Genomic DNA, 57,671 nt, shown 5'->3' with positions numbered 1-57,671 from the left:
AGACCAGCGATCGCCTTTTTGACATCCTCCGTAATTACCACACTATCTCGATAATCTTTTCCACCATGTACTATCCTATGCCCCACCACATCGATTTCTGACAACCGCTCGATTACCTTAGTCGCCCCATGACTAAGTGTATTGAGTATATAGGTGAGGTGCGCCTGTGGAGAATTACCAGAGATTGATTCTTGCAGCGTTGCACCCGTAGCAGTTTTCACCTCAATTTCTGCCATACCCCGATCTTGAGTCCAGTTAATTTTCCCTTCCCAAAGGGGTTGGGGTGCTTGGGTGGGCAAAGCTGCATCTGCAATTTCATACAGACAAATCTTTTGGCTGCTCGATCCGGCATTCAGTACCAATATCTTCATAGTGACAACAGAAAAACTTGACATCCTTTGATCGTGCCACTAAATCTGGCTTCATGCTTAGTACAGTTTTGCGTAAAAGCGTAGCGTTTTTAATGCAGGGGAACGCATTAACAAGGCGGCCACTGCATTAACAATGTAGGCTGATGCATTAACAAGGCGGCCATTGCATGCGTATTACAAATATTGTTCGCAACCGCAACAACTTTGTGGATTCATATTTACATCAATCCACAAAAATGATTGTGGATGAATTTCTCTCTCTTGGAGTAACTCACGTTTCAATAGGTAAAAATCAACAATGGAAAACACATCTTAATTTAGGTAAGCGAACAAACCAAAATTTTACACAGATACCACACACTAAATTTATCGAGATGCTGACTTACAAGTTAGAACGAGTTGGCATCACTGTCAAGGTTACAGAAGAATCCTACACCAGTAGGGCTTCGTTTATTGATTGGGACATTATCCCAACTTATGAACCTCACACCAAGGTAAAACACGTTTTCTCAGGGCGACGCATTCAACGGGCATGGTATGTGAGTAAAAGTGGTTTTAAGATTCATGCCGACGTGAACGCAGGGTACAATATCGGCAGAAAAAGTAATCCTGAAGGGTTTGATTGTCTCAAATCTATTCTAAGGGATAGGGGATGCTTGGTAGTGCATCCAAGGCGAATAACTCCATTGTTCCGGCGCGAACGTGCTAAAAGTGGTGTTGCTTAAACCCAAGTTTTATCATGTCTGATTATATTTGACTATAAAATTTGGAACTATGCAAGAAAGGAAACCCCCTACTGAAATCGTTATACTAACTGTGGGAGGCTGTTTATCTATCCAGCCAGATTCCATAGTTGTGTTTTTTTATAGCTTGTTGCACTATGTCCTTCTTCAAAACCCCGCTGATTGGTTTAAAAGCTGACTCATTTCGTCATCCATTAGACCTGGAAGCTACCAGAGCGCTCAAGCAGATACCAGGCATAGATATGTTGGTGCGAAATTGGCTCGGGCCAATGGCAGAGCAGGTTTTCTATGTGGAAAATATTGCCTCTAGCATTCTGGTGGGTGAAAAGCAACTGCCTGATTTATACAAGCTGTTGTTAGACGCCTGTAAAATCCTGGATATAGATCCTCCCCAGTTGTACGTCAGGCAACATCCGGCTCCTAACGCCTATACTTTTGCTGTGCGGGGTAAGCAGCCTTTTGTTGTGCTACACACTTCCCTGATTGATATTCTTACACCAGAGGAAATACAGGCAGTAATCGCCCACGAGTTAGGGCATCTCAAGTGTGACCATAGCGTTTACTTGACACCTGTAAATTTACTAATATTAGCTGCGGCAATTGTGCCCAATGTCGGCACCTTTGTTGCCCAAGCCATACAGGCGCAACTTTTGGAATGGGTACGTTGTGCTGAGTTTACCTGCGATCGCGCTGCATTACTAGCAACCCAAGACCCGAAAGTTGTTATGTCCGTGTTGATGAAGTTGGCAGGTGGTTCTCCCACCTTAGCGCCCCAACTGAATCTTGATGCCTTTGTTGCCCAAGCCCGCGCTTACGATGATATTAGCAAGACAGAACTGGGTGAAATGGTCAAAGCTGCCCGTACAGCTCAATTAACCCATCCAGTACCAGTGCTACGGGCGCGAGAAATTGACCGTTGGGCAAGCAGCACCGAATATCAAACTCTGTTGCAAAGTCACGGGCTGAAGTCTACTAATAATGAACTTGCACCTAAAGGTGGATGGCGCAATTGGTAGAGTTACTATTTACAACCGCTTTTTCGCTACACATAGTGTATTTCAGGTAAATTAAGTACACGAGTAGAGGCACAACATGTTCATTGGTGTCAACTTAAGGTAAAAATTAGGTAAGAGAAAGCGTCTAGAGTTGCCCTCATTCCCTAACCCCTTCTCCCAACATGGGAGAAGGGGAATTGGAGAATTATGCTCCCCTGTCCCAAATTGGGCTACGGTGTACACACAAGTCGAAAAAAGCTTGATTTTCCATTGTTTTCTCGTTGATCTCGTTCCTATGCTCTGCATGGGAATGCCTGATTTAGAGGCTCTGCCTGCCTCCAGTCAGACATTGAGTCAGAGACTCAGTGAATGCATTCCCAGTTTTGGACTGGGAACGAGGAACAACTACGCTATAAACATGGGAACAGCCGGACGTTTTAGTTGCTGAACTAAATAATTTGATAACAATCCATGCTTAATTTGATAGATTGTAATACCTGTTTTATAAAAATCTCATAAACTATAGGATTTATTTTAGGTATCCTCAACTAATTTTCTCATGATTTGAAGAATACTTAACACAGCCAATTACTGTTACTAATTTTAGCAATTCCCTCTGAGTAAGCCACTTTTATATAGTACATAAATACTATTAAACTAATTCGCAATTCGCAATGACGCTCTCTTCGAGACGCTAAAAGCGTAGCTTGCTTCTCTGTAAGAGTACGCGGACTCGCTACCGCTACGCTAACGCAATTACGTTTTGTAACGGGGATTGAACCCCGACACAAAACCTGCTGCCCTTCTTAGCCAGGGGACTTAAACCCCCACCACTTGTTAAATAGCGATCGCACTGTGCCAGTTGCGTAAGTCCTGTCGTTGTATGAAACCACCCTGCCTCCCCGCAAGCTCTTAGGGGAGACAAAGCGTAGCTTTGGCGAGGTGGGGTGCAATGACTGTGGGAATCATAACTAATTACCCGGACTTGATATTACTCCTGAATTCTGAATTCTGCTGTAAGTACTTGAAAATTTCAACCAATCTTTGTTGTGTCTAGACTCAACTGAGCTTCCATTGCTGTTTGTATCACTCAATTAGCTCACCCTTTTGGGTGAGTCATAGATCAACCGATCAGATGACCTGACTGAAGGAAGCTGAGATTAATAATAAAGAGGACTCTATTAGTAAAGAACACCGATCGCATTTTACCTAAATATAACTTATGAAACTTGCTACCTTAATAAATTCTGCACTTATTTTTGCTTCTATTACTCTTGTACCTGGAATCGCTGCCGCTCAAACAGCTACTACCAACAACAGTGAAACAATAGCTGTTAACTCTAATAATTTATCCACTAACTCGACTTCTGCGAATTACCTCCAGCCTTTAAATCTAGTTACTTTTGCTTATCAAGGAGGTCTGCAACAACACGGTATTCCTAGCGGAGAAGCGCTAATACTTAAAACTCTCAATAGAAATATTCTTGCGAAAGATTTGGTTAAAGCTGCTGTTAATGCAGATAAATTACCATCACAAGTTTTAAACGATCAAAATTATCTAAGTGCTGTTAATTTAGAACTCAACGTATTGCCAGATTATGCTGCTGCTGATTAATTTGGTTTTTCTTATATCTTTTGAGAAAGCTAAGTTTTTCAGTATGGTATATTTGTATGCTTGATACTAAGGATAAATAAAAGAAAAGCCTTTTATACATAGCGATCGCTGTGTATGAAAAGTATATAAGAAAGCTTGATATTAAAGAATAATTTCTATATTTTGACAGAAGTTGCACTTATCCTGTGCTAAAGCCACAGAAAATTGTATAATCGACAGCTTATCGATCAAAAATTTCTATAGAGAATGACAGAAGTAATAAGATCCGAGGGCCTAAATAATATTGAGTCCATTGAGTTTGAAGAGCGGTGCTTAGAAAAAGCCAGAGAAACAGGCGATCGCAATCGGGAAGTCATTTCTTTGGCAAGTTTGGGCAATGCTTACCAGTCACTAGGCGAGTACCATCTAGCAATTGAGTTTTATCAGCAGTGGTTAGATATAGCTAGAGAAATAGGCGATCGCTTAGAAGAAGCCAAATCTTTATCTGGGTTAGGTAACGCTTACCAATCACTGGGAAAATACCAGCGAGCGATTGAATTTTATCACCAATGGTTGAGTATTACCAGGAAAATAGGCGATCGCACTGGAGAAGGCATTTGCTTGGGAAGTTTGGGTAATACTTATGAATACCTGGGTAAGTATGAGCAAGCGATAGAGCTTTACCAACAATGGTTGAGTATAACAAAGAAAACAGGCGATTGGACTGGGGAATGCATAAGCCTGGGAAGTTTGGGCAATACTTATGAATCATTGGGATCTTACCAACTAGCAATTGAGTTTTACCAACAATGGTTAGGGCTGGCAAAATTCATTAGCGATCGCAACGCTGAAGGCATGGCCTTGAGTGGATTGGGCGGTGCTTATAAAGCTTTGGGACAGTACCAAAGGGCGTTGGAATTTTATCAGCATTCATTAGAGATCAGAAGGGATCTTAATGACCGAAATGGGGAAGCAAACACCTGGTTTAATTTGGGTTTGGTGTTAGAAAAAATCAATCGAGAATCAGAAGCGATGGATGCCTTTTGCAATGCTCGTGAAATTTATTATGCAATGGGACTCGATGCCAGCCTACAAGATTGTAACCATGCCATTGAGCTTCTTTCTCAAAATGTTGCAAGCGCAGCATCTGCCTTCTGGTTTAGGAAATGGTTAAGTCATTTGTCGCAGTCGATCAAAACTGGTTCTAAATAAGAGTGCTGAGTTCCGAGTTAAAAGACCCTTTTAATTCACTCAGGACTTACCACGATACTTATTGAATAGTGCAACTGAGTTATTGTGATCAAAGGAAAACACAGAAAACGGGTCTTTTCGATTCCCCATCTCCATCCCAGGAGTGCCTACAGGCATTTGAGGAACAGATAAACCAACAACATTTGGCTTTTCTTGAAGTAGACGTTTGATGTCGTCAGCTGGGACGTGTCCTTCGATAATATATCCATTAACAATTGCTGTATGGCAAGATGACAAGTTATCCGGCACGTTGTACTTTTGTTTGACTGTTTCGATGTCAGGCGTAGAAAAATCTGTGATTTTAAAACCCTGTGCCTTTAAGTGCTCAATCCACCCGCCACAACAGTTACAATCGGGACTGTGATATACAGTGGCATTTAGCACTGTTGATTTTGATGGTGTCTGTTGCTCTTGGATGTGCCTACTGGTAAAAACAGCCTGAGCATGACTCATAGGAGCAGTGCTTCCTAAGATGCTCAACACCCCTAATGTTAGAACCACTATTTGCACAGTGGCAGGCATTAAGATGGGAAGTAACCATTTTTGCCAGCAATAAATCAATTGTTTGTGCAACATCTGATACTTCCTAAATACAACATTGCTTCCAAAACACTCTGCGCTTACTTTGCACCTCTGTGCGTTTAAAAACACTACAATTTTACATAAAAGAGATATGAGTAAAATTAAATATGTATTATCCATAACCTTTGGAGAAACATACAGCGTATTTCAGGTAAATGAAGTACACGGGTAGGAGCACAACATGTTGTGCCCCTACGATTATCTGTACCTCACCTTGGCGTAGCCTCTCGTAGAGAAGTTGCAATCTGCTGTAGCAGTGCTACGTCTCTACATTTTTGCTCATATCTCTAAAACTGTACTATATCCTATATAGCAAAAGCGATTCCTTATTAGTCATCATAACTACAAGGTTTTTTCAAATAAAAAATACCTTAAAAAGGATACACATCTATGTTGCAGCCTTTTTTCATGAAAACAAATGGAGCGATCGCTTTTTTTACGGCGAGCGCCCCATGATTCATATTTTGATTCAGGAATGCCTGCCATTTAGATTTGTTTCCCTATCTCTTTCCCAATCTAAAATCCAAAATGATATGACCTATTCTGGCTTTTTGTGCCAATGCCCATCATTGCCTTTTTCGTAATCGCGCTTTACCGCACTCCAAGCAACACGAAAGGCATGTTCTTCTCCCCCATATTCTTCTTGAGCACTGTTAAATGCAGCCCGAAAAATTTCTTGGGCGTGCTTAGGTAAATGCTCTTTGACTGAATCAGGTAAGTCTGCAATCTGTTTGTAAGGCATAAATTTCGTTTCCTTGATTGACGCCAGTAAGACACAGCGATCGCACAACGCCTACATTGGTTGAAAGCCAAGGGCGATGCCTGCGGTTTTTGCTAGCCTACACTAAATTTTGCCGCAGTACTTCCAGAGAATCAATACCGCTGATAGCTGTCGCGATCGGTAAACTGCATGGCATAGCAAATGGCTTCTTGGGTGCTAATTTTGTCCAACAATTACACGTCTTAAAATATTCGTAATTGAATTGTTAACTACAAATTACGAATTACTTAAAGGCGTGATGCATTCAAAAGACTAATTGTTTGTGGCTTGAAACTCGATACACTATCCCAATAATTAACTTGGTTAATATTCACCTTCAGCAAAGCAATATCTGGTTCGTCTAGTCCTTTAGGAAACCAGGTTTGAAGTTCTGGCTTCCATAGCTCTCGCATTTTGTTGCGCTCTTTCACAAGTTGTGCTGTACCTGAGATAGAAACGTATCGCTGCTGTTCGGGTGAAGAGAAACTAATATTGACCTGCTCATGGTGTTCAATTTCAGTCACCTTATGGGAACCAGCATAAGTAAAGAACCAGAGTATGCTATCAGAGTTAATCTCACCACTCTTTGACATGGGATAACTATGCAAAGTGCCTTCATCATCGACTGTGGTAAACATACCATAATCAATATCTTTGATTAGTTCACGCAGTTTTTGAATCTGTTGATCGCGGTCTGTAGAAGTTGTCATTGTTTGTACTTTTTTCTCTATTTGTTCTATTGGTTGTAATTTTTGATTACAACCAGATTTAATACTGATAAAGTTATTTTTCAGTATTAACCTTTTTAGTTTCAATTGCGTGAGCCTAAAGGTGTAATTATAATAAAATTAGCTTTTTTAGTTATATCTATAGAGATATTGTTTAAGATCCACTGGTTTGTTTTTACATACAGCATAATTCAGAATTCCGAATGGGCTACGCCCTGCTGCGCTAACAGGAGTAAAACATGCTTTCTACTTGGTTAACAGACTTAGCTTGTGTTGAATTCTGTTGTAGTTTGCAGGGATAGTAAACTTAATTCCGCATTATTTCTTTAGATATAAACTTTATCAGTTTCGTACCCAGCTAAATTTAAACTGTTCTATAACTTTAGGCTGATGAATCTATTTTAGAATTGCGAGCGGTTTTTTCAAGGCATAGCCCATCACCAAAGACTAGTGGTGCGATCGCACTTTAAAAATAAAAATAATTCCGCTTCTTTCACTACTGCATAATTTCAATGACTTTATTAATTTTTCAGATTTAATTTGACCTGCTTGGTATAATATAATGTGTTTAAACAAATTCTGCGACTGTGAAATTTTAGATGTCACAGCAATAGCGATCGCCACTAATGATTTGTTATTTGCGTATCAAGGTATTAAAATTTGCTCACTGAAGTATTCTTACTTTAATATGTTAAATTTATACCTTCTGAATGAACCTCCTCAACCCATAGCAGGAGTATCATTTTCCATTCAGCATCTACTATAAGCAACTAGGAAATCAAATTGCAGTATATCTGCCTTTCAAATTATGGACTGGAAGTACAGGTGGAAAAATGGTTATCGACCAAGCCGAGATGAAGCAGCAAAAAATCCTCATTTATTAGATGAGAGTCAGTTCGAGAACGAACAAGACCGAAAGCTTGCTGAAGAAACTGCAAGGAAGCATTTGGGCGTACCGGCACCAACCTTAGACGAAGATCAATCTATACTACCTCATGCAGCTTCGCCTAATGGCAAGGTTTAATCCTAAGACATAGGCATTTTTTGTCTATGTCTGCTCCATACCATTATCAAGTTTAACAAAATGCAGATTTCGCAACTTTTCAATCGATTAAACAATAAAAAATTTACCAAGTTACTCACTCAGACAGTAGCTTTAGGTGTAGGCGCTATTGTTCTATTCTCAACTACTAATGCTAATGCTGCCGAGCAAGTTGTTTTAAAGTATGGTACTTTTCAGGGGCAAATATCTGTTGAAGAATTAAGTCAGTTTACAGAAACTGGTAAGACTACTCCAACATTAACAGCTTATTTACAAGCGGCCCAACAAGACCCCGCAGTAGCTCGTAAGGCACTGAAAGCCCCAATAAAAGCTGATGCTGCCTTTTTAAATAGCTTACTAGCTAGTTGGGCAGGGCCAATTTTAGTTAACCAAATTGGTGAGGTAGTTCACCCTCCAGCAGGACAATTAGATCAACAGGCACTGCGAAGCGCTTTAAGTGCATCTATTAAACAAAATGGTGAAGTTACACTACTTGGAGCCATTCAGAATTATCCAAATACTTCTGTTGAACTTGAAGGAGATCGTCTCATCTCTGTTTATGAACGGCTAAGCAATCTTGCAGAACTCTTATAAGGGTCACTTAGAGACAATGCATTTGTCATCAGATGATTAATTTAGTATCTCAATAGTCGTGAATTTTAGTGACGATCGCGATGAAGTTAACACTGATGAGTCTATCTTAGGGTTCATACTCTGTTACTTAGAAATTCTCTAACCTAAATGTAGAGTTTAGTCTAAGAATAGGAAAAGGATTTTTATGACAACCGATGTTTCTACAGATATTAAGAAGGATGTTAATGGGTCGCTGATAAGTGGTGTTCTCCTGAGTATTTTAGGGGTTATTGCGATCGCAGCGCCTAATCTCTCGACCATATTCACTGAAACTTGGATTGCAGTGATTTTAATTTTCGCAGGATTTACAAAACTAGTTTATGCCACTCAAACCCGCCACCAAGGAGGTTTTATTTGGAAACTTCTATTGAGTGGACTCTATATTGCAACCGGTATCATGCTGTTTGTTTATCCTTTTACAGGTGTGCTCACACTAACTCTGTTGCTTGGCAGCTTTTTACTGGCTGAAGGTACATTCGAGTTAATTCTGGCATTCCGGTTACGTCCACAACAGAACTGGACGTGGATACTAGGTGATGGGATTATTACGCTGGTCTTAGGTGCAATGATTTGGTTCCAGTGGCCCTTCAATGCACCCTGGCTTCTGGGTACACTAATTGGTGTCAGCATTATTTTCACTGGCATTTCACGCGTGATGCTGGCGTTGAATGCGCGTTCTACCTCGAATCCTCCTGACCAAACTGCAAACGCTACTTAGTAGATAGGAGTGGGGAGTAGGGGAGCAGGGGAGCAGAGGATAATAATCAATGCCCAATGCCCAATGCCCCATTCCCAAACTTAAGTAGTCAAAGTTTACAAGATATTGCAGCAGCGATGCCTACGGCTGGCTATGCCTACACCAACAAAATTGCTAAATTAACTAAGGAAATCAAAATCAACGCCAGCTAGCTGCAATTAACAATGGTATCTATTGCTACTCCATTCTCGGATATTCAAAACCATTGGGCACGCTCATTTATTACAGCCTTAGCCCAACGCAGTATTGTCAATGGGTTGCCTAATGGCACTTATCGCCCCGATAATTCACTTACCCGTGCTGAATTTGCTGCTATTATCGCCAACGCATTTGGGACAGTTTCCAAGAAGCGGCAGTATGTTCCCTTTGTTGATGTACCCACAAATTATTGGGCAGCAGCCGCCATTAAAACAGCTTACGAAAAAGCATTTATTAGCGGGTTTCCTGATAAAACTTTCCGTTCTGCTAACCGAATTACTAGAATAGAAGTCTTGGTTTCCTTGGTAGGAGGCTTAGAAATTGCCACCAAGGTAAAACCTGACCTTCTCTCAAAACTCTCACAAATTTATCAGGATTCTGTTCAGATTCCTGAGTATGGTAGAAATCACGTAGCTATTGCCACCAGCGCTGGCTTGGTGGTTAGTTTCCCAAATATTAAATTACTCAATCCTAATCTTGCAGCTACTCGTGCAGATGTAGCAGTGATTATTTATCAAGCTTTGGTGTATTTAGGTCAGGCAGAAAAAATTGCCTCTAGTTACCTAGTGCAGCCGCCAATATTAACGCCTACGCCGATACCAACGCCGACGCCGACGCCGACACCAATACCCACACCCACACCAACTCCAACTCCGACACCCACACCTGTCGGTAGCGTTAGGGTAAATCATAGTCGGGAGTTCCGGGGAGCATGGGTAGTATCTGTGTGGAATGGTGATTGGCCTTCCAAACCGGGACTTTCTGTTGCTCAACAAAAAGTTGAACTTACAGAGATTATTACTAAATTACAAGCGCTAAACTTCAATGCTCTGATTTTCCAGGTGCGACCAGAGGGAGACGCTTTGTATGAATCTAGATTAGAGCCTTGGAGTGCTTGGATTACAGGAACTCAAGGGAAAGCACCAGAACCATTTTACGATCCTTTAGCGTTTGCGATCGCAGAATGTCATAAGCACAATATTGAACTCCATGCTTGGTTTAACCCTTACCGTGCTAGCACTTCCACCGACCCAGCTAAAACAGTCCGTCCCCACATAGCAGCTACCAATCCAGAAAGCGTTTATTTGTGGAAAACACAACGCTGGATGGACCCAGGACTAAAAATAGTTCAGGACAGGGCGTATAACGTAATTCTCGATGTAGTAAAGCGCTACGACGTTGATGGGATTCACTTAGATGATTATTTCTATCCATATCCCATTGAAGGACAACCTTTCCCCGATGATAAAACCTACGCTGTATATAAAGCAGCTGGTGGTACACTCAGCCTTGGCGACTGGCGACGGGACAATGTTAACAAAATGGTACAGCGCCTTTGGCAGGGAATTAAAACAACCAAACCCGACGTTAAATTTGGTATAAGTCCTTTTGGGATTTATCGCCCCGGACAACCCGCGGGTATTACTGGGTTGGATGCTTTCAACGTGCTGTATGCTGACTCAAAAAAATGGTTAGAAGAAGGCTGGATTGATTATATAGCTCCTCAACTTTACTGGCGCACAGACCAACCACAACAAAGTTATCCAGCGTTGCTAAAGTGGTGGACACAAGTAAACACAAAGCAAAGACACGTTTACGCTGGCAACAATCTGACAGAACCAAGCAACAAGAGTCGGGAGAGTGATGAGATTGAAAAGCAGGTGAAAATTAGTCGTAGCCAAGCTGGACAGTTGTCACTGGGGAATATTTTCTTTAATCTCAGTGTTTTGACAGAAAATAGTCAGGGCATTGCTGAGAAATTTCAAAGTCTGCTTTATAACAAACCTGCGCTACCGCCAACTTTGCCTTGGCAGGATACAACACCACCATCTCCACCCATTGGACTACAAGTCAATAACCGCAAACTGAGTTGGCAGCCTGGAGATAATCAGCCAGTTCGTTCTTGGACACTTTATCGGCTGAGTGGCGATACTTGGACAATTCAACGAATTTTGTCTGCTGGCACAACTTTCGCTACCGTCCAACAAGCGGGAAGCTATGCCGTGTGTGCAGTGGATAGATTAGCCAACGAGAGTGTGGGAACAGTTATTACAGTTAGTTGAACAAAAGTGCTGCCTAGATTCCCGATAACTTTATATGCATACAACTCACGAATAGGCGTCTGACTTTTCCAGATAAAACCAGTCTGACAATATATAGTGTAATATCATGTCCGGTTAAAGACTTATCATTAAGACCGCTCCAGGGGCAGAGGTGGAGAGGGGATGGGTTTTTGGGCTTTCTGCATAGAAAAAGGGAATTATAACTAATTAGCCGGACATGATATAACTGCGGCATTAAAACCATCATCACCCGCTCAAACAATGATGCTGGAAAATTTTTGAATAATTAACTCTTATAAGCAAAAAGCAATTTTTTAACCTTTTCATAACTTAAGATTAACCAAAATTTATCCGGTATCAGCTCTAGAATTTCTGAAGTAAACATTGTACAAAAAAGCTAGGACGTACAGGATGTAAATTACATGAGTCGAAAAGCCAGCAAAGTGTTTAAACAGTCTGGGGTGATTCCTTACAGAGTGAACAATGGTAAAGTTGAAATCTTGCTAATTACAACCCGTGACTTTCAACACTGGGTGATTCCGAAAGGAGATATTCCTAATGGCATGAGTCCGCCTGATTCAGCAGCAAAAGAGGCGTGGGAAGAAGCAGGGATAATTGGGCAAGTAGATGCAAATGAACTGGGAATTTACAAGTACCGCAAACAAGGCAAAATTTACTGCGTCAAAATGTATTTACTATCAGTCGATATGCTGAGTGAAGATTATCCAGAAGCAAGTAAAAGAAAACGGCAGTGGGTAGAAGTAAATAAAGCTATCAGGCGGGTTAAGTTTAATTCACTCAAACGAATCCTTAAAGGTTTTTTCCAGGTCGAATCTCAATTTTGTTCATTACGATGTTAAGTAGCAACCACAATAAATCAAACTATATTATACAATATAAAATTAATTAAAGGTTTGGAGTCGTTGACCACAAACCTTTGTTTATTCACACCTACTTACTTAAATCCATAGTAAAGCTATCCAAGTTTTTATACCGACAATTCCATCAGCTTGCAATTTTTTAGATGTTTGGAAACTAACAATTGCATTTTTAACTGACTCAGAAAAACGCCCATCAATGGCATCAGTATATAATCCAATATCTTTTAATTGCTGTTGTAATTGTTTTACTTTTAGCCCAGAATCTCCTAGCTGCAATCCATTAAATCTATTCAAATCGGCTCGACCACTAACACCAGTTACACCAGATATATCACCTTCATATTGATGGATTAAGTATTGTCCCTGCCAAGCATCAGGAATAGTTGGGTTCTTGGTTCCGTAGTGGGCAATCCATAAAGGATAACTAGCAAAATCAGATGGATTACCAAGTTCTGTCCAGAAATTGGGGAAGGTATAAATAATTGGTTTAATTGGTTTTTTTGTTTGTTGTAAAAGGGCTTTTTCCACCTCTGCCAACCACTGTTTGGCTGCATTAATTACAGCTTGGCTATTTACTTTGTCAGTTACCTCTACATCTAGGACTGGTGGTAGGTCTCCTGGTTCTAATTTGCCCAAAGTTTTTAAGAATTCGTTTGCTTGCTGAACCGGGTCAGATGTATGGGGGTGAAAGAAATGATAAGCACCCCGAATAAGACCAACAGCTTTCATGGTTTGCCAGTGATGAGCAAAAGCAGAATCTTTGATGCTTACTCCTTCTGTGGCTTTGACAAACGCAAAAGTTTTACCAGAGTTTTTTACTGCCGTCCAATCTACTCTGCCATCTTGATCGGCAACATCAATTCCTTCCATAAAATTTTTTAACCTTTTTGATTAGTACAATCCTGAACTTATCAGAGGCTTTGATTAAATTTATGCTTTTTCTGGGTCTTTGAGTAAATTACAGAAATTTACTTGGGTTGAGTGCTAACGGCTCGTACTGGAGTCACTCTAACTTTGCCTGTACAAGGCTTGATTTGTTCTGTAAGGGTAAAGTGCTGGTAAGCATTAGGAGGCGTGATTTGAATTTTACTAGATATTGGGCAGTTTTGATCTGGGGAACTAATGTGGTTGTATGCTATCTGAAATGAGGCTTGTTTTCCAGGAGCTAGAGTTACTTGTTGTCGAGGTTGCTTACTCGAAAAGTAAGTATCCTGGGAGCGAATAACTTTAATCCCCTGCAAAGGTTGATCTTTTGCATCCAGTAGTGCCAATCCCGGATAACCGTAGAGGTTGCAAGGGGATGAGGCATTATTGGTGAAGGCGTAGGTAAGTGCAACATTCCCAACGCCAGCATCTTCAGAGACTCGGCGCACTGACAATTGACTAGTTTCACAGCGCGTCGGATTCGTGGCAATAGTGGCTTCAGGGGTAGAATGCTCTATAGGTTTTGCAGTCGGTGTAGGTGTTGAGTTCAATACAGCTTCTTTCGTCGGCTGCTCAGTGCTTGCTGGCAAGGCTTGCGGCTGTTTTGTAACAGAGGAAGAACCGACACAGCCAGTTGTCATCGCAGTTAGGAGCAATAACATACTGCCTTCCATAATTAGAATTTGCATATCTTTTTTTTGTAGTGAACTACTTACACTGATGGTTTACATACAGTGTAAGTTTCCAAATTTACAATCGAAAATATTCAACCGAATTAAATATTATCTGTTGCTTCAATCAAAGCACTACGAATTCCTGGTTCACTCACCGAGTGTCCGGCATCAGGAACCACAATAAATTCTGCTTCTGGCCAAGCCCGATGTAATTCCCAAGCTGAGATCATTGGGCAGACTACATCATAGCGTCCCTGAACAATTACAGCCGGAATATGGCGTATACGGTCTACATTTAAGAGTAATTGATCTTCTGTTTCCAAAAATCCCTTATTCATAAAGTAATGGCATTCAATCCGAGCAAAAGCTGAAGCAAATTCACTCTCGCCAAACTTTTGCATAAGTTCTGGATCTAAGAACAGTCTACTGGTACTACCTTCCCAAATTGACCAAGCACGCGCTGCTGTTAATTGAATTTCTAAATCTGGATTGGTCAAGCGTTTGTAATATGCTGCGATCAGATCGTCACGTTCATCTATGGGAATTGGTTTGAGATATTCTTCCCAAGCATCAGGAAAAATATAGCTAGCACCCTCTTGGTAGAACCAGCGCAACTCTTTTTGTCTCAGCATGAAGATCCCACGCAGAATTAATCCTGTGCATCGAGAGGGATGGGTTTGACTGTAGGCTAATGATAAAGTGCTACCCCAACTACCACCGAAAACCGCCCACTTTTCTATACCTAAATGTTGACGTAGTTTTTCAATATCACTGACTAAATCCCAAGTAGTATTTTCTCGTAATTCAGCATGGGGAGTACTTTGACCACAACCGCGCTGGTCAAACATTACTAATCGCCATTTTTCTGGGTGGAAATATTGCCGATAAAAAGCTGGACATCCACCACCAGGGCCCCCATGCAGCAAAACGATGGGTTGACCTTGCGGGTTTCCTGACTCTTCAAAATGGATAGTATGAAGGTCGGAAACCTGTAAACTACCTTCTAAGTAAGGCTTGATCGCTGGATAAAGTTCTCGCATTTTGCATATTTTATCAGTAATGTTGTCATGGCGATCGCTATGTCTTGGTAAAACAACTTTGCTTCTGTAAAATGTGGATTCTAATACCAATTCTGTATAAAGATGCGCCAAATTATATAAGGAACGAACCGCATTTGCGCAGCATCTCGTAAGAGTTGGGCGCATTCGCGCAGCGTCTCGTAAGAGTTGGACACAAAGGAAGAAAGAAAATTTGGCGCAGCCTCACAAAGAAATGGTATAACCGCCTTTTCATCTAAAAATTGCTTCACTGACATTCTCGACTGAGTACCAAGCGTCCATCAGCAAGTCGATAAAGCCCTTGTGGTTCAACTATGCGATTGCCTTTTTTCCAAGTCTGCGATGTTGGTTCAACATTACGCACCTCACCAGTCGAATAGTTTGAAATTAATCCATCCCCCGGACTACTACGTAAAGCACCAGAACCAGTGATGAAGAATGTACCCTTTTGTTTGGAACTGCGAACAATGCAACTATTAGCGATTAGTGCATTAGTATCGATGACGTTTGGGAATAATCCGGTGAAGCTGTTTAGAATGTAACTGGTATCTGGTGCGTTAATATTTGTTATACCTGAAACGCCTAATTCGGAACTTGCAGTAATATCGCTTTTTTTGGTTGGCTTTGGACGCGCTTCGATACCGAAGATACCTTGCGCGTTGATTTGGACTCTTCCACCTGTACCAGTATATGCATTGGCGCTGATGTCGCTATTTTCTTCGGGGCTGGCGGCGATGATTTTAGAGTTGATATTAATGTTACCGCCATTGCCACCAGCTTGTGCGTTGCCTGCGGTGGTGGAAATTTGGCTACCGTGACGCATCAGCAAAAAGTCCCTGAGATTGAGTTTAATATTACCACCATTGGCATCAGCGATCGATTCAGAAGTTATAGAGCCTCGATTATCAAGGGTAAGCCGGGATGCATTGATATTAATGTTCCCAGCAGCATCTTGAATTTCCGTGTTAGCTGATAGCTTTGCCCCGTCAGTTACAAGTAGGGAATTTGTGGTGATGTTAATATCTCCACCTTTACCTGAAGTCCCTGTCAGCCGTTCGTCTTGACTAGCGCCACTGGTAATGAAGACATCGGAACCTGCAAGAGAGATAGAGTTTGCGTTTATAAAGATATTTCCCGCATCTCCTTGTCCCTGAGTTCTGGTGTTTATTTCATGGTCGCCAGAAACAGATAAATGAGGTGTATTGATTATGATGCTACCACCTTTTCCAACTGCTTCAGGTTCCACTTGGGTATAAGCACCACCTCCAAATGGTTTTAAATCGCCCCTGAATGTGACGCTATCTCGTGCATTGATGATAATATTGCCGCCATTACCAATAGCTTCAGTATCTGCACGCAAGTTAGCACCAACATCTAGTAGCAACGAACCTGTTGTAATCCTAATATCTCCGCCATTTCCGATTCCACCTACTCCTCCTACATTGTCTTCACAAGCACAGGCCACTTCAGAAAACATATCAGACCCTTGCAGTAGGGCTACTTGGTCTTGTGCCTCGATGAGGATGTTACCTGAATTACCTCGTCCTGCTGTGCTTGCATTGATTTGAGAACTATCTAAGCGTAAAGTGCCAGTTTTTATAACTACACCACCACTATTACCCACGCCTCCAAAATCAACGCTGCTGGCAAATATAGTTCCATCTGCATCAAAATTAGTTCTACCAAGATTAAGGTCGCCTACTCCCGTTAGGGAAACAGTATCACGGGCTTCAATGAGTATTCCTCCAGAATTTCCGCGTCCAGAAACACTCGAGAAAATTCTGGCTTCATCACTGGCAAATAGCGAGCCTGTACTGATGCTTATGCCTCCACTATTACCTACTCCTCCAAAACCAACGTCACTTCTAATCCAGCTTATACCTTGTCCAGATAGAGAAACCGTGTCACGGGCAGTGATGGAAATTTTACCTGCATCACCTTCACCAAAAGTACTAGAATTTATTTCCCCACCATTTTTAATAAAAACATTTCCAGCTTGAAGGTTAATGTCACCACCATTACCCACTGCACCAGGTAGTACATTACTAGATGAACTACTGTAATTTCCATCACTATCTACCCCATCAAAAGTAACTGCATCCCTGGCTTGAATCGTGATATTTCCCGCATTTCCTCGTCCGCGAGTAAAGGAATTAATTTCAGCACCATTCGTTACCGAAAGCGAACCAGTGGTGATGTCGATATTACCAGCATTACCTTCAGCATCACGACTCTGAACGTTGTTGTAAATACCTTTTTGATCTAGAAAAATTGCGTCACGGGCTGTTATAGAAATATTACCCGAATCACCTTTACCAAAAGTACTGGAAAGTATTTCCCCACCATCTATTACAAAAATATTTCCAGCTTCAACTTTGATATCTCCACCACGTCCGATTGCACCAGTACCCAAACTCCCAAAAATTCCGCTATTTGTTCCAGATATCGTGAATGCATCACGCACATTGATATCTACAGTACCACCTTTACCTTCACCAGCAGGAATTGTATCTAAAGCTTCGCCCACACCAATCTCTAATTGTCCATTGTTAGTCAGGGATAATGAACCAGCGGTGATATTAATTTTTCCACCATTACCTACTCCACCAGCTAGTACACTACTATATGAAGCACTAAAGTTTCCATCGCTATCTTTCCCATCAAAAGTGACTGCATCCCTGGCTTGAATCGTGATATTTCCTGCATTTCCTCGTCCGCGAGTAAAGGAATTAATTTCAGCACCATTCGTTACCGAAAGCGAACCAGTAGTAATGTCGATATTTCCAGCATTCCCTTCAGCATCAGTACTCTGAACATTGTTGGCGATATATGATGCAGCATCTAGAGAAGTTGCATCACGGGCTGTAATGAAAATATTACCTGAATCACCTTTACCAAAAGTGCTAGATCTGATTAACCCACCATCTGTTACAAAAATATTTCCAGCTTCAACTTGAATATTTCCGCCACTTCCTACAGCACCAGTATCAATATCTGCAAAGATTCCGCTATTTGTTCCAGATATTGTGAATGCATCACGCACATTGATATCTACTCTGCCACCAATACCTTTACCAGCAGGAATTGTATCAAAAGCTTCGCGCACACCAACCCCTAATTGCCCATTGTTAGTCAGGGATAATGAACTAGCAGTGATATTAATCTTCCCACCATTACCCACTCCACCAGCTAGTACATTGCTAAATGAACCACTATAATTTCCATCGCTATCTTTCCCATCAAAAGTGACTGCATCCCTTGCTTTAATCATGATATTTCCTGCATTTCCTCGTCCACGGGTAAAGGAATTAATTTCAGCACCATTAGTTGCAGTAAGCGAACCTGTCGTGATGTCGATATTTCTAGCATTCCCTTCAGCATCACGACTTTGAACATTGTTGAGAATATATGATGTTTTATCCAGAGAGATGGCATCACTGGCTGTGATAGAAATATTACCCGAATCACCTTTGCCAAAAATACTAGAAACTATTTGAGCGCCATCTGTTACTTCAAGGGAGCCAGTTTTAATTGTGATATTACCTGCATTTCCTACTGCTTGAGATTGAACTGAGTTGAAAATTAGGCTATTTGCCCCTGCAAGCTTGATTTCTCCTGTAGCATCAACTGTAATATCTCCTGCTTGAGTGTTAGCAGTCCCTAAACCTGACCCTATCCCGGCAAAAAATTGACTACCTGCTAAAATCTCTAGATTTCGAGTATTTGCCGCAATACTACCGCCACTACCAGCAATAACACCAACTATTGCCTTGTTATTGAGAGATATGTCTCCCCGTTGTACCCCATCGGGAAAACTTAAACTGAAATTATCCCCATTACTTTGAATTCCAATGCTTCCCCTTTCTACCAAACCTCCTAACTCGATGCGTCCACCATTCGCGATCGCCCATCCTCCATCCATGCTGACATTACCACCAACAAGCAACAAACTATTACCATCTGGAACACGCAAACCAAATACATCAACACCCCCAGGATCTTTGCCTGCGGGTGCAACAGAATTATTTTGAATCGATGCGTTTTGATTAATTTGATTAAACAACAACGCCGAAGGATTAATCGTTAACAATGGCGGCGCTTCGGGATTCGTCGCGCTAAAAACCCCCTGATTCCTAAACTGCACCCCGTTCGCTGTTGTGCCCATAAATGATCCCTGCATATCTAACTGAGCATTTTTACCAAATAAAATGCCATTGGGATTTAGGAAAAACAAATTCGCATTACCTAATACTCCTAAGCTCCCAAAAATATTCGATGAGTTACCACCAGTAACGCGAGAAAAGATATTTGTTATCCCCTCTGGATTAGCAAAATAAACACCTCGAGCAACACCGACGTTAAAATCTTGAAAACTGTGAAAGAGGTTAGTGCCACGAGCCGCACCGCCCACGATACCGTCATTATTTTGATTAAGAGGAATGACTTGTGATCGCTCTTTTCCTAGGCTATTATCGGGAGTTAACTGAGCAAAAGTAGGATGAATAGAAACTGCGATCGCTCCCACGCATCCCAGCCATCCTGTGACAGCAAACCGCAAAATTTTCACTATTTCTATTCTCCGTACTATTTCTATATTCTTTCGCTGGCAATTTTCTGGAGGTATTCAATTCGTTGCTGAATATTTTTTTGATCTACGCCATCCCCGATAAGCATTTCGGACTGTGCAAGTTCTTTAACTAAAGTTGCCCCAGTTTGCCCCAGTTTACCATTACCAGTTGCTTTTAATGCTTCTTCTAGGGCTTCATACCACAGATCATTTTCAGCATAATAATTTATGCTTTCTGGAATGCTAGTAAATCGATTTTTAGCAAGTGATTGAGGATTGATAACGGTAAATTCTGCACGTCTAATAATCGTGTCGTTTTCGCAGTCAATTGCAATTTGCCATAAATATGTTTTACCAACTGTGAGTTCGGGGTATTCGAGAGGAAGTTTTAGTTTGTTAATCCCGACTGTTGTGGGTATTTCTTTAACTTGCCCAATTTTTTTAACGGTTGTGGCTGAATCAAATTCATACAGTCGGAATCGCGCATTTTGGGAACTTGACATATACCAAGCTAACATTGGACGTGTGGAAGCGGTTTTACCGATAAATGTCTGAGGTGCAAGCTGCGTCAGTGGTATGCCGCTAGTTGAACATCCACGTGAACCACCCGGACGAGAATTTCCGCTGGCTGGTTTGCGATCGCGTGGTTTAAACTGAGCAAATGCCGGGACTGCGGTCATAAGAAAAACCACCCCGACAACCAAGCTTGTAAGTCTGCGCTTATTTTGCCAAAATACGAAATGTTGATGACTCATGGTAAATGCTGTTGATTGTATGGTTATCTAAAACTTTTGCAAAATTCCGAATTCTGGCGACTAATGCCTTTATTCTTTCTTAAAATTCCTTCGTAGGTGTCCAACTAAGTTCACATATAGTCCCACGTGGAGAAAGGGATTCACGGCGAAACTCTCCTCCTAATTGTTTAGCAAGCATTTTAAAATGTTTTGTGCCTTTATTTTCTAGTTTTGATTTAATGCCCAAACCGTTATCTTTCACAGATAAATTGTATTTATTTGCGCTATAAACACCTGATGCTTGAACGCGCTTAACTCCTTGAGCGTGTTTACCAACATTACATAGAGCTTCTTCCAAAAACAGACATATTCCCCGTTTGTGTTCTATACTTAAATATTTATCATTAATCGGTTCAAAATTGCGTATTTTTACTTTTAATGTTTTAAAATGTTCAAAATCTTTACGTTCTAATGTAGTTGAATAAACTTCATATAATAAATCGTGTAGAGGTCGTTTCAACTCAAGTGTTAATCCGCTACCTAAACGCAAACTCTCTTCTGTGGTTAATGCTTCGAGTTTGAGAAATTCGCCAAGTTCCCGAATTTCGCGATCGAGCTTTTCAAATTGCCCAACCAGTTGTTCGTAGGGGATATCTTTAGCACGCAGATGCTTTAATCCATAAGCAAGAGTTTGCAAAGGGCCATTATGAATTACGGTAAAAGTATGTTGAATTGTGTTTTGGCGTTCGTTAATTTGCGATCGCAAGAATTTATCATGCTGGTAAAACGCAAAAGCACTCAAGCCAAGCCCATTTACACTTAAGATCAGCAAACCAGGTGCTACCGGAATCCATATACCCCACACCCACAGCATCACATACCCGCAGCTAAATAGAGCAAATACAGCTACACTAACACTAAGTATATTTTTCCAAACAGATTGGGTAAGCCGTCCGATAACAATCGGCAGAAAACCCCAAACAAAGATCCATGCGTACTCTTCTATATCTCCCCAACTATACAACATTGTGCGACTGTCGATTACACTACTAAGAATTTGACTGATCGCATGAGCGTGATATTCAATGCCATAAATTTGACCGTTTAATTCTAAGTTTGACAATGCAGATGTATAAAAAATATCACCAGTACTCGTGTTGCGGTTGCCAACTAATACAATGCGATCGCGTAATAATTCTGCATCTACTTTTCCATTTAAAATGTCGCGTAGCGAGACAACATGAAAAGGCTTAGAAGTATTGCGGAAGTTCATCAAAATTGACAATCCGCCATCATTAACACCAACGTATCCGCCAAAATTCTGGGTGATTCGGGGTAATTCAATCCCCCGAAATCTGATTGTATTCGGGTCATTTTTTCCTGTTTCCAATTTAATTCCTTTCGCCTGGAAGTACTTGATAACTAACCGCAGTGCTAAAGAATATTTATCTTCGTTGATATTGTCAGGATTATTAGGGTTTGTTGTAAATAACAAATAGCGTCGATTTTTGCTATCCTCATCATTAGGTAAATCGACAAACCCAACTCGTTCCGGTGGCAAATTCTGGGGTGGAGAAGTTGCTTCGGGTGGTAATATTTTTTGAATACCGATAATATTAGTATTTTGCTGCAACACCTGCGCGAGTTGTTTACCGCCAGGTTCAACAGGAACATTTTTGAAGATATCTAGCCCAATAGCTAACGGTTTATAAGTTTCCAGCTTGGTGAGTAACTCTGCAATCTTCTCATCTGGAATGGGATATTGCTTAACCCACTTAATATCCTTTTCATCGATACCTACAATTACTACATGTTCATCAAGTTTTTCTACCGGCCGCAGACATAACATCCGATCGAAAAGCATCCATTCCCAAGATTGCATTCCTCCAGTTATACGTATCAATATCACCATAAATAGTACCACGATTCCAGGAGGTGCAGCCTGTAACCACAATCCAAATTCTTGGCGAATGCGATTCCAAATTCTCCTGCTCATATCATGTCCGAATAATTAGTTATAATTCTCACAGTCATTGCACCCCTACACGCTAGATGCTTCACTTGGTGAGACAAAGCTAGGCTTTGTCTGTTTAGGTTTATTCGAGTTTAATAAGTAATCAAACGGACATAATATCATCTCGTTTTTTCCCGAATTAAATTTTCCCGGATTAATCAATTAAACCTTCATCACGGGAACGAATTTCAGTTTGAATTCGCATATTCTTACCACTTTGCTTGCAGTCTTCAGGATACACTCCCAACACATCCTGAATCTTCGTCCAGTAAGTACGGACTGCTCGTTCTGATTTATACATTCGATCAGCGATCGCTCTATCTGTCAAACTCTCTTCAAAAGCCAACCGCAACACTTCCAACCATTCTGGTTTGAGTTCGATTCCTGTTTTGATGTCTTTCGTGTGAGTTGCACCATGAAGGGCCAAATTAACCCGCATTAGCATTTGATCTTCGGGTAATCCTTTATCTGCGATCGCAAATCCAGCTTGATGATTATCAATCTCGTGTTTGATCCGAATTAACGCCTTCACATAACTAGTTTGTACCATGAAATTCTGATGGGGATATTCTTGGAGCAAAGTTTGCAACAGCTTAATTCCGGTATCAATTTCTGCTGTCTCCCCTTGCTCATCGGGAATTGATAAATCCATCACAATCAGGTCAAAGTGGTGATATTGAAGTTGAGAAAGTGTCTCTTTTGCCGTCTGAGCCTTAATAATAGCAGCTTCGGGATACTGTCGACTTAAGACATCGAGGGTACCAGTTAAAATTAATTGGTGGTCATCTACAACAAGAATACCCAGCTTTTTTTCCACTGGTAAATATCCATAAACTTGATGTTCTTTTAAATTTATTTCTACCATATTTTCATCCAAATTGAAAGTTTCCTTAAGCTTTATGAAAATTTCCTTCGTCTTTGACGTTTAGCTTGATAGTCACGTCGCTTCTCTACGAGACGCTGCGCGTAGCTTGCTTCCCCAAAAGGGTACGCTCCGAATTCAAAATTCAAAATTCAAAATTCAAAATTAATAATCCCCATAAATAAATTCAGGGGCTTGTATCCTTTGCGTTTTCGGTCATATCTTTTATTTTTTAGCCCTAACTCATTGAAGTATGCGCTTATTTTAATTTGAGATGAATTTTGAAGCTATGCAGAAAAGTGCAAACCTAGAGGTGCGATCTGATTTTGGATTCGGAATCATAACTAGACCTCTTGCAAAAATCCTTGCATCACCCCTCCCCAACCCTCCCCGATGTATTGGGGAGGGGGCAAGATTTCAAGTTTCCCCCCAATATATCGGGGGGATTAAGGGGGGTCTATTCGACTTATGCAAGAGGTCTACTAATTAGCCCTCACCCTAAATCTCTCTGCCAAACTTGGGAGAGGGACTTTGAAATTCGCTCCCCTTCTCCCAACTTTGGGAGAAGGGGTTGGGGGATGAGGGCAAATTTTACATTTACGCCAGAGATTTAATTTTTTCTACCTCGGAACTGGTACTTGATTAATTACCGACGCAATTACCGCATCCATTTGTAAACCATCCAGCATCGCTTCTGGTTTCAATATGAGACGATGACGTAGCAACGGTGATGCAACTGCTTTTACATCATCTGGCGTTACAAAATTCCTTCCCGCTAACCACGCTAGGGCTTGAGATGTCTGCAACCAAGCACCCGTAGCGCGGGGTGATGCACCCAAAGTCAAATCAGGATATTGACGCGATATTCTCACCAACGCCAACAAATAATCAACGATCGCTTCTGATACTTTAACTTCTTTGACTGCTTGTCGTGCTTGCAAAATGTCGGCTACTGTTGCGATTGGTTTCAAACGGCTAATATCTAAACGTCGTGCTGCAAAACCCGCCTGACGATTGAGTAACATTTGCTTTTCAGCAGCTTGATCGGGGTAATCTACCACCAGCTTAAATAAAAATCTGTCTAACTGTGCCTCTGGTAAAGGATAAGTACCCTCAAATTCCAGGGGATTTTGTGTCGCAATTACCCAAAATAAATCTGGTAAAGGCAAACTTTCACCATCCAGTGTTACCTGCATCTCTTCCATCGCTTCTAGCAGCGCCGCTTGTGTCTTGGGCGGAGTACGGTTGATTTCGTCTGCTAGCAGTACCTCAGTAAATATTGGCCCTTTTTTCAAAGTGAAATTGCGGCTATTCAAGTCAAAAATATTTGTACCAGTAATATCTGAAGGTAAAACATCAGGTGTTAATTGAATCCGGCGAAACTCCCCTTGAATTAACTGCGCTAACACTTTTACTAGTAGGGTTTTACCAGTTCCCGGTACTCCTTCTAAAATTACGTGTCCACCCGCTAGCAGTGCTACTAAGAGTTGCTGTATTAAGCTAGATTGTCCGACAATTACTTGATTAAGACCTTGACCAAGACGAATTAAGATAGGATGGGTTTCGCTCATATTTTTATTGATAAATAACCAACTCAGAAATACTATGCATCATTACAAAAAATTAATTTTTAATTTTTAATTTTTAATTTCCCTAATGGTTCGCCATTTCCCCAACCAGCTTAACAGGTCTCGTTCACTGATGGGTTGTTTGCGAGATTGTAGCTTTAAAACTGCATCTAGTTCTGCTGCACTTGCACCTGTTTTTTGCATCCAGAAATCGATCAAGGCTTGACGTTCTAAAAGTACTTGCCCTAATCCCAAGGCTTTTTGGAGTTGTAGTTGTTCTTGTTTACCCACCATTTCAACAACAAAGTCGGTGGTATCAGCTTTCTGCAACACCCCGGCTAAAGCTTGGATGTATGCCTCGCTATTATCTACAACGGGTGTATCTAAAGCTACTGGCTTGCCAAAGCGGCGATTCTGCGCCCAAACTAGCACTAATAGCAGGATACCTACCTGTATCAATATTGGAAGTAAAGGAGTTTTGGCAAAAAAGCTAGATAAATCCCCTTCGCTTTCTTTTTTCCTGACATCGGCATCTTTATAGCCGTGGATGTATTCATCGACAAAAACTGTGTTACTTTTTTCAGTAACCAAACTAGCTAAATACTTGAAATTACTTAAGTAATCTTGGTAGGCGTTGGCAGCTAAATAAGGAGTGGTAGAAAAAATCACCTTTCCTTTTTTGTAATTTTCTTTCCAGACAACAGCACCAAAGCGATCGCCTAAATTAACTTGCTTAGAGTTAGCTTTTTTATATCGTCTACGTGTATCAATTTTAATATCACCTTCAGGAGATTTTTGCATAGTGCTAAACTCCGCTTCTGTAACCCGCGCCTTCGCACCCAAAATTACCAAAGTATTCCCTTTTTCTACCCATTCCTGCTCTTGACTATCCAGTGTCGTTTCCCTGGGATAGCCGCCTACCTGTAGCAAGGTAACTGGGCTGTTCTCTGGCTGAATATCACTAAAAGGCTTTTGCCAGCGCTTAATAGAAATTCCCTGTTGTTGCATAAAAGCATACCAAGCACCATAGCCATCAGAGTTGCGGTTATAGGTAGAGCCAGCGTTAATTTTAGTATTATTGGGAGCCGCGAACAAACTAAGTAAAACGATCGCAGCGAGTGCGATCGCTCCCATCCAAGCAAGGCGATTTGGACGTTTCATTTTCGACTTTCATTGCCTTTGAATATCACTAGTGTTAATACTTACTTATTTTTCAAATAAAGTCAAAATATACTGACTTTAGTTTCTTGCAGCGATCGCCTGTTTGATGAATGCTTCTAAATTTTGGGTAGCAGTGGGATTGTCAAACAGAACGTTGCTTGAGAGTTTTAGGGCTTCACGAACTGAGTATCGCCAATCAATATCTACGGCTAATCGCACTGCAATCTGAATATATTGGGAGGTATCATCTGCAATTGTCTGTCTTACAGCGATCGCTTGCAAAAAACCATAAGAATGACGCCCCCGCATAAACTCACCAGGACAAGTAACAATCGGTAAATGACAGGCGATCGCATCCAGTGTTGTGTTACCACCCGCCCAGTCGAAGGTATCTAAATAAATGTCTGCTAAAGAAAGCAAGTCAAAGTAATCATCACGTGGTAGGACAGGAGAGAATACACAATAGTCAAAACTATCTAATCCAACAGCTGCGAATGCCCGTTTCAGAGGTTTTGTAATTAAAATATTTCTCTTACTACACAAGGTTTTGATACTCATTTGTGGATAAGCCTAAAGGTTTTCTTAATATAGTCCTTTTATATTTTATTACTGCTAAAAAATTTCAATTGACTTTGTTGCAGTTAAAGAATATCAGTTACATCAGTTAAAAAGCTATTAACTACAATAAGCCAAACTGCTTAATCCAGGAGTATTTACTAAGTCAGTGTTGACTATCCAACCATTACCAGATAATTCTCCAGGGAAACTTCTGGAAAGGTCGATTTCTACCCAAATGTAATTTTCAGATTTGTATGACTTAACTATATTACCTGTAACCAAGTTCACAAACACAACTGTGTTTGGATAAAGTGTTGTAATAAAAGGTTCTTTTGTACTTGGTTGGCGACGTATAGTTTCCTGTCGGATAATTTGCCGACATACACTGCCAATAGTAGGTTTACTCCATAGGTTTTGAGCATTGTTATTCGGCTGACAAAATTTCAGCACAGCAGTTTGAATAAATCCTGAAGTCGGAGATTTAATTCTGACGAATCTATCTCCGCTAACTGGTATATATGCTAAAGTAATCCTTGTTTTTGCCGACAATATTCTGATAGCGTTGGATGATGTTGAAGGTTCTTTGAAAATTGGAGTATTTACTTTAGTTGCACGACAACTCGACTGTGAATAATTAAAGGGAGTCTGTGTGATTTGAGCAAATACAGGTACACTTAGAGCAAACGTAGCAATCTTTACTAAAGTAAAAATATACAATAACTTCTGAAATTCCACGTTTTTTCCTCAATATCCGTTATGAGAGACTGTACATTAGATTCGGAACTTATAAACTCTGATGTTAAAAGAGCCTGCCAAAATTATTTTTAACTATTAGACTATCATATAATGACTTATTACTACTAATTACCAACTACGCGCAATCTCTTAATTATGAATCAATCCAAGAATAGTGGAATAGTTGAACAGTTTGTCAATACAGTGATGGGGGTAAAACCTGGGAATCAACAACAGTCTCCAAGTACATTAATAGCTCCAATACAAGAACTAGATATTAAAGCAGTTTTAGTTTATACAATAGGAACTACTCTACAAATATTAGTGATGATTCTCGTGTTACTAGGAATGGAAAAATTAGTAATGTTCATTGATAATAATTCTTCTTTACCCAGTTGGTTTAGCACTTTATTGACTGGATTATTTTTTGCTCTATTAAGTATCCGTTCTCGAATTTTTTCTCTTTTAGATAATACCCGTTCTCGTCAGACCTATGACCAGGTAATCAGACCAAGATGGTCTCCTCCACCTTTGGTATTTCCCATAGTTTGGATGATAATTGCTGTTTTGCGGGTAATTTCTTCTGTATTAGTTTGGCAGCAAATGAATCACCAGTTTTTAGTGTTGCCTTTAATTTTGTTTGTGGTACATTTGGCTTTAGGGGATACTTGGAATACGATTTTTACTGTAGAACGGAGATTAGGTGCTGCTGTACCTGTAGTTATTTTAGGCCCTTGGTTATCTGCTGTAGTGGTGACGGCAGTTTATTGGCAAACTAATCCTATAGCAGGAATGACTTTATCATTTTCTTGTGTGTGGTTAACTGTAGCTGCTGTATTGGTATTTAGAATTTGGCAATTAAATGGATCTGAGCCATTGTATCCTTTAAAACTAATACCTGTGGATCAATAAATACCCAAAATTAACCTTGACATGAAAGCCAGGAAAAATATCACTTGAATTTTGAGTACCGCATTCAACATATATAAAAAACGGTAGAGCAATTAATAATAGACCTCTTGCAAAAATCCTTGAATCACCCCTCCCCAACCCTCCCCTATGTATTGGGGAGGGGGCAATATTTCAAGTTTCCCCCCTTTATATCGGGGGGATTAAGGGGGGTCTATTCGACTTATGCAAGAGGTCTAATCTACCGTTTTTTCAACTATTTCAGGGGGTTGGTTTATAAAGCAATTTTATCTAAATCTTTTTTTAATCATAATGAGAAGCATCGCCAAGTTTTAAATAGTACCGAAAGTAACACCCTGTTGTTTGAGCCACTTCCGGTATGCTATAGAATAGCGATCGCTCGGTAAATGTACTTCTGCTTGCAAATCCAAAGGTAAGCGTCGAGGTTGCTGGGACTCGACAATGGCGATATCTTGACTAGCAATTTGATTTTGAATATCTAAATACACTTCCACTTTTAGGTCGCGGACACTGTTTACCATTAACCAATATTGCACCACGCACTCATCTTCATCGACTGGTGTAATTGTATAGAAGATATTTAAACGACGATCTCCAGGCCCAAGTTTAAAGTATGCCACTAGCGGACGGAAAATTCGGTAATCGTAAGTGTTGAAAATCATTGGTGCTTGGTGAGGATTACCGGAATTAAAATCTAGTTCCCACAAACCACATTTGAAACTAATCCCATCTGGAAGAGACTCTAATTCATAGTGCGTCAACTCAGGATGACTGGCGTGGGCAAATAATCCCGAATGCATAATTGGGAAGTGTGCCGGATCGATGAAATTTTCCAGCACCCGCAGAGGGCTAGAGTGATAGTAGTAAGGGCCACAGAAAATCTTCTGATAGACCGGATCGTACCACTCAGAAAACGGAGCTATGTCTTGTTTTGGTGTCCCTAAACAAACCCAGAGCAGATCGTAACGCTCTTGAACTTGGTAAGTTTTAACACAAGCTTGGACGGGGGGCAATTGTTCAGGATTAGCCGGAACTAGTACACATTTTCCCTCGCTATTAAAGGCTAAACCGTGGTAAGGACAAACAAGAGTCTCTTTGTTGACATATCCTAGAGAAAGACGAGCACCACGATGAGGGCAAACGTCTTGCCAAGCTAAAACTTTGTCACCATTATGCCAAAGCACTATATTTGAGCCTAATAAGCGCTTGTGCAAGACTGTTCCAGGTTGGAGGTCTTGCGATCGCGCTATTACATGCCAATCATTCAGCAAAATCTGGTCTTGCACCATGAGTATCAACACCCATCAGGTCAAATACCTATATCTTAATCATCTTGTGGAAAAACTATCAAAGCACTTTTAGGATTTTTTAACAGATATGTGCCATCTCCATGTATGCAAAAACTCAAAGTGGCGGGAAATTCAAGTTAATGCATAAGTCCTAAAAGATATGCCAACCGAAAATTAGCTCGGAAAAACTTAGGCGATCGCAAGATATGATCGCAGATTTGCAAAGAAATTTTTATTCTACTTAAGAAATAAATTGTGTATTACTTTAGGTTCATTGCTGTTAATATTGGCAGCAGGTGCAAGTTGGTATTATGCCATCATTGTTAATTTGGAATAGGTTGCGATCGCCCGTGGAGTTAGCAAAGTCTATTTACCAGAGGGTTTAGTTCAATGCCTAATTTGCTCCCTATTTCCATAACATTTAAGTTAAATTTGGTCAATGTTGAAATAGGTTCTATTTTATTGCCTTTTCGACTTCTTCGCAAATTTTCACCCAAGCTTGGTTACGTTCTGCCTTATTTAGAGTGTCGAGGGGTTTATTTGGAGGGTGAGCAGCTTGGTATTTTTCGATGTCGGTTTTTCTGTATGAGCTTGCACTAATTGGAATCCAGATAATGGTTAATCCCTCTTGTTCGGCTGCGTTGAGTAAGGGGGGGAGCTCATGTCTGTCGATGAAATCAGAGCCTATAAAGTCAGGGCTGACTAGCAGGATAGCAACCTTAGCCGTGGCTAATGCTTTTTCAATCTCGGCTTTCCATTTTGCGCCAGGTTTGATTTTGGTGTCATCCCAAACGATGAAATCTTCTGCACGACGAATATAGGGTTTTAGTTGTTTTTGCAGTTCTGTTAACCATTTTGCATCTTGATGACTGTAGCTAACAAATACTTGGTTTCTGATGCTTTCTGACATAATTGGTTCCTTAATGGGGGCTGGTTCAATAATTCCTTTGTCTATTTCTTGTCTTTGTCGAGTTCTTATATCTTCATACCCATCAAGTAGTTGACGCAAATCGAGTTTTAATTTTAGTTTACCGATGGTGATTGTGCTTTCACCCATTGATTCGAGTCCGAGGAGTTCTTGGTAGTCGAGGGGTGGATGTTTAGGATGATTGGGAACGGGAACCGATTCGGTGATTTCGAGATTGGGGAGACTTTTGTGGATTTTTTTGAAGACATCGCGGAGGATGCCGAGAAATAAGCGGCGGGTTTCTTTGCGTCCGCTAATGGTGATGAAGATTTTTTTGTCTTCGGGATCGGCTTTGATCCGAGCGATGTTGTAGATTTCGTTGTTTTCTTGATATTGCAGCATTACGCCACTACGCCAATAGATTTGGTTATTAATTTTTTCGTGGGTGATGACGATGAAGCGGGAGACGATGCTTTCGGGGAGAACTTTGTAATGGTATTGAAATTCCAGGGTTTCGTCGTAGAGTTCTGTTTCGTCTGGTTGGTCTTTAGGCAGAAGTCCCGCAATCAGAAATTGTGGTGGGTAACATTCTAGTGCAAAGCCAAGCTCGAATTCCTTCATTAGTTCGATCAGATAGCCATGACGCTTAGTGGGGTAGCGCTCTGGATTAAGGATGCGGGTGAGATCGGCGAGGGTGAAAATGCCTTTGGTTTTAGTTTTGAGGTTTTCATCGCTCAGGAGCGCGTAAATGCCTTCTGTCACCCAGTTGGGTTTGAGGACATTGGTATCTTTGAGGATGGGATGCTCGCGGAAGTTGAGAACTAAGCCGAGCCGATGGAGGAGATCGATGAGTTGATCTTGGTTTTGTTCTTCAGGAATTTTGTTTTCGTGGCAGATGCTGATGTAGCGGTTGTAGCTGATAAAGTCTTCAGTCATGGATTCGAGTTGTTGTTTAACCTCAAACCATGTCAGGGGTAGAAGGTCGTAGACTTCTTTGAGGTTGGCGATTTGCTGCAAAATTGCAGTGCGAAGTTCATCAATGCCGATATTGTCTTGGCAAGAGGTTTCGATAATCGCTTGGATGTTGGGATATTTTTCGCGTAATGCCTTGCGGTTGATGTCGAGGGGTTGTTCGTCTTTTTTGTTGCCAACGATAATCACGGGGGATTGTCCGCCGAAGCTTTCGATTAGTTTCAGCCAATATTCGATGCGGTTTTCTTCTTCGCTGGTGCGACAATTACAGACTAGGAGATAGAGGCTGCGCTTAGTCAGAAAAAACTGATGGGTGGCATGATAAATTTCCTGTCCGCCAAAGTCCCAAACATTCAGGCGGATGTCTTTGCTATTAACCTGCACGTTCCAAGTTTCTACATTGAGTCCGTCGGTTTGGGATTGATTTTTGTCATATTTATCGCGGATTAGTCGCTCGATAAGGGATGTTTTACCGACGCTGCCTTGTCCGATGAGCAACAGTTTGGCTTCGTTGAGTGGACGCACTTCACCGCTACGGAGTAATCGCAAGTAATTGAAAATGTCTTCAACAGAACCAACACCATCAAAAGATCCTAAAATCTCTGGTGAAATAGGAAGCGGATTTCCCCGTAAATCTAGGGTTTCCAATTTCGGCAAACTTTCGATTGCCTCTGGAATCTGGGTTATTTGGTTGTCACTGAGGTGAAGCTGCGTCAGATTGGTTAAATTAGCGATCGCCTCTGGAATCTGGGTAATTTTGTTGGAACTGAGGTGAAGCTGCGTCAGATTGGTTAAATTAGCGATCGCCTCTGGAATCTCTGTAATTTTGTTGGAAAAGAGGTAAAGCGTAGTCAGATTGGTTAAATTAGCGATCGCCTCTGGAATCTGGGTTATTTGGTTGGAACGGAGGTCAAGCTGCGTCAGATTGGTTAAATTAGCGATCGCCTCTGGAATCTCTGTAATTTTGTTGCCATCGAGGTCAAGGTTTGTCAGATTGGTTAAATTAGTGATCGCCTCTGGAATCTCTGTAATTTTGTTGGAAAAGAGGTAAAGCGTAGTCAGATTGGTTAAATTAGTGATCGCCTCTGGAATCTTGGTAATTTGGTTTTGATAGAGGTAAAGCCCCGTCAGATTGGTTAAATTAGCGAGCGCCTCTGGGATCTCGGTAATTTGGTTAGAACCGAGGTCAAGCGTAGTTAGATCGGTTAAATTAACGAGCGCCTCTGGAATCTGGGTTATTTGGTTGGAATTGAGGTCAAGCTGTGTCAGATCGGTTAAATTAGCGAGCGCCTCTGGAATCTGGGTTATTTGGTTGGAATTGAGGTCAAGCCTAGTCAGATTGGTTAAATTAGCGAGCGCCTCTGGAATCTGGGTTATTTGGTTGGAATTGAGGTCAAGCCTAGTCAGATTGGTTAAATTAGCGAGCGCCTCTGGAATCTGGGTTATTTGGTTGGAATTGAGGTCAAGCCTAGTCAGATTGGTTAAATTAGCGAGCGCCTCTGGAATCTGGGTTATTTGGTTGCTACTGAGGACAAGCTGCGTCAGATTGGTTAATTTAGCGATCACCTCTGGAATCTGGGTTATTTCGTTGTCACTGAGGTCAAGCTGCGTCAGATTGGTTAATTTAGCGATCGCATCAAGTATTTCAGTTAGCTCTACTCGAATTAAGATAAGTTCCTCTAAATGTAGTATTTGCGTTACCACATCGGGAATGCTCTCTAAAGGATTGCCACTAATATCCAACTTACGCAAATTAGGCAAACCCAATAGTTCGAGTGGAAGCGTTTTTAAATTGTTGCCTGAAACTTTTTCGAGATGGCGGTTTCCTACCAATTCATAACCTTCAACCTTCTTTCCCAAAATCAAAGACTCAAGCTGCTGCAACTTACCAATTTCCACAGGTAACTCAGTCAACTCCTGCCCCGACAAGTCTAACTCTTGCCAACCCTCAGCCACGGCGCGATCTATCAGTACCAATAACTCATCCTGCGTCATAATTCCAAGGAGAAGGGTAAAAGGAAAGAAGATTGATGAAGATTATCTTAACTGATTAAAGAAAAATGCTAGACCATGATTTTTTGGCGATGGCGTTGACTTGTAAGTTCGCTGTTTGGGATATTGCGGATTTAGGCGATCGCACATATCTAAATTTGGTTTCTAGCTATCTCTGTCATGATACTTGCGATCAATTTTTGGCATTGTTGCAATCATGGCGATGCCTACGGTGGTCACTGAGCGGCTGGTGAGCGGAGTCGAACCAGGTCGAAGTGCTGGCTACGCATTTGTTAATTTGGCGTTCGCATTTGTTAATTTGGCGTTCGCATTTGTTGATTTAGCGTTCGCATTTGTTGATTTAGCGTTCGCATTTGTTAATTTGGCGTTCGCATTTGTTAATTTGGCGTTCGCATTTGTTAATTTGGCGTTCGCATTTGTTGTTTCAGGGTGGACATAACGCACCCTACTGGCGTTTCTCACAAGCTTGAGGGGAAAAACTTACTGCAACTTCTCCCCTGCTCCCCTGCACCCATGCTCCTCTGCTCTTGCTCCCCTGCACCCCAATAATTAGTCTTTTGTAGAGACGGCGATTTATCGCGTCTTTGTGATGATTTATCGCATCTGATAGAACAACATTGACCATGAGTTTATTAACATCACAGATATTCCGCCAACCCGTGAGATGATTCAAAACTGGGTAAAGTATTTGGGTTTTGCATTAGGATTTACGCATAAAGATTCTCTAGAAAAATTGAGTGTAAAGTTTACTATTAACGCTGCCAATCATACATTAATCGTCCATGACGATCGCGCACAAGTTCCCATTCTCCATGACGATATCGTTGTCCATGATAACGTATAGAGCGATAGTGTCGTCTATAATAATGTCGTCGATTCCGCTGGCGTTGATAATAATATTTTCCAGTTCGTTGCCGTCTATGATAACGTCGTCGAGTCCGTCTGTGAGCTAACAAAAACTCTTCACTTTGCTCTCCAACTAATTTTGTCTGTGCGTCAATACTCTGTTCATTGAGAACATTGTTGAGAGTGTTCTCTTTGGCTTCAACCAAAGTAGGTGGATAAATGAAGGCTAATAACAGGAACACAATTGAGGATAGCTTTTTGAAACGGTTCACGTCTTTGCTTTTCCTAAAGTATTGGTAATCATTTTATTTAATACTTAAGTTTAGTAATTATATAGTTCAAAATTCACAAAACTGAGGAACGCAAATGTAATTGAAAGTACATATAGCAGTTCCCATTTAGATGCATTACAACGTTATATCGCAAGGTGTAGAGGCACGTCGCGTCAACAAGAACTGCTATATATTAAATGTGAAGATACTTAACTACGTCGGTAAACCAGGACAAATGGACACAACAGCGCTCATAAATTTTTAGCTTTACCATCAACGTCTCTAGATTTTCTAGCTTGGCATTATATCGCTACAAGCTTTCAAAGCTGACTATGTGATATTGACTTTTTCCCAGATATCATACTCATCAATTGCCAGACTATGAGCTTCTTCCCCTCCTTGCTCGTTTTGAAAACTATAGTAGATTACAGGATATCCCCACCGATCAATTTCACTAATTCTCAAAATAGCACGCTCGGCAATAAGTCGCTGGTATAGTTGCTTTGTATTTTCAAGCATTTGTATTTGTGGTAATTGCAAGATACAAATATGATCACCGACATGTAGATCGTGCCAAGATTGATTTATTGTCATTTTTGAATTGTTTAGTGTATGTTGGTTTTCAGCCAGCATAACCTGTGAGATGAGTTTCAAAAATCCTTTCAAACAAAACCACTGAATAGTCAGTGATAGCATTATTGTTATAATTTTTGGGTTTTATAAGCAATGGCATACATTCCAAAGGATACAAACTGGTATATCGCTGAATTGGTGATCGAGTGTAACGTTGAGGGAAATCCACGCAATGTTGTTCATGTAAATATTGTTCTTGTCCATGCTTCTTCACCAGAAGAGGCTTTTGAGAAAGCCGAAGAACTTGGTTATGAGAGTAACGACACATATCTTAATCCCAAAAATCAAACCGTAACTTTTACTTATAGAGGCTTACGGCATCTCGATGTGATTCATGATGAATTAGAACATGGTGGTGAACTGATGTTTGAAGAAAAAATTGGTATACGTGAAAGCGAGTTACAACAAATGCTGACTCCAAAATGTCAGCTAGCTATTTTTCGTCCGTTAAAACCAATAGATCCATCTAAGCCAGACTATAGGAGTAAAGAAATTATGGATGAAGTCGCAAAAATGATGAGTGGCGATGGTGTTATTGAAAGACTTTAAATACTTCAGCCCAACAATGCATTCCCCATCCTAAACCTTTACAGAGCTAAGGTCATAAATACGCTGTTTGGGTCATCAATGTAGTCAGCAAAAGGGCCTCGGTACTCGAACCCATACCGTGTGTATAAGGCTCGTGCTGGGGCGAACTCTGGAATTGCCCCTGTTTCCAAATACAGGCGATCGTAAGCACGCCGTTCGGCTTCTTTTATGATGTGTTCAAGAATCTTTGAGGCGACACCTCTACGTCGGTGAGCCTTGGCGGTACGCATTGATTTGACTTCACCACTTCTTGAATCTAGTTCTTTTAGTGCCCCACATCCGAGTAATTCCGATCCCTCCCAAGCTGTCCAGAAAGTAATATCAGGCGATCGCAATGCTTCTAAATCAAGAGCATGAACGCTTCCAGGCGGTGTCATCTCATGCATATTTTCGATATGCTCCCGCAGAAGATCGGCAATCTTTTTACCTGTCAGGTCATCTGAGCGGATTTGCAATCGACTCATCTCTTTAATTTGCTAGGAAATTCTACTCTATAGAGCAAGCAAGATATGCTGAATCAATTAAGCACTGCTGTAGTAAAGAATGCTCTCGCTAGCCATAGTTAATTAGTTTTTTGCAGATTGCTAATTGTAAAAAATATTTCATCATCAGCGATCTGGCTATTATAATCAATGTTAATTTGAGTTGGATAACCAAGTATTGGATCGTATTCTACAGTCAAGTTTGCTGCTTTACGAATCAGCGCATCCCTGATGATATTAAAGAGTTTAGGAATTGTATTATATTGTTTAAACAATTCTGCCTCAGCTGGCTGTTTCGTTGCTTTATAAGTAATAGAACTTGTGACTCGATTACGTACTTTAATAATCACTGGTTCTGTAGCTTTAGGTAAACAATTGCAACTTCTAGTGAATTCATAGCGATAGTTAGAGATTTTTTGCCGTCTCCATAATCGGTAATTAATCTTAAATTGTTCCAAGGCTAAACTACTAGGTGCGGGCGTTTTGGCTACCTGTATAGGAGGAGGTTGAGATATTACAGGTGCACTAAAACCTAAAGATGCTACTAAAATAGCACTAATTGCAATTGGTAAGCGCATATAAATACATTCTTAACTGCAACTGTTTACTTTAACGTAGCTTCAAGATGATTGCCAAAACATTGAAATTATTTGTGACACTCAAAGCTGGCATGGGGATTTTCAGCTTCATTGGCGATCGCGATGTGGATAATCTGCTTGAAGGGATAAACCACCGCCCACAGCGAACATTCTAAAACTTTATTCCACAAAAAGAATCAACCAAACATTTGATATGTCGTGTTTGTTGTTACCTGGTTACAATTCATCTCCTGTTAAGTCTTTCCTGCGGAACGCTCTGCTAACCACTGTGACGGGAGTCCTCTGACTCCATTAAGATAGATTCAAGTTCCCAGGAGCAATATCTCCTGAACATGGGTTTAGATTTTGGAAAAACCCTTTGTTCTTCACATCGGGTTATCAGCTGTATATGTTTTCTGAAGTTAAAAAATGTCTTATGTTAGCCGTACCTTTGGCAGCGGCACAACTGGCTCAATCTGCAACTGGTTTTGTGGATACGGTTATGATGGGCTGGTTGGGAAGTAAAACCATTGCATCTGGAGGTTTGGGAGCTGTTCTCTTTAGTTTTTGTCTGTTGATTGTTGCTGGTATCGTTTCTGCTGTCAGTCCGTTAGCTGCCCAAGCATACGGAGCCGGAAATAGAGAAAAAGTTGGCACAATTGTCCGGCTTGGACTAGGGATATCTCTGGTACTAGGAATACCAATTACATTGCTGCTTTACAATGGAGGTGCTTTACTACTTTTACTAGGACAGGATGCTAACACAGTAGCACTAGCAGAGATTTTTTTAAGGGCGATCGCACTGGGTTTTATTCCTGCTTTAGGCTTTGCAGTACTTAAAAGCTTTCTTTCTGCTCTATTGCAACCGCAATTAGTGATGGTGACTGTGGTTTTGGGTACTCTGTTCAATATCACAGCTAACTATGTGCTGATGTTTGGCAAACTGGGATTTCCGGCGCTGGGTTTAGCTGGTATCGGTTGGGCAAGCACGCTTTCACTTTGGAGTATGTTTGTTGCTTTGGCAGTTTATATATATAATCAGCCTCGCTTTGCAGTTTACGGTATTTTTCGACCTTCGTCTCACGAAGGCTTTCCTCTAGAACATCGCCGGATCATTGGCGAGATTTTTCAGGTTGGATTGCCCATCGGGGGTCTAATTGCGGTTGAAGCCGGACTGTTCACTGTTGTCACTTTCTTGATCGGACAATTGGGAACAAATGCCCTCGCTGCCCATCAAATTGCTTTACAAACAATTTCGATATCATTCCAGATGGCACTAGGCATTTCTCTAGCGACAACAATTCGTGTTGGACAGTTAGCCGGACAGAATGACCTGGTTGGCGCTCGTCTAGCTGGATATGTAGGCATTGCCATTGCAGCTTTATCTATGGGTGTAGTAGCCATTGCATTTTGGCTAGTACCAAAGTCGATTATTTCTCTTTATATTGACATCAACAATCAGAACAATGCAGATGTGGTTGCCCTCGCGGTAAAATTGCTAGCAGTCGCGGCAATTTTTCAAATAGTTGACGGTGTGCAAGTTACTGCCGCAGGAGCATTACGCGGACTCAAAGACACTCGAATCCCTATGTTGATTGGAATTTTTGCTTATTGGTGTGTTGGTTTATTCACTGGTTATACTTTTGGGATCTCGTTGGGGTCTGGAGCTATTGGTCTTTGGTGGGGATTGGCTATTGGTTTAGCGATCGCTGCAATAATCCTAACTTGGCGGTTTAGCACCAGGAAAACTAATAACTGATAAACACAGATGAAGCTAAAGGGAAAAGTCCTCAAGCAACTAAATTATAGCGACTTAGGTTGAATGGAAAAACAAATCTCAGGTAACGGATTAACTAAAGTTCAGGTACTGATTATGGCGATCGCCATAACATCTGCGATTCAACACTCACATTTCACCTATACCAATTCTTTATGAAGACGCATAGAAATAACCGCACCTCCCCAAAGCATCCATCGGGGAGGTTGGGAGGGGTCAAAATAATGTACAACTTCACAGAGAATTGGTATAGCTTTGCTTTATGCTAACAACATAGATTACTGAGTCCCCTTGTTTGATCTTCACCACTTTACAGTGTCAACAAAAGTTGTGATTTTAGTCTACATAATCTGTTGGTATTTGCGAATCAACAGTGTTATCTGAAACTATTGGGCGGCTACCATCTATCTCTAGAGTATCCTGAACTTGAAAATTACTCTTGGCGATCGGACGTTGACCATCTATATCAAGAATTTCCTCAACCTCCAAATCACTAGGATCAATGGGACGCTTACCGTCTACACTTAGCATCTCATGTTCTTGAAAATTACTCTTAGTGATCGGGCGTTGACCATCTATATCAATTGTTTGATCGCTATGATTTTCATCTTTTGCAATTGGGCGTTGACCATCTATATCAATTGTTTCCTTAATCTGAATGTTACTTGGATCAACTGGACGCTGACCATCTATATTAATTGTTTTAGTTAACCGTTTAGGTTCGTTAGATAATGAATTTATATTAGTTTCAGCCACTTTTGTATCTCGATTTAAATTGCTTTTATTACTATCAAGTTTGTTTTTGTTATCCATGTTTATTATTGTTCTTATAGACTATTTATCTGCTGCAAATATCATTTGAATAATTGTTTATCTCTTAGCTAAAGTGACTAAGTTTGGGTAAATACCAGGAAAATTTCTTTATCTACCAAGATACTGAAGTGGAATCAAAAAATCCTCTACCACAGCACAGAATATATCTCTAACTTTAGAGGGATTTTTCATCTTTAAAAAAAAATACTTACAGCAGATTGCAACTTGGTGAGGTACAGTACATTTGTGCCCCTACCCGTGTACTTCATTTACCTGAAATACGCTGTAATTAAATTGTTGGAGGAATATGAGATTTTCTAACGTAGCCAAATCCGGTGACAACAGCACTGATTGTAAGTCGAGTACTGTTCGCGTAGCGTCTTTGTCAGCAGAAGGCAGGTCATCGCTAATTTAAAACACTGGTGGGGGTGGTTGATTTTGCGCGGTAAGTGAGATGATTTTTGTCCTCACGCAGAGATGCAGTTTGCCGTTAGGCGTTTCTGTAGGATAACGCGAAGAATCTAGAGATCAAGAGATTGAATTTTCATCTTCATATTCAGCAACTTACGGGTATTCAATACACCTCTTGCACGAATGTTGAATATTCTGAACAGATAACTGGCAAGAGCCATCTTTTAGGTCTTTTTTGCGCCTTTAGGCGAACTTCTAAATATTTTTATGCAAGTGGTCTAACTTCATTGTCATCCCAAATGAATATCGGTGCTGCAACAAGCAAGGAAACTTATTCTTGCAATGTCCGTGCAACAGTAGAGTTTATGGTAACAATTTCTGTTAATAAGTAACCCAAAAACTACTTGTGTCTACTTATAAAAGTCTTTAAGTAGTTATAACAAATTATACATAAATACTGTAAAAATCTTGACAAAGTATTTTTAATTTGCCAAAACATTTATATCAACTATTACCTATTGACAAGCATTCCGCTATCTTCCAACTCACGGGAGAATGCATCCGCATTTCTACTTAATTTTATACTGCTTAGTTTTATTTACTAAGTATTATCTCTGTCTTCATTCTTTTACCAATGAGACTATATGAGCATTCGCTTGTTTCATATTCCTTTAAGGAAAATAATTCGCTTTTCTATGCTCACTCTAGCTACGACCATAGCACTTACAATTGTTGAACCTAGTCGCAGCGCAACAACATCTGAGTATCAATGGAATCAAGTCTCTATAGGGGGAGGAGGCTATGTTACCAATATTTATCTGCATCCTCTAGAGCGGAATTTAGCCTACATTAGAACCGATATAGGTGGCTTCTATCGTTGGAATTCGCTAGAGAAGAGATGGATTCCATTAACAGATCAGTTTGGGTCTGATAAAAGTAACTACTACGGCGGAGAAGGATTAGCGCTTGACCCTAACAATCCAAATGTTGTCTATATCGCGGCAGGCAAATATACTAAGGCTGGCTTAGGAACAATCTTCAAATCGACCAATAAAGGTCAAACCTGGAGCAAACTGAACATAGATTTGCCAATGGGTGGCAACGAAACTAAGCGATGGACGGGGGAAAGGCTGGGAGTTAATCCATTTAATTCTAATATCATCTTCTTTGGTTCACGTTTGGATGGGCTATGGAAGTCGGTGAATGCTGGTCAAACATGGAAGAAAGTAAGTTCTTTCTCTGGAAAACCCAATGCATCCATTGGTATTACAGGAATTTTGTTTAGCAAAAAGAATTCTGGCTTGCTTTATGCAAATGCCTATGGAGACGGGATATATAAGTCTACCGATACAGGTGTTACCTGGATCAGAATAGCCGGAAGCCCATCAAAAGCAAATCGAATGGTGCTTAATAGCAATGGAGTACTGTATGTAACGCACACTTCAGGAGTTAGCAAATATGCAAATGGGGCTTGGAGCAATATTACGCCAACTAACATCAAAACTATTTCATTTAATGGGCTTTCTATAGATCCCAATAACTCTAATCACGTTTTAGTTACTTATGACCAATACCATGAAAGTACTAATTACTCTAGAGTCTTTCAATCTACCGATGGTGGCGCTACATGGCAACAGAAAAGCCATTCATTGAATCCTCAAGTACCTTGGTGGCCAAACTGGTATTTTGCTTCTGCGGCTTCAGCGATTGAATTTGACCCAAATATTGCTGGCAAAGTTTGGTTAACAGACTGGTTCGGAACTTGGCAGACAGACAATATCAATGCTAACAAGCCTATCTGGTCTAACTATGAAAAAGGACATGAGGAAACAGTTGCTTTTGAACTCATCTCACCTCCAAAAGGCCCACTATTGTTAAGCGGTGTGGCTGATGTAGAAGGCTTTAACCATGGCCAGAAATTAGATACTTACCCATCTACTCAATTGGGTGGTAGTAACGGCCCTTGGTATCAAGAAACATACAGCATTGCCTACAGTGAAAAAGATCCCTTACGTATGGTACGCGTTGGCGGACATCGAGGGTTCAATACCTTTACAGGAGGAACTTCCACAGATGGCGGACATACCTGGAAAAACTTTTCCTCCTTTCCGCAGAACACTATGCCACTACGGGTAGCTATGTCTGCAAGTAATCCAAATTTGTTTGTAGCGATCGCCAGCGAGAAACAACCTATACGTACAACTAACGGTGGAGCTTCTTGGAGTGGAGTATCAGGTTTACCCAACGGACCCAAGGGGCCGTGGTACTGGGGTCAACCATTGGCATCAGACAAAGTAAATGGCAATATTTTTTACTACTATAACGGTGGCAAAGTCTACCGCAGTAAGGATGGAGCTGCATACTTCAGTATTGTCAACTCATCACTTCCTAGCGAAGATTGGTCTATGCTCAAAACAGTTCCGGGGGTGAGTAACGAAGTTTGGATAAGTCTCAATTCGAATGGGCTTTATCGTTCAACAAACGGTGGTACGAAGTTTGCCAAAATAGCTGGTGTGGAGAAAGCTTATTTATTTGCCTTTGGCAAACCACAAACAGGAAGTACAATTCCAGCACTATATTTATATGGCAAAATCATTGGTATGGGAGGAGGAATTTTCCGTTCTTTGGATAGAGGGCAAACATGGACAAACATCTCTAATCCTCTATATCCCATCGGCAATGTCCCGAACGTGATGGAAGCTAGCAGACAGCAATTTGGGCTAGTTTTCATTGGCACCGATGGTAAAGGAATCTACTATGGAAAACCAAATTAATATAGAGACGTTGCATTCCCTACAGAATTGTATGTCACTACCTGGGTATCGCTGTTGTCGCAAGAAGTTATAAGTTTAAGATAACGTAGAGGCTTTGGCTTGCCGCAGGCTACCGCAAAGGCGCAAAGGAAGAGAGATGAGAAGAGAAGAGTTTGATGTGGGTGAGTATGTCGATCTGATGGGGTTGTTGTTGGATTTAGAGATCAGAGATGAGTATCGTGATGGTGTGGTGGCAAATTTTGAGAGAATTATGGCGATCGCTAATCTGGTAAATTCTTTCCCTTTACCAGAGGAAATTGAAGTTGCACCAGTTTTTGAACCATAATTGTTTCAAGAATAGCTATCTTGATGTTTTAGTGAAGCAAAAACTATTGCTGACTGCTATTACTCAAAAAGCTAAACGCGCTATCTCTTAATATTTCAGCATGAATTTTGATTCAGCCGATGCCATAACAATATCAACTGCTGTACGCGAAGGTAAAGTTAGCGCAGTGGAAGTTACGAAAGCTGCGTTAGCACGAATAGCAACGCGAAATCATCTATTCAACTGTTTTACGACTATAACTGCTGAGACAGCTTTAACAGATGCAGCACTGATTGATAGGGAAATTGCCCAAGGTAATCATTCTGGAGTGCTTGCTGGTGTGCCTTTTGCGGTGAAAAATCTCTTCGATATCGCTGGTTTTACGACTCTAGCGGGATCGAAAATCAATGCAGTAAACCCAGCAGCTACTCAAAATGCAACCGCAGTAGCGAAGTTGAAGCAAGCGGGTGCTGTGCTAGTTGGTGCTTTGAATATGGATGAGTACGCTTATGGGTTTGTAACAGAAAACTCCCATTACGGTGCTACTCACAACCCCCATGATTTACAGCGAGTTGCTGGTGGTTCATCGGGCGGTTCGGCGGCGGCGGTGGCGGCTGGGTTAGTACCGCTGACGTTGGGTTCTGATACTAATGGTTCAATTCGCGTTCCGGCGGCGTTGTGTGGCGTTTTTGGTTTCAAGCCAACTTATGGAAGGTTATCTCGTGCTGGGGTAGCTTTATTTTCTAGCAGTTTTGACCATATTGGCCCTTTTGCGCGTTCGGTGCAGGATATCGCTACGGTGTTTGATGTGCTTCAGGGAGAAGACGATCGCGATCCCATTTGTACAAAGCGTCCAGCTGAATTATGTTTACCACAGCTCAAACAAGATATTTCCGATATTAGAATTGCCATTGCAGCTGATTATTTCACTAAAGGTGCAGAACCGGAAGCTTTAGCAGCAGTGCAAAAGGTAGCTGATGCAATAGAAGTTACTAAATACGTAATCATACCAGAAGCACATCGCGCCCGTGCAGCAGCCTTTGTAATTACAGCTAGCGAGGGCGCAAATCTGCATTTGGATAAGTTGCGATCGCGTCCTGAAGATTTTGATCCAGCGACACGCGATCGCTTTTTAGCTGGAGCATTAATTCCTAGTAGTTGGTATCTTCAAGCACAACGGTTTAGAAGATGGTATCGCGATCGCATTCGGGAAGTGTTTCAAAATGTCGATGTAATTCTTGCCCCAACTACACCAATTTCTGCGCCGCTAATTGGTCAACAAACCATGATTTTGGATGGCGAAGAAATTCTTGTCCGTCCTCATTTAGGGCTATTTACTCAACCATTATCTTTTATTGGCTTACCCGTTTTATCAGTACCAATTTTGCGCCCAAATGCCTTACCTCTGGGTGTGCAATTAATAGCAGCACCATATAATGAAGCGTTAATTTTACGGGTTGCGGCTACCTTAGAGGCAAAGGGTATAATTACATCACCAATAGTAGTGTAACATCATACGTTACGGCTTCAGCCTAACATACCCTACTGAATCGACCGTTACCAAGCACTTGGAATTTCATAACCCGCAACTTGGGTTATTATTTTAATAGAAAATTCACCCAGGTTATAATGCTTTCTTGGATAAGAGAAATTCTTGGGGTTAGACAAGATCCTGCTGTTTTAAAGAAAGTATCGGTAAGACTTCCCTTTGGAATTGGTGCGGCTGAGTGGGAAGCAGATCCTACAGAATGCAGAGCAGCATGGTCACTTTACATTGAACTTGTGACACGCATTGCTGTGCAACCTTTGGAAGTTGATCAAGGACTGGTGCGTGAAGCTTTGAATTCTTTATATAGCTTATTTGGCACAACCCGTGAAATTCTCAAACAGGCGGGTCCAAATGTAGGTGCTTCTCGTGAGTCCGTTGGAGGAATCGCAATTATTGTATTGAACAATGGTTTGCGTCCCTTTCTCAGCAAATGGCATCCTTTCTTACAAGCGTGGGAAGCAAAGCGTCCTGCTGATTTAAGTCCCAAAGAACATGAACAGAATTGGTCTGAAGAACCTAAGTTGCGGGAGGAACTTGCACAGCTTAGAAGAGATTTGGAACAATATGCTAATGCCTTGGCAGTGATTGCGGGAGTAGAGCAGTAACTAAGAGAGTTAAATAGATGAGTAAACAGTTTGAGTATGACGTTTTCATTTCTTACAAAAGAGATGATGTAAAATTTGTTAAAAATATTATTGAAAAACTTCAACAAAATGAGTTGAAGGTGTGGTGGGATGAAGAAGGAATTCCACTTGGAACAGTTTTTGAAGAAAAAATTGGAACTGCTATCAGAAAATCTAAATCTGCTCTTATCTTTTTCGGTTCGAACGGAGTTGGTACTACACAAGATGAAGAAATACGCGTTATTAACAATGAAAATAGAGAAAGAAACAAAGTAGATGGAGAACTGCTACGAATTTCTATATTGTTACCAGATGTGAAAGAGGTTCCACAAAGTTACCCTTTTTTAAGAACAATAAATTGGATAAATTTTAATAATTTTAATGATGAGATAGCCTTTAACCGTCTGCTATCAGGTATTCCTAAAGACCATAACAACCAAACATATAAACAAACAGAACTTTACCAAGCTTTACAGCGCATAAATTCGTCTGAATCGAAATCAGTTGAAGATACTCTAACTCAAATTTTTACAAAACTTCAACAATTTCTCTCACCTCCTGAACCAAGTACAGCCGATACTTTTACTCTTTATGATCCTGAACGTGGAGACAGGGTAGCTCAAAGAATGGCAGATGTTATTTCTCCGTCACTGCTGCCTAAAGACGAGAAACCTGAATTATCAGCAGATGAATTGGAGTTATTACTTCTATCAGCCTATCTTCTCGATATTTGTCTAACGCCTAAATACGGTAAGGTGAGCCTTTATCATCACTATCTCCTTAGAAAACCTGAAGAACACGGACTATCTGATCAAGAAATTGAGGATTTTCAGAAATGGTTGGATGATGAACCTGAGGGAGTTGAAGCGCCTTTATGGCAAGGAGAAGGAGAGCCAGATGAAAAAACTAAACGACTGGCTGACAGGCTAATAACTTATTATTGTTACGATCGCCATAAAGATTGGAGCATAACTTGGATAGAAGAATCTCTCAATCAGGAGGTTCCTGATAAACGTGTTCGAGATAATTTAATGTTGTTGTGCAAAAGTCCTTATCTGAAAAACAAGGATAAGGAGATAGCTGACAATCCACTAGTTACAAACAGCAATCCAATTCAAGGGCTTCGTCTAAGGTACCTTATAGCAGTGGTGCAAGCAGCAAATATTCTTGCTTTTGACCCTGTACAAATTCCTGATGTAATTTTGCAAGACTACAATATAAATTCTACAGAATTAATTTATTGGTGGAAAAACGATAAATATGTAAAATATCCAGCTACTGTTTCTAAACTGAAAGATAAATCACAAATATCGCTTTTGATTTATCCGAAAAAAGCTATCATACATCGTGCCAGTGAGATACTAGCGAATGAAATGGATCATGTATTGACAGATTGCTACAAACTCTTAGAAGGAACAGATACTAAAAACCTTTGGGATTTGCAAATAGCCATTCAACGAAATATTATACCTGATAATTATGAGTACATTGATGGTGCTTTTCGACCAGATACAAATAAAATTTTGGAGTTACTCTCTGGTATATCACTTTACGGAGATCATTTATATGCAGTACGTGAACTTCTCCAGAATGCTTTTGATGCTGTTCGTGAGGAGATTGCCTACAAGCGCCTTAAAGAAATCAAAGATGTAGCTAATCGTCAGTTTTTAAATTTACAACACTCTGTGAACTTAAAAATTGAGAAAGATAGCGATGGTATTTGGCTGGTATGTACTGATGATGGCGTTGGTATGACCAAAGATATTATTCAGAACTATCTCTTGGTAAGCGGTTCTGCTAGACAGCGTAAGATAATTAATTTGGAACGTGAATGCCAAAAATATGGATTTTCTGTAGGACGTACAGGAAAATTTGGAATAGGTGTATTAAGCTACTTTATGTTAGCTGAAAGAGTAGTAATAAAGACACGACGTAGTTTGTCACCTGGTGATGATAACAACAACGGATGGAAGTTTGAAACTGAGGGAATAGGGTCATTTGGTGAACTAACAAACATCCAAAATAATTCTCCTGGTACAGAAATACGTCTTTTACTAAAACCCGAAGTTATATCTACAGTTATATCTAAAAAAGAAAACTCTCCTGTTCAGGAAAAAGAAATTTTTGATAAAAACTTGTCTCGCGAAAATTTATCTAAATTTGTTTCAAAGTTGAGAAGCTTTCTTCAAAATGTACTGGACTATATTCCCTGCAATTTTAACTTTATATCTGATTTTCCAGAACAAAAACTTGAATTTAAACCAGGATAGATTTGCAAGAAAGAAGCCTTTTCTAAAGAGGTAGAAGAGGATTTTACTGGGTTTTTGACAGAATGGCGAAAATGGCTAAATTCTATAAATAATAGCTCTGAAGAAGCTGAAAATTTATCTGCTGATGTTTCAAACTATAGAGAAAAGCTAAAAGAATGCTTGAAGTGGGAGACAAAGGAGGGTGAATTACCGAACAAGTTAGGAAAATATCGCGTTTATTTACCTTATTTTGAATTAAACAATCAAGTATCCTTTGCTTTCTTAGAAACCGCAGAGAGTACTGAGATTATACTAAAAGAACTTAACTATAATGATTCTTATTTTTATATACTTAATTGTAGAAGTCAGAGAATAAGCTGGAAAGGAATGAATTTCAATATTTCCTCCTTGGTGGGTAACAGAGAACTAGGAAAAAATATGTTTTCCACAAATATGTCGGTCACAATAGATTTAACACCAGATTCTACATCTCATCAAGGAATTAACCTAAAAGTCAATCGTAATAACGTAAAAATTGATGATTCAGTTGAGGAGAGTATAAGGATTTTTTTAAGAAAGGAATTTGATGATTTCATTCAAGAATTTTTGAATAATCATAAAATATCACCCTATGCTTTACTCAACTATCAAATTGCTCGTAAGCATGAAATTACTAATAGTCCAATTTCTGAGAATACTAGCTTATATTGGTTATTTCAAGAGAACAACCAGATAAAATGGCAAACTTTAAAAACTCCCTTAATCTCTGATAAAGCACATCGCCTGCTCAATGATCATGTTGACCAGTTGTTCTGTAGGTAACTGGCAGAGGCTTTCCTGGTCTTGCTTTTTAGGCATGTCTTTATCCATAATTGCGATATTCTACCCCAACCGTCCCGTTTGTCAATATGTCGCTACTTGAATCCTTACTGTTTTTACGCACCACTTATCCTGCTTAGACCCCATAAAGACTTAGTATCAGACATCCTCTAACTTAATTGATTGCGAAACTTGCTAAGACTAATAGTTAATAACACAACAGCAATACTAAGCAATGCCAGAATATGCATCCATAACACATCTAAACCAACCCCTTTAAGTAAAATCCCTCGAACAATGGCAATATAATGACGTAAGGGATTCAGTAGAGATAGGACTTGAAAAAAGGGAGGCATGGCTTCGATAGGGGCAAGCACCCCAGAAGTCTGCAATATCGGCATATTGACGAAAAATGACATCAATACCACCTGTTGTTGCGAGCTGGAAAACATCGCTAACATAATACCTATACTTATCCCAACCAGCAGATAGATAATTGACAGCCCAAAAAATAGTAGAAAATTTCCACGCAACGGTAAACCAAACACCAGTTGTCCTAAAGTCAAAGCTAGCAGAATATCTCCCATGAGCAAAAACGCTAAAGGCAAAATTTTGGAAAGCAAAATTTCCCAGTTTGCAGCTGGTGTCATAAGTAATTGCTCCAAAGTTCCGCTATCTTTCTCTCGCACGACAGCGACTGATGAAACTAGTGTTCCAACAAGCGTTAACACTAAACCCATGACTCCCGGCACAAAATACCAGCTACTTATTAGTCCCGGATTATACAAAAATACCACTTGGAGTGATACCGGAAAATTCAGCTGGGTTTGCCCAAGGTTACGATTATAATTTTGAATAATCTGAGTCATGTAACCACTAGCAATACCTGCTGCGTTTGCATCCACTCCATCAATGAATACTTGAATCTCAGCTTCTTTTGTTGCCAGCTTTCTAGGGAATTCTGGTGGAATAATCACCCCTAGATTGAGTTTGCCTTCTTCTACTTGACGGCTCAAATCTTTCTCAGTTGTTGGTACAGATTCTATGCTAAAAATGCTATTAGAGGTCATTGCCTGAACAAGTTCCCGACTAGCACCTATATTGGCATAATCAATAACACCCAATTTCAAATTATGTACATCGGGATTAAGTGCAAATCCATAAAGTAATAATTGCATTGTTGGTGGCACGATCAGCAGAATAATTAACTGCTTATCTCGCAAAATTTGATTGATTTCTTTGCGAAGTAATGCCCAAAATGAGCTATTAAATAGTCGTGAGAAAAACATATTGGTTAGTAGCTGCAACATCTGAGAATAATACAGTTTAATAAGGCAATTGCATCCTACCTAAAGCACGACGCGTTATATGAAAAAACACTAATCCAAAAACAATCAGTACGACTAGATCAAACCAAACTCCTGCCCATCCGGTACCCCTGACAAATGCATCACGAGTGATATCTATAAAATAGCGGGCGGGAACTATGTTAGGCATAAGTGATATGGGAAAGGGAATGTTGCTAATAGGATAAATAAAACCAGACAGTAATAGAGAGGTAACAAAACCAATCACAGAGACACTTTGTACAGCAGCATTTTGGTTACTGCTTCGTACCCCAAATAGCAAACCAAACAAAACACTGTCTGTAAGAAAAAGGAGGGTTCCTATTAACAAGGTGATAGAATCGCCTACTAAGCTAACCTGGAAAATTAGCGAACCTAGACCCATGACTACGAATGCTTGAAGGATAGCTATCAGCAGGTAAGCCAGTCCTTTACCAAGTAACAGTTCAGTTGCACTGATACTAGAAGCGTAAAGTTGTAAGATGGTGCCTTTCTCCTTTTCTCTCACCATTGAGATCGCTGTCAGTAAAGACGGAAAAATCCATAAAACCACAGCATAGACTCCCGGTACGATATACAGGGACTCTAATCGACCGGGGTTAAACCATAAACGAATTTGAGGTGTGACGCTGTTATTAAATGTTATCAGTCCTTGCTCCTGCATAAAAAAATTCGTCACTCTTTGAATGCTGTTTTTGATGACACGAGCATTATTGACATCCGTAGCATCAATTAGCACTTGCACCGTAGCATTTCTACCAGCTTGCACATCTCGACTAAATTGAGGAGGGATAATGACTGCTGCCTTAGCAATGCCACGGTCGATGGCATCCCGCACCGGGTCGTTTCCCGACCATTGAGTTGGCATAAACTGATTGGTGGCGTATAGTCGCTCAATATAGCTATTGCTAATGTTTGTGCGGTTAAAATCTTGCACGATTAAGGGAATATTTTTACTTTCTAACCGGATTGCAAACCCAAAAATGAGTAACGTCATAAATGGCAGTATAAATGCCAACCCTAATGTCAGGCGATCGCGCTGAAACTGTACTAGTTCTTTGGTAAACTGAGCGAAAATCCGTTTCATAAATATAAAAAATATAAAAAAATTCTAGTTTTGCGCTCGTTGTACTATACCGATGAAAGCGTCTTCTAAGGAAAAAGAAATGGGGCGGACACGGGAAATGGTGATTTTAGCAGATTTTATAAGTTTTAGTAGTTGAGGAAGTTCTCGATCGGGGTCGTCAAGGACAATGTGTAAACTATCGGCAAAGATAGAGATACGCCAGGGATCGAGGTGTTGTTTGAGTAAATCGGCAGCAGCTTGGTTTTGGTTGACGATAACCTCCATAAGTTGTCCTGGTTGACTGGCTTTAATCGAACTGGAAGAACCAGAGATAACGGTTTCTCCCGCAACCATAAAACTCATGCGGTTACACTGTTCAGCTTCTTCAAGGTAGTGCGTGGTTACTAAAATAGCTGTCCCGTTGCGGGCAAAGTCATTAATCAGCTTCCAAAACTGGCGGCGTGCAAGCGGATCGACCCCTGATGTTGGCTCATCAAGGAATAGAATATCTGGTTCGTGCATTACCGAAGCACCAAAAGCAACTCGCTGCTTCCAACCACCCGGTAGCTGTCCGGTAAGCATCTTTTCCTGTCCTTCTAACCCACAGATGGCAATCACCCAATCAATTTTCTCCTGGCGTAGCTTGCGGGGTACACCATAAACACCGCAATAAAACTCCAGATTTTCCAAAATTGTTAGGTCATCGTAAAGGGTGAATTTCTGGCTCATGTAGCCAATACGCCGCCGCAATTCAGTACTACGGAGGTTGCTTGTTTCGCCCCCAAGAGAAATGACACCACCACTGGCTTTAAGCAATCCACACAACATTTTAATTGTGGTGGTTTTCCCAGATCCATTGGCACCTAAGAGTCCGAAGATTTCACCGTAGCGTACTTCAAGATTGACACTTTTGACTGCTTGAAAATTGCCAAAAAAGCGGTTGAGGTTGTGAGCGTATATAGCAATCGATGAGGAACTAGGATTAATTTCTTTATCGCCTGCTACAGTTAACTTGTAGTTCTCCACTTTCCATTGCTGGTTTGTTGCTTTAGCTCTCGGAAATGGAAAAAATTGCGTTGCTAACCCCTGTTGCCGTAAATGGGTAACGAAGACGTTTTCTAATGTGGGGCTATTAGACTCAATACTAAAATCTGATAATTGTTGCTGTTGCAGCAGCTCGTACACCTGTCTACGACCTAAAGTTATATCTTTGACAAGAACATCAAGGCGATCGCCAAATGTTTGCACATCTACAATGTTTGCTTGTGCTGTCTGTAATAAGACTTGTTCGCTTAATTGCAGATTTGAGGTATGAACTTCTAGGCGATGTAAGGCTAAACTGGAGCGTAAAGAAGCAGGAGTACCAATTTTTTGAATTTGACCTTCATACATCAAAGCTACACGATGGCAGCGTTCTGCTTCATCCAAGTAAGGTGTAGCAACGACAATGGTCATACCTCCTGCTGATAGTTGCGCTAGCACATCCCAAAACTCTCGCCGTGAAACCGGGTCAACACCTGTGGTAGGTTCATCCAGTAACAAGACTTGGGGCTGTGAAATTAAAACACAGCAAAGTGCTAGTTTTTGTTTCATACCACCTGAGAGTTGTCCAGCCTGCCTCTTGGCAAACTGCTCTAAGTTCATCAAGCGTAGCAAGTGATTGCGACGTGTCCAAAATAAATCATCTGGCACTTGTCGCAAGCCAGCTGCATAACGTAAATTTTCATTAATGTTGAGATCCAAATACAGAGAAAACTGCTGCGTCAAATACCCCGTTATTGAGCGAGCATCCCGTGCAAGCTGACCAAATATCTGCACTTCTCCGGCGGTGGGTTCCATCACGCCACCGAGAATATGAAAGGTTGTGGTTTTCCCTGCACCATCAGGGCCAATCAGCCCAAACATCTCACCCTGCTGCACTGTCAAATCAATCCCCCGCACTGCGGCTAAACGGCCATAGTGCTTGTGCAAGCCTCGAATGTAAATGCTTTGGGTTGCAAGACTTGGGGTTTGGGGTAAAATTTGAGCGCCACTTGTGACTTTGCGATCCATTATTCACCCTTCAATAGAATCTCTGCATCAGCTGGCATCCCAATCTTGGCACAGGGTAAATCTGCACCAGTGTAGGGTTGTTTGGGGTTAAAGCAACTCGCAGGGTTTGCAACACTTATGCGAATACCGACAACTTGCTTGACCCGATCCTTCTGAAAATAGATATTCTCAGGTGTAAACGAGGCTTGGGCGTCGATAGCAATTACCTTACCTTGGAGGGGTTTATTAGGCGCAGAATCTAATAAGATTTTCGCTACCTGTCCTTGGCGCACTTTGCCAATATCTCCTTCAGGGATAAAACCCCTCAAATAAATTGTATAGGGGTCAATCACTGTCAGAATGTTCGTTTGACTATCCACCACTGCACCTGGTTCGACACTGCGGGCAGTTACAACACCGTTTAGAGGACTGAGAACATTTAGGTCTTTATTGGAATCTTGAATTTGGGTAATGAGTTGTTGTTTTGATGCCAACGCAACTTTGACCTTTGCCTGAGCAGATTTCACTTGCGCCCAAGCAGATTTCATTTGAGCAGATGTTTGAGCGCGCTTTCTCCTTAAGGCTTCTAACTGGGCGTTCCTAATACCGGGGTTGAAACCGGTTGATTGGGCTTGGGTGAGTGCCGCTTGGGTAGCACTTAACTGCTCAGAAGCCGCATTTACTGCTGCCTGTCGTGCCTGTAAAGTGGCGATCGCAGTGTCGAAGGTAGTTTGTGTTTGGTCAGATTGCTGTTGGGTAACTGCTCCATCATTGAGCAATTTTATATAGCGATCGCGATTTATTTTAGCTAGCTTAACTTCTGCTGCTGCCTGTTTGAGTACTGCCTGTGCTTGTACCACTTGCGCTTTAGCTGCTGCGGTGTTAGCTTGTGCTTGATTAACCTGACCTACCGTATCACCTCGCGACTGCTGTAAGTTAAGTTGGGCTTCAAGGATTTGGCTGTTGACTTCTTCTATCTCACCCTGTACCCGCTCTACATCTGAACGAGCCTGTTGTTCGTCAGATTGAGCAGACGCAACCTGTGCGTTTGCAGATTGCAGTTGTCCTTGTAGGAGTTGGTCGTTGCTATTATCTAACCTAATTAACTTCTCACCCTTTTTAACCGCAGATCCTTCGCGTACTGCAATCGACTCAATTCGTCCCGAATGCTTGACGCCAATTTTAGTCTCATAACCTTCAATGCGTCCACTTAACTTGAGTATGTCTGCTCTCGGTTGCGGCTGTAAGCTCCAAAATAAATAACCAATACCTGCGATCGTCACCGCTCCCAACATCAAAGGAACCGCTTTGGTGCGGTGCTGTTTTGTTGGTTCTACTGGAGCAGGAAGACTTTCTGTGTATTTAGAGACAGTCTGAGCCATGCCATTACCCTTGATTACTAATTTATGGATTGGATTCCCATCTTGCAGCAAGCCTTAAACGAAAGTTTGTACTCTATAGAGGCGCGAAATTAGCCCTAACTAAGACAATACAATCTGTGTTGCCAACAGAGCTAAGATAAATGCAAAATCAACTGCCGAACCAACTAAAGAGCCAAAAATCTTTGTAGGTAAAGCATTGCCAAACAACATTACCACTGTTCCCACAAACATCCAAGGCCATTGGATTTCACGCCAAATGTAGAATCCTGCCACACCAACTAGCAAAGCGATTAAAATTGTCAAAATTGGCGCTTGACTATTTTTCGGTTTATATCGCAAACTGCCAGCAAAAGTTATTGGTGCTAGTTCCATGTGCTTAAGATTAGTCACCAGTGCCAATCCAATCAAACCAAATGTAATCGTCCAGCAACCAGAAAGCAAAATCGGTTTACTTGCCCAGAACACCCCAGCAGCGCTAGCTAGTTGAACAGCCACTACCACTAACAATGGAATCAATAGATCATGTAATAAGAAGCGCAGACGATTAAGTAACTTTAAGAAACTACCTTCATTAATCAAACGACCCAGCGAAATAATCAGATTGTCATAGGTCATTCCAGCTACCACTAACAGCAGCAACAATATGTTGGCATGGTGTGAGTCTTGCCATAAACTTATGCTCCATGTAGCTAAGACCAAATTAGCTACTGTGTAGAGTGGATATAAGATAGCCCCCATAATTTAATCCCTAGTATTTTTAGAGAACGAAAACTTAGAGGATGTTTGAAAAGTGTCACATAACACATCAACTTTGACACTACCCCCCAACCCCCCTTGGAAAGGGGGGCTTTAAGAAGCTATTTGCCCACCCAATATATCGGGGGAAACAAGAAAAATCTGGTTCCCTCCCCTTTACAAGGGGAGGGTTAGGGTGGGGTAAAAAATATTTGATACATCAATCATGACTTTTCAAACATCCTCTTAGATTACAAAGTTAACTTCTATATATTCTTAAAAGCTTCAGCTAATCAACTGAAGCTTTTAAGAAATTAGGTATGAGCTAATGATTGCTTGATTGGAAAAGCAATGTTTTATACTTTATCATCACTCCATTTGAAATATTGTAAAGAAATAATTAGTTTTAATTTTTAATTTTTAATTTTTAAATAACTCTGTAGGAATTTTATTTAAATGTTTAAATTAGCATGAAAAAATAGATTAAATACCATTGATTTAACCTTAAATTCTGAGTTTTTCACTCTAAAAACGTAATTTTTCTAGTCAGGGTGAAATAATACAAAATATGAGTCAGGCTAAGGCAAACACATCTAAATAAAATTTCAAAGCCTTGACTGAAATGGACATATACTTGCATCCCTTCATTAACGACATTACAAATACGACGTGAAAAAATGAAAGGCTAGAGTTAAACTTTAACTCCAGCCCTAAATATACAGCTTTAGGTAATGCCTAAAGCATTAATTTGTCTAAGTGGGTGAAGTAATACCGAAGGTGGCTGATCCAACATCTAAGCGGAAAGCTTGTACCGTACCTTGAAGGACACTTTGACTGGTTGCATTGGCAAGCGAGCTTCCACCATTAGTAAAACCTATGAATGTTGCTGAGGTTGCTGCAGTAACTTGAACACCAGTTCCACCCCCATGAACAGCGTCCAAATCTATAACTGATACTTCTTCAAGCAAGCTAGATTGTAATTCAGCGATTTTGATATTAGCCATAATTTCCTCTTTGAGTTTTCTTGGTAGTACGTTGACGTATCTTATTTACTATGCTTCTAAAATTTTCCCTGATGATTCTTAAGAAGGGGAAGACTGTGAGAAAGCATTAGCATTAAAAGTAATAAGGAAAGATGGCGATCCAACCCCTCCTTGAACGGTACCAAATGATTGAGTATCGTTTTGAATCCTTCCCCCTCCAGCATTTACACCTGTGGCAAGAGAAGTTCCACCTGTAGTCACTTGGAATTGGGAATTACTACCTCCTCCATTAACTAACCGTAAATCAGCATCAGAAAGTTTCTCGAATTGGCTTTCTGGCTGCAATTCAGATATTTTTATCGTAGCCATAGACTCTATCTATTCAAAAGAGATTAATTGAAATTTGTGCTGTGTATGTTTGAATTTGCAAACATAACTCTAACGGTCAGAGTACTTCCGTTAAATTCTATTACAAAACTTGAAAAAGCTTTAGGTAATGTCTAAAGCATTAAGTTGTCTAAGTGGGTGAAGTAGTACCTTGGGCTGTTGTTCCAAACGCTACGAAGGCATTTCCTAGTTGACCACTAATGAAAGTAAAACTGTTTGAAGTGCTAGTCGTTGATCCACCACTAGCAAAACCTATGACACCTCCTGAGGTTCCTCCAACAGCTTGAATCGGAGGTGCAGTCCCACCATGAACAGCGTCCAAATCTATAACTGATACTTCTTCAAGCAAGCTAGATTGTAATTCAGCGATTTTGATATTAGCCATAATTTCCTCTTTGAGTTTTCTTGGTAGTACGTTGACGTATCTTATTTACTATGCTTCTAAAATTTTCCCTGATGATTCTTAAGAAGGGGAAGACTGTGAGAAAGCATTAGCATTAAAAGTAATAAGGAAAGATGGCGATCCAACCCCTCCTTGAACGGTACCAAATGATTGAGTATCGTTTTGAATCCTTCCCCCTCCAGCATTTACACCTGTGGCAAGAGAAGTTCCACCTGTAGTCACTTGGAATTGGGAATTACTACCTCCTCCATTAACTAACCGTAAATCAGCATCAGAAAGTTTCTCGAATTGGCTTTCTGGCTGCAATTCAGATATTTTTATCGTAGCCATAGATTCTATCTATTCAAAAAAGATTAATTGAAATTTGAACTGCTTTAGTTCAACACAATAACTATTAAACAATTCAGATAATTTTGCAACACTTTTTTCCTTAACTTTTGTAAATTTATTTTTGATATATTTACTAAAAAACAACAATTTAGGTGGCGTTATACCCCACCTAAATTGCTGCCTTAGTTTTTCATTTTCAGAATATTTAATATGCAAATTAGAACTGGGTTGATAATTCACTTTGAGAGTAATTATCTGGAACACCAGCACTTTTCACACCATTCTTTATCTAAAAGTGCTTTTGTTTTAAGCATTTGAAGCCAAAGTGGTAGACAAGCGAATTGTTGTTTTATTCGACTATAAAGTTAGCTCCACTTCATCCAATTTTTTAGCAAAGTGAACACTACCCTTGAAAGCTTTGTGCAACATTAATTTTACTTTTTTAACTTCATCGGTAATCTATGAAGTTAAAAAAGTATTTGCCAAAAAGCCAGGGTTTTTGCTGGATAAAGAAAACCGAGTTCTTAATTTTGGATAAAGTCGAGTTTAGAGTATGTTTGAATTTGCAAACATACTCTAACAGTCAGAGTACTTCCGTTAAATTGCGGAACTTGAAAAAAGCTATTTGAGACTAACGTCGTCTTCGTTTTATTGTAGCCATAGATTCTATCTATTCAAAAAAGATTAATTGAAATTTGAACTGCTTTAGTTCAACACAATAACTAT

54 protein-coding genes (1 of these 54 cut by a window edge) are annotated in these 57,671 nt (G+C 40.6%); 22 read left to right on the top strand and 32 right to left on the bottom strand.

What is annotated here, in order from left to right:
• A protein-coding gene (locus HWQ40_RS15875) for an acetate kinase (RefSeq protein WP_292779480.1) crosses the window boundary here: on the bottom strand, positions 1–371 show its beginning. 850 nt of this gene lie to the left of the window's left edge; 371 of the gene's 1,221 nt are visible here — the first part of the coding sequence; its start codon is at positions 369–371; the stop codon falls past the left edge of the window.
• Between the two features lie 167 nt (positions 372–538).
• Between HWQ40_RS15875 and HWQ40_RS15870 the strand changes: the two genes are divergently transcribed.
• The 4 genes from HWQ40_RS15870 to HWQ40_RS15855 all read left to right on the top strand — a co-directional run bounded on the left by HWQ40_RS15870 (position 539) and on the right by HWQ40_RS15855 (position 4,915).
• Positions 539–1,096 (top strand): transposase, encoded by a 558-nt coding sequence (locus HWQ40_RS15870; protein ID WP_292779396.1) that lies wholly within the window; start codon positions 539–541, stop codon positions 1,094–1,096.
• 155 nt (positions 1,097–1,251) lie between these two features.
• The gene (locus HWQ40_RS15865; protein WP_292779394.1) at positions 1,252–2,130 is read left to right on the top strand and encodes a M48 family metallopeptidase; all 879 of its coding nucleotides are present in this window, start codon (positions 1,252–1,254) and stop codon (positions 2,128–2,130) included.
• Between the two features lie 1,201 nt (positions 2,131–3,331).
• Positions 3,332–3,724 (top strand): hypothetical protein, encoded by a 393-nt coding sequence (locus HWQ40_RS15860; protein ID WP_292779392.1) that lies wholly within the window; start codon positions 3,332–3,334, stop codon positions 3,722–3,724.
• Between the two features lie 246 nt (positions 3,725–3,970).
• A complete protein-coding gene (locus HWQ40_RS15855) occupies positions 3,971–4,915 on the top strand; it encodes a tetratricopeptide repeat protein (protein ID WP_292779390.1) in 945 nt (314 codons plus the stop codon).
• Between the two features lie 39 nt (positions 4,916–4,954).
• On the opposite strand, the gene HWQ40_RS15850 is transcribed toward HWQ40_RS15855, so the two are convergent.
• Together HWQ40_RS15850 and HWQ40_RS15845 are read right to left on the bottom strand one after the other, a co-directional pair.
• Entirely contained in the window at positions 4,955–5,530 is a 576-nt protein-coding gene (locus HWQ40_RS15850; protein ID WP_292779388.1) for a DUF411 domain-containing protein, read from the bottom strand.
• A gap of 544 nt (positions 5,531–6,074) precedes the next feature.
• Positions 6,075–6,278 (bottom strand): ChaB family protein, encoded by a 204-nt coding sequence (locus HWQ40_RS15845; protein ID WP_292779386.1) that lies wholly within the window; start codon positions 6,276–6,278, stop codon positions 6,075–6,077.
• A gap of 17 nt (positions 6,279–6,295) precedes the next feature.
• Between HWQ40_RS15845 and HWQ40_RS15840 the strand changes: the two genes are divergently transcribed.
• Positions 6,296–6,514 (top strand): hypothetical protein, encoded by a 219-nt coding sequence (locus HWQ40_RS15840; protein WP_292779384.1) that lies wholly within the window; start codon positions 6,296–6,298, stop codon positions 6,512–6,514.
• Positions 6,515–6,544: 30 nt separating this feature from the next.
• Here the strand turns inward: HWQ40_RS15840 and HWQ40_RS15835 are convergent, their stop codons facing one another.
• Entirely contained in the window at positions 6,545–7,006 is a 462-nt protein-coding gene (locus HWQ40_RS15835; protein ID WP_292779381.1) for a pyridoxamine 5'-phosphate oxidase family protein, read from the bottom strand.
• Positions 7,007–7,832: 826 nt separating this feature from the next.
• Between HWQ40_RS15835 and HWQ40_RS15830 the strand changes: the two genes are divergently transcribed.
• From HWQ40_RS15830 to HWQ40_RS15805, 6 genes are all read left to right on the top strand, one after another.
• Complete coding sequence (locus HWQ40_RS15830; RefSeq protein WP_292779378.1) at positions 7,833–8,048, top strand: bromodomain-containing protein; 216 nt, start codon at positions 7,833–7,835, stop codon at positions 8,046–8,048.
• A gap of 60 nt (positions 8,049–8,108) precedes the next feature.
• Positions 8,109–8,660, top strand: a complete 552-nt coding sequence (locus tag HWQ40_RS15825) for an alpha/beta hydrolase (protein ID WP_292779375.1) — start codon at positions 8,109–8,111, stop codon at positions 8,658–8,660.
• Between the two features lie 184 nt (positions 8,661–8,844).
• Positions 8,845–9,417, top strand: coding sequence for an HdeD family acid-resistance protein (locus tag HWQ40_RS15820; RefSeq protein ID WP_292779372.1), 573 nt, complete (start codon positions 8,845–8,847; stop codon positions 9,415–9,417).
• Positions 9,418–9,473: 56 nt separating this feature from the next.
• Complete coding sequence (locus tag HWQ40_RS15815) at positions 9,474–9,608, top strand: hypothetical protein (RefSeq protein ID WP_292779370.1); 135 nt, start codon at positions 9,474–9,476, stop codon at positions 9,606–9,608.
• Positions 9,609–9,620: 12 nt separating this feature from the next.
• Positions 9,621–11,717 carry a family 10 glycosylhydrolase gene (locus HWQ40_RS15810; RefSeq protein ID WP_292779367.1) on the top strand — a complete coding sequence of 699 codons (2,097 nt, stop codon included), beginning with the start codon at positions 9,621–9,623 and terminating at the stop codon, positions 11,715–11,717.
• A 422-nt stretch (positions 11,718–12,139) separates the two neighbouring features.
• Positions 12,140–12,577: an NUDIX hydrolase gene (locus HWQ40_RS15805; protein ID WP_292779365.1), complete on the top strand. Its 438-nt coding sequence runs from the start codon at positions 12,140–12,142 to the stop codon at positions 12,575–12,577.
• Positions 12,578–12,676: 99 nt separating this feature from the next.
• Here HWQ40_RS15805 and HWQ40_RS15800 read toward each other — a convergent pair whose 3' ends face one another.
• From HWQ40_RS15800 to HWQ40_RS15750, 11 genes are all read right to left on the bottom strand, one after another.
• Positions 12,677–13,468 (bottom strand): GH25 family lysozyme, encoded by a 792-nt coding sequence (locus tag HWQ40_RS15800; protein ID WP_292779363.1) that lies wholly within the window; start codon positions 13,466–13,468, stop codon positions 12,677–12,679.
• A gap of 98 nt (positions 13,469–13,566) precedes the next feature.
• Entirely contained in the window at positions 13,567–14,211 is a 645-nt protein-coding gene (locus HWQ40_RS15795; protein ID WP_292779360.1) for a DUF4232 domain-containing protein, read from the bottom strand.
• Positions 14,212–14,297: 86 nt separating this feature from the next.
• Positions 14,298–15,236 (bottom strand): prolyl aminopeptidase, encoded by a 939-nt coding sequence (gene pip / locus HWQ40_RS15790; RefSeq protein ID WP_292779477.1) that lies wholly within the window; start codon positions 15,234–15,236, stop codon positions 14,298–14,300.
• Positions 15,237–15,501: 265 nt separating this feature from the next.
• Positions 15,502–19,821, bottom strand: a complete 4,320-nt coding sequence (locus tag HWQ40_RS15785; protein ID WP_292779357.1) for a filamentous hemagglutinin N-terminal domain-containing protein — start codon at positions 19,819–19,821, stop codon at positions 15,502–15,504.
• A gap of 23 nt (positions 19,822–19,844) precedes the next feature.
• Positions 19,845–20,501: a DUF928 domain-containing protein gene (locus HWQ40_RS15780; protein WP_292779354.1), complete on the bottom strand. Its 657-nt coding sequence runs from the start codon at positions 20,499–20,501 to the stop codon at positions 19,845–19,847.
• A gap of 154 nt (positions 20,502–20,655) precedes the next feature.
• On the bottom strand, positions 20,656–22,551 hold the full coding sequence (locus HWQ40_RS15775) for a CHASE2 domain-containing protein (RefSeq protein WP_292779351.1): 1,896 nt from the start codon (positions 22,549–22,551) through the stop codon (positions 20,656–20,658).
• A gap of 172 nt (positions 22,552–22,723) precedes the next feature.
• Positions 22,724–23,434 carry a response regulator transcription factor gene (locus HWQ40_RS15770; protein WP_292779348.1) on the bottom strand — a complete coding sequence of 237 codons (711 nt, stop codon included), beginning with the start codon at positions 23,432–23,434 and terminating at the stop codon, positions 22,724–22,726.
• 617 nt (positions 23,435–24,051) lie between these two features.
• Positions 24,052–25,002, bottom strand: a complete 951-nt coding sequence (locus HWQ40_RS15765) for a MoxR family ATPase (protein WP_292779345.1) — start codon at positions 25,000–25,002, stop codon at positions 24,052–24,054.
• Between the two features lie 66 nt (positions 25,003–25,068).
• Entirely contained in the window at positions 25,069–26,160 is a 1,092-nt protein-coding gene (locus HWQ40_RS15760; RefSeq protein ID WP_292779343.1) for a DUF4350 domain-containing protein, read from the bottom strand.
• A 78-nt stretch (positions 26,161–26,238) separates the two neighbouring features.
• Complete coding sequence (locus tag HWQ40_RS15755) at positions 26,239–26,718, bottom strand: hypothetical protein (RefSeq protein ID WP_292779340.1); 480 nt, start codon at positions 26,716–26,718, stop codon at positions 26,239–26,241.
• A gap of 117 nt (positions 26,719–26,835) precedes the next feature.
• Entirely contained in the window at positions 26,836–27,453 is a 618-nt protein-coding gene (locus HWQ40_RS15750; RefSeq protein WP_292779337.1) for a hypothetical protein, read from the bottom strand.
• A 156-nt stretch (positions 27,454–27,609) separates the two neighbouring features.
• Here HWQ40_RS15750 and HWQ40_RS15745 point away from each other — a divergent pair, with 156 nt between their 5' ends.
• Entirely contained in the window at positions 27,610–28,365 is a 756-nt protein-coding gene (locus HWQ40_RS15745; RefSeq protein ID WP_292779334.1) for a TspO/MBR family protein, read from the top strand.
• A 329-nt stretch (positions 28,366–28,694) separates the two neighbouring features.
• On the opposite strand, the gene HWQ40_RS15740 is transcribed toward HWQ40_RS15745, so the two are convergent.
• Both HWQ40_RS15740 and HWQ40_RS15735 read right to left on the bottom strand, forming a co-directional pair.
• Entirely contained in the window at positions 28,695–29,672 is a 978-nt protein-coding gene (locus tag HWQ40_RS15740) for an aromatic ring-hydroxylating dioxygenase subunit alpha (RefSeq protein WP_292779331.1), read from the bottom strand.
• 454 nt (positions 29,673–30,126) lie between these two features.
• A complete protein-coding gene (locus HWQ40_RS15735; RefSeq protein ID WP_292779329.1) occupies positions 30,127–33,546 on the bottom strand; it encodes a leucine-rich repeat domain-containing protein in 3,420 nt (1,139 codons plus the stop codon).
• 65 nt (positions 33,547–33,611) lie between these two features.
• Between HWQ40_RS15735 and HWQ40_RS15730 the strand changes: the two genes are divergently transcribed.
• Positions 33,612–33,797 carry a hypothetical protein gene (locus HWQ40_RS15730; protein WP_292779328.1) on the top strand — a complete coding sequence of 62 codons (186 nt, stop codon included), beginning with the start codon at positions 33,612–33,614 and terminating at the stop codon, positions 33,795–33,797.
• 212 nt (positions 33,798–34,009) lie between these two features.
• Here HWQ40_RS15730 and HWQ40_RS15725 read toward each other — a convergent pair whose 3' ends face one another.
• From HWQ40_RS15725 to HWQ40_RS15715, 3 genes are all read right to left on the bottom strand, one after another.
• Positions 34,010–34,237, bottom strand: a complete 228-nt coding sequence (locus HWQ40_RS15725) for a hypothetical protein (RefSeq protein ID WP_292779326.1) — start codon at positions 34,235–34,237, stop codon at positions 34,010–34,012.
• 79 nt (positions 34,238–34,316) lie between these two features.
• Entirely contained in the window at positions 34,317–34,682 is a 366-nt protein-coding gene (locus HWQ40_RS15720) for a hypothetical protein (protein ID WP_292779323.1), read from the bottom strand.
• A gap of 330 nt (positions 34,683–35,012) precedes the next feature.
• Positions 35,013–35,348 carry a hypothetical protein gene (locus HWQ40_RS15715; RefSeq protein ID WP_292779319.1) on the bottom strand — a complete coding sequence of 112 codons (336 nt, stop codon included), beginning with the start codon at positions 35,346–35,348 and terminating at the stop codon, positions 35,013–35,015.
• Between the two features lie 60 nt (positions 35,349–35,408).
• Here HWQ40_RS15715 and HWQ40_RS15710 point away from each other — a divergent pair, with 60 nt between their 5' ends.
• Positions 35,409–35,864: a DUF4288 domain-containing protein gene (locus HWQ40_RS15710; RefSeq protein ID WP_292779316.1), complete on the top strand. Its 456-nt coding sequence runs from the start codon at positions 35,409–35,411 to the stop codon at positions 35,862–35,864.
• A 38-nt stretch (positions 35,865–35,902) separates the two neighbouring features.
• On the opposite strand, the gene HWQ40_RS15705 is transcribed toward HWQ40_RS15710, so the two are convergent.
• On the bottom strand, positions 35,903–36,367 hold the full coding sequence (locus HWQ40_RS15705; protein ID WP_292779314.1) for a GNAT family N-acetyltransferase: 465 nt from the start codon (positions 36,365–36,367) through the stop codon (positions 35,903–35,905).
• Between the two features lie 98 nt (positions 36,368–36,465).
• Positions 36,466–36,963 carry a DUF6174 domain-containing protein gene (locus HWQ40_RS15700; RefSeq protein ID WP_292779311.1) on the bottom strand — a complete coding sequence of 166 codons (498 nt, stop codon included), beginning with the start codon at positions 36,961–36,963 and terminating at the stop codon, positions 36,466–36,468.
• A gap of 47 nt (positions 36,964–37,010) precedes the next feature.
• Here HWQ40_RS15700 and HWQ40_RS15695 point away from each other — a divergent pair, with 47 nt between their 5' ends.
• Together HWQ40_RS15695 and HWQ40_RS15690 are read left to right on the top strand one after the other, a co-directional pair.
• Positions 37,011–37,139, top strand: coding sequence for a hypothetical protein (locus HWQ40_RS15695; RefSeq protein ID WP_292779309.1), 129 nt, complete (start codon positions 37,011–37,013; stop codon positions 37,137–37,139).
• Between the two features lie 260 nt (positions 37,140–37,399).
• Complete coding sequence (locus HWQ40_RS15690) at positions 37,400–38,722, top strand: MATE family efflux transporter (protein WP_292779306.1); 1,323 nt, start codon at positions 37,400–37,402, stop codon at positions 38,720–38,722.
• Positions 38,723–39,076: 354 nt separating this feature from the next.
• Here the strand turns inward: HWQ40_RS15690 and HWQ40_RS15685 are convergent, their stop codons facing one another.
• Positions 39,077–39,553 (bottom strand): hypothetical protein, encoded by a 477-nt coding sequence (locus HWQ40_RS15685; protein ID WP_292779302.1) that lies wholly within the window; start codon positions 39,551–39,553, stop codon positions 39,077–39,079.
• Positions 39,554–40,608: 1,055 nt separating this feature from the next.
• Here HWQ40_RS15685 and HWQ40_RS15680 point away from each other — a divergent pair.
• The 6 genes from HWQ40_RS15680 to HWQ40_RS15655 all read left to right on the top strand — a co-directional run bounded on the left by HWQ40_RS15680 (position 40,609) and on the right by HWQ40_RS15655 (position 48,285).
• Positions 40,609–42,738 (top strand): hypothetical protein, encoded by a 2,130-nt coding sequence (locus HWQ40_RS15680; RefSeq protein WP_292779300.1) that lies wholly within the window; start codon positions 40,609–40,611, stop codon positions 42,736–42,738.
• A 136-nt stretch (positions 42,739–42,874) separates the two neighbouring features.
• Entirely contained in the window at positions 42,875–43,063 is a 189-nt protein-coding gene (locus HWQ40_RS15675; protein ID WP_292779297.1) for a DUF4089 domain-containing protein, read from the top strand.
• A 100-nt stretch (positions 43,064–43,163) separates the two neighbouring features.
• Positions 43,164–44,552: an AtzE family amidohydrolase gene (locus HWQ40_RS15670; RefSeq protein ID WP_292779294.1), complete on the top strand. Its 1,389-nt coding sequence runs from the start codon at positions 43,164–43,166 to the stop codon at positions 44,550–44,552.
• A gap of 119 nt (positions 44,553–44,671) precedes the next feature.
• Positions 44,672–45,196, top strand: coding sequence for a hypothetical protein (locus tag HWQ40_RS15665; protein ID WP_292779292.1), 525 nt, complete (start codon positions 44,672–44,674; stop codon positions 45,194–45,196).
• A gap of 17 nt (positions 45,197–45,213) precedes the next feature.
• Positions 45,214–47,484, top strand: a complete 2,271-nt coding sequence (locus tag HWQ40_RS15660) for a TIR domain-containing protein (RefSeq protein ID WP_292779289.1) — start codon at positions 45,214–45,216, stop codon at positions 47,482–47,484.
• A 54-nt stretch (positions 47,485–47,538) separates the two neighbouring features.
• Positions 47,539–48,285: a hypothetical protein gene (locus tag HWQ40_RS15655; RefSeq protein WP_292779287.1), complete on the top strand. Its 747-nt coding sequence runs from the start codon at positions 47,539–47,541 to the stop codon at positions 48,283–48,285.
• Between the two features lie 167 nt (positions 48,286–48,452).
• Here the strand turns inward: HWQ40_RS15655 and HWQ40_RS15650 are convergent, their stop codons facing one another.
• The 9 genes from HWQ40_RS15650 to HWQ40_RS15610 form a co-directional block, all read right to left on the bottom strand.
• A complete protein-coding gene (locus HWQ40_RS15650) occupies positions 48,453–49,592 on the bottom strand; it encodes an ABC transporter permease (RefSeq protein WP_292779284.1) in 1,140 nt (379 codons plus the stop codon).
• 16 nt (positions 49,593–49,608) lie between these two features.
• Positions 49,609–50,715, bottom strand: coding sequence for an ABC transporter permease (locus HWQ40_RS15645; RefSeq protein WP_292779281.1), 1,107 nt, complete (start codon positions 50,713–50,715; stop codon positions 49,609–49,611).
• Positions 50,716–50,739: 24 nt separating this feature from the next.
• Positions 50,740–52,746, bottom strand: coding sequence for an ATP-binding cassette domain-containing protein (locus HWQ40_RS15640; RefSeq protein ID WP_292779278.1), 2,007 nt, complete (start codon positions 52,744–52,746; stop codon positions 50,740–50,742).
• Positions 52,746–54,107: an efflux RND transporter periplasmic adaptor subunit gene (locus tag HWQ40_RS15635; RefSeq protein ID WP_292779276.1), complete on the bottom strand. Its 1,362-nt coding sequence runs from the start codon at positions 54,105–54,107 to the stop codon at positions 52,746–52,748. Before HWQ40_RS15635 ends, HWQ40_RS15640 begins: the two co-directional genes overlap by 1 nt.
• A 99-nt stretch (positions 54,108–54,206) precedes the next feature.
• Positions 54,207–54,845: a hypothetical protein gene (locus HWQ40_RS15630; RefSeq protein ID WP_292779274.1), complete on the bottom strand. Its 639-nt coding sequence runs from the start codon at positions 54,843–54,845 to the stop codon at positions 54,207–54,209.
• A gap of 749 nt (positions 54,846–55,594) precedes the next feature.
• A complete protein-coding gene (locus HWQ40_RS15625; RefSeq protein WP_292779271.1) occupies positions 55,595–55,846 on the bottom strand; it encodes a hypothetical protein in 252 nt (83 codons plus the stop codon).
• 78 nt (positions 55,847–55,924) lie between these two features.
• The gene (locus tag HWQ40_RS15620) at positions 55,925–56,194 is read right to left on the bottom strand and encodes a hypothetical protein (protein ID WP_292779266.1); all 270 of its coding nucleotides are present in this window, start codon (positions 56,192–56,194) and stop codon (positions 55,925–55,927) included.
• 148 nt (positions 56,195–56,342) lie between these two features.
• Positions 56,343–56,597: a hypothetical protein gene (locus HWQ40_RS15615; protein WP_292779268.1), complete on the bottom strand. Its 255-nt coding sequence runs from the start codon at positions 56,595–56,597 to the stop codon at positions 56,343–56,345.
• Between the two features lie 78 nt (positions 56,598–56,675).
• On the bottom strand, positions 56,676–56,945 hold the full coding sequence (locus tag HWQ40_RS15610; RefSeq protein WP_292779266.1) for a hypothetical protein: 270 nt from the start codon (positions 56,943–56,945) through the stop codon (positions 56,676–56,678).
• Between the last annotated feature and the right edge of the window lie 726 nt (positions 56,946–57,671).

The organism is Nostoc sp. NMS9 (genome assembly GCF_017114995.1).
GTDB lineage: Bacteria > Cyanobacteriota > Cyanobacteriia > Cyanobacteriales > Nostocaceae > Nostoc.
The sequence above is the reverse complement of the archived record's forward strand: the minus strand, read 5'-3'. Positions and strand labels throughout refer to the sequence as shown.

Excerpts from the sequence above, each read along its gene's own strand:
- HWQ40_RS15870 (WP_292779396.1), top strand. The coding sequence starts at position 539 with ATGCGTATTACAAATATTGTTCGCAACCGCAACAACTTTGTGGATTCA.
- HWQ40_RS15865 (WP_292779394.1), top strand. The coding sequence starts at position 1,252 with ATGTCCTTCTTCAAAACCCCGCTGATTGGTTTAAAAGCTGACTCATTT.
- HWQ40_RS15860 (WP_292779392.1), top strand. The coding sequence starts at position 3,332 with ATGAAACTTGCTACCTTAATAAATTCTGCACTTATTTTTGCTTCTATT.
- HWQ40_RS15855 (WP_292779390.1), top strand. The coding sequence starts at position 3,971 with ATGACAGAAGTAATAAGATCCGAGGGCCTAAATAATATTGAGTCCATT.
- HWQ40_RS15850 (WP_292779388.1), bottom strand. The coding sequence starts at position 5,530 with ATGTTGCACAAACAATTGATTTATTGCTGGCAAAAATGGTTACTTCCC.
- HWQ40_RS15845 (WP_292779386.1), bottom strand. The coding sequence starts at position 6,278 with ATGCCTTACAAACAGATTGCAGACTTACCTGATTCAGTCAAAGAGCAT.
- HWQ40_RS15835 (WP_292779381.1), bottom strand. The coding sequence starts at position 7,006 with ATGACAACTTCTACAGACCGCGATCAACAGATTCAAAAACTGCGTGAA.
- HWQ40_RS15830 (WP_292779378.1), top strand. The coding sequence starts at position 7,833 with ATGGACTGGAAGTACAGGTGGAAAAATGGTTATCGACCAAGCCGAGAT.
- HWQ40_RS15825 (WP_292779375.1), top strand. The coding sequence starts at position 8,109 with ATGCAGATTTCGCAACTTTTCAATCGATTAAACAATAAAAAATTTACC.
- HWQ40_RS15820 (WP_292779372.1), top strand. The coding sequence starts at position 8,845 with ATGACAACCGATGTTTCTACAGATATTAAGAAGGATGTTAATGGGTCG.
- HWQ40_RS15815 (WP_292779370.1), top strand. The coding sequence starts at position 9,474 with ATGCCCAATGCCCCATTCCCAAACTTAAGTAGTCAAAGTTTACAAGAT.
- HWQ40_RS15810 (WP_292779367.1), top strand. The coding sequence starts at position 9,621 with ATGGTATCTATTGCTACTCCATTCTCGGATATTCAAAACCATTGGGCA.
- HWQ40_RS15805 (WP_292779365.1), top strand. The coding sequence starts at position 12,140 with ATGAGTCGAAAAGCCAGCAAAGTGTTTAAACAGTCTGGGGTGATTCCT.
- HWQ40_RS15800 (WP_292779363.1), bottom strand. The coding sequence starts at position 13,468 with ATGGAAGGAATTGATGTTGCCGATCAAGATGGCAGAGTAGATTGGACG.
- HWQ40_RS15795 (WP_292779360.1), bottom strand. The coding sequence starts at position 14,211 with ATGCAAATTCTAATTATGGAAGGCAGTATGTTATTGCTCCTAACTGCG.
- pip (WP_292779477.1), bottom strand. The coding sequence starts at position 15,236 with ATGCGAGAACTTTATCCAGCGATCAAGCCTTACTTAGAAGGTAGTTTA.
- HWQ40_RS15780 (WP_292779354.1), bottom strand. The coding sequence starts at position 20,501 with ATGACCGCAGTCCCGGCATTTGCTCAGTTTAAACCACGCGATCGCAAA.
- HWQ40_RS15775 (WP_292779351.1), bottom strand. The coding sequence starts at position 22,551 with ATGAGCAGGAGAATTTGGAATCGCATTCGCCAAGAATTTGGATTGTGG.
- HWQ40_RS15770 (WP_292779348.1), bottom strand. The coding sequence starts at position 23,434 with ATGGTAGAAATAAATTTAAAAGAACATCAAGTTTATGGATATTTACCA.
- HWQ40_RS15765 (WP_292779345.1), bottom strand. The coding sequence starts at position 25,002 with ATGAGCGAAACCCATCCTATCTTAATTCGTCTTGGTCAAGGTCTTAAT.
- HWQ40_RS15760 (WP_292779343.1), bottom strand. The coding sequence starts at position 26,160 with ATGAAACGTCCAAATCGCCTTGCTTGGATGGGAGCGATCGCACTCGCT.
- HWQ40_RS15755 (WP_292779340.1), bottom strand. The coding sequence starts at position 26,718 with ATGAGTATCAAAACCTTGTGTAGTAAGAGAAATATTTTAATTACAAAA.
- HWQ40_RS15745 (WP_292779334.1), top strand. The coding sequence starts at position 27,610 with ATGAATCAATCCAAGAATAGTGGAATAGTTGAACAGTTTGTCAATACA.
- HWQ40_RS15740 (WP_292779331.1), bottom strand. The coding sequence starts at position 29,672 with ATGGTGCAAGACCAGATTTTGCTGAATGATTGGCATGTAATAGCGCGA.
- HWQ40_RS15735 (WP_292779329.1), bottom strand. The coding sequence starts at position 33,546 with ATGACGCAGGATGAGTTATTGGTACTGATAGATCGCGCCGTGGCTGAG.
- HWQ40_RS15730 (WP_292779328.1), top strand. The coding sequence starts at position 33,612 with ATGCTAGACCATGATTTTTTGGCGATGGCGTTGACTTGTAAGTTCGCT.
- HWQ40_RS15710 (WP_292779316.1), top strand. The coding sequence starts at position 35,409 with ATGGCATACATTCCAAAGGATACAAACTGGTATATCGCTGAATTGGTG.
- HWQ40_RS15705 (WP_292779314.1), bottom strand. The coding sequence starts at position 36,367 with ATGAGTCGATTGCAAATCCGCTCAGATGACCTGACAGGTAAAAAGATT.
- HWQ40_RS15700 (WP_292779311.1), bottom strand. The coding sequence starts at position 36,963 with ATGCGCTTACCAATTGCAATTAGTGCTATTTTAGTAGCATCTTTAGGT.
- HWQ40_RS15695 (WP_292779309.1), top strand. The coding sequence starts at position 37,011 with ATGATTGCCAAAACATTGAAATTATTTGTGACACTCAAAGCTGGCATG.
- HWQ40_RS15690 (WP_292779306.1), top strand. The coding sequence starts at position 37,400 with ATGTTAGCCGTACCTTTGGCAGCGGCACAACTGGCTCAATCTGCAACT.
- HWQ40_RS15685 (WP_292779302.1), bottom strand. The coding sequence starts at position 39,553 with ATGGATAACAAAAACAAACTTGATAGTAATAAAAGCAATTTAAATCGA.
- HWQ40_RS15680 (WP_292779300.1), top strand. The coding sequence starts at position 40,609 with ATGAGCATTCGCTTGTTTCATATTCCTTTAAGGAAAATAATTCGCTTT.
- HWQ40_RS15675 (WP_292779297.1), top strand. The coding sequence starts at position 42,875 with ATGAGAAGAGAAGAGTTTGATGTGGGTGAGTATGTCGATCTGATGGGG.
- HWQ40_RS15670 (WP_292779294.1), top strand. The coding sequence starts at position 43,164 with ATGAATTTTGATTCAGCCGATGCCATAACAATATCAACTGCTGTACGC.
- HWQ40_RS15665 (WP_292779292.1), top strand. The coding sequence starts at position 44,672 with ATGCTTTCTTGGATAAGAGAAATTCTTGGGGTTAGACAAGATCCTGCT.
- HWQ40_RS15660 (WP_292779289.1), top strand. The coding sequence starts at position 45,214 with ATGAGTAAACAGTTTGAGTATGACGTTTTCATTTCTTACAAAAGAGAT.
- HWQ40_RS15650 (WP_292779284.1), bottom strand. The coding sequence starts at position 49,592 with ATGTTGCAGCTACTAACCAATATGTTTTTCTCACGACTATTTAATAGC.
- HWQ40_RS15645 (WP_292779281.1), bottom strand. The coding sequence starts at position 50,715 with ATGAAACGGATTTTCGCTCAGTTTACCAAAGAACTAGTACAGTTTCAG.
- HWQ40_RS15640 (WP_292779278.1), bottom strand. The coding sequence starts at position 52,746 with ATGGATCGCAAAGTCACAAGTGGCGCTCAAATTTTACCCCAAACCCCA.
- HWQ40_RS15635 (WP_292779276.1), bottom strand. The coding sequence starts at position 54,107 with ATGGCTCAGACTGTCTCTAAATACACAGAAAGTCTTCCTGCTCCAGTA.
- HWQ40_RS15630 (WP_292779274.1), bottom strand. The coding sequence starts at position 54,845 with ATGGGGGCTATCTTATATCCACTCTACACAGTAGCTAATTTGGTCTTA.
- HWQ40_RS15625 (WP_292779271.1), bottom strand. The coding sequence starts at position 55,846 with ATGGCTAATATCAAAATCGCTGAATTACAATCTAGCTTGCTTGAAGAA.
- HWQ40_RS15620 (WP_292779266.1), bottom strand. The coding sequence starts at position 56,194 with ATGGCTACGATAAAAATATCTGAATTGCAGCCAGAAAGCCAATTCGAG.
- HWQ40_RS15615 (WP_292779268.1), bottom strand. The coding sequence starts at position 56,597 with ATGGCTAATATCAAAATCGCTGAATTACAATCTAGCTTGCTTGAAGAA.
- HWQ40_RS15610 (WP_292779266.1), bottom strand. The coding sequence starts at position 56,945 with ATGGCTACGATAAAAATATCTGAATTGCAGCCAGAAAGCCAATTCGAG.